We start from the raw sequence: 51063 nt of genomic DNA on the forward strand, positions 1-51063 counted from the left end.
TCGGGTAAATACGTTTCCCTGAAAGACACCATTGCTGGCTTCAAAGGCATCCTCAACGGTGACTACGACCACCTGCCAGAACAAGCGTTCTACATGGTCGGCGGCATCGAAGAAGCGATCGAGAAAGCCAAGAAACTGTAATTCGGGCGCCTGGAAACGGGCGCTAATCAGGTTGAGGCAATCAGATGGCTAATATGACAGTCCATTGCGATATCGTCAGCGCGGAAGGAGAAATCTTTTCCGGTCTGGTTGAGATGGTGATTGCGCACGGCAGCCTGGGTGATCTTGGTATCGCTCTGGGCCACGCTCCGCTGATCACTGAACTCAAGCCAGGTCCGATCCGCCTGATCAAACAGGGTGGGGAAGCCGAGGTGTTTTACATCTCCGGTGGTTACCTCGAGGTTCAGCCGAACATGGTCAAGGTGCTTGCCGACACCGTGCAACGTGCTGCCGACCTGGATGAAGCCTCCGCTCAGCAGGCCGTTAAGGCTGCCGAGAAGGCCCTGAACGAAAAAGGCGCAGATTTCGATTACGGATCTGCTGCTGCACGTCTGGCCGAGGCCGCAGCTCAGCTGCGCACCGTCCAGCAAATCCGCAAGAAGTTTGGCGGCTAGGCCTCCTGCTTATTGTGCGATTGATTAAAAAGGGTAGCCTCGGCTACCCTTTTTCTTTTTCCGCGAACTACTTTTTGGTCGCATCCGCTGACCACCCAGGATTGGTAGCCAGTCATGTCTCTCGATATCGTTATTCTCGCTGCAGGTCAGGGCACCCGCATGCGTTCTGCCTTGCCCAAGGTGCTGCATCCCGTGGCCGGCAACTCCATGCTCGGGCATGTTATCCACAGTGCACGCCAACTTAAGCCTACCGGCATCCATGTGGTAATCGGCCACGGTGCTGAGCTGGTCCGTGAACGTTTGGCGGCCGATGATTTGAATTTTGTGCTGCAAGACCAGCAACTGGGCACTGGCCACGCGGTGGCTCAAGCGTTGCCGTTTTTAAAAGCACAGAACGTACTGATTCTGTACGGTGATGTTCCGCTGATTGAGGTTGAGACCTTGCAGCGCCTGCTGACGCAGGTGGGCCCAGAGCAGTTGGGCTTACTGACTGTTAACCTGGCGGATCCAACGGGTTACGGCCGCATCGTGCGCGATGAAAGCAACGCGGTGTGCGCCATCGTTGAACATAAAGATGCCACCGATGCCCAGCGGGCGATCACCGAGGGCAACACCGGTATTTTGGCCTTGCCGACCCAGCGTCTGGCTGACTGGATGAGCCGTCTGTCGAACAACAATGCTCAGGGCGAGTACTACCTGACTGACGTGATTGCGATGGCAGTCAATGATGGTTTGGTCGTCGCCACTGAGCATGCCCACGACCCGATGGAAGTGCAGGGTGCCAATGACCGCAAACAGCTCAGCGAACTGGAGCGTCATTACCAGCTGCGTGAAGGCCGTCGCCTGATGGCGCAGGGCGTCACTCTCCGTGATCCGGCGCGTCTGGATGTGCGCGGCGAAGTGACCGTTGGTCGTGATGTGCTGATCGATATCAACGTGATTCTTGAAGGTCGCGTGATCATTGAAGACAACGTGGTCATCGGCCCGAACTGCGTGATCAAGGACAGTACGTTGCGTAACGGGGCAGTGGTCAAGGCCAACAGCCATCTCGACGGTGCTGTCATGGGGGAGGGCAGCGATGCAGGCCCATTCGCTCGCTTGCGCCCGGGCAGCGTGCTCGATGCGCGTGCCCATGTGGGTAACTTTGTTGAGTTGAAAAACGCCCATTTGGGCGAAGACGCCAAATGCGGCCACCTGACCTATTTGGGTGATGCTGAAGTCGGCCCGCGCACCAACATCGGTGCAGGCACGATCACCTGTAATTACGACGGTGCCAACAAGTGGAAAACCGTGTTGGGAGCTGATGTATTTATCGGTTCGAACAACTCGTTGGTTGCGCCTGTGGATATCTCCAATGGTGCAACCACCGCCGCCGGTTCAACCATCAACCAGAACGTTGAAGCTGAGCAATTGGCTGTAGGCCGTGCGCGCCAGCGCAACATTGACGGGTGGAAGCGCCCGGTGAAACTGCCTAAGTCGTAACTTCACCTCACTTTGTAGGAGCGGTCGATCGACGCTCGATTACTCGCGATCTTTTTGACGATAAAAAGATCGCGAGCCAGCTCGTTCCTACATGGGCGTAGTTATCCACAGCGCTGAACGCTGATCTGTTACAAAACCAAGTCATCATATAACTGTTTAAAATCAATATCTTGCCTACAGCCTGGTCCATGCCTTGTGGATAAATCCCTATTTTTTTGCAGCTTAAGTGCGGGTTTACTCCCGCTTTATCGGGCTCTGGATGACTTATGCACAGAAAATAACCTGCAACAATTTCTTGACGAACATTTCGAGATGGGGTTTCATTGCTTTCGTTATCTTTCGAATCGAAACTTAGGCTCGTCATGTCCAAACGCAATACGCCACAACGCAGACACAACATCCTGGCCTTGCTCACTGAGCAGGGTGAAGTCAGTGTGGATGAGTTGGCCAAGCGCTTTGAAACCTCCGAAGTTACGATTCGCAAGGACTTGGCTGCACTCGAAAGTAACGGCCTTTTATTGCGGCGTTACGGCGGCGCTATCACCATGCCGCAGGAACTGGTCAGCGATGTGCCTCAGCCGGTTTCTCTTTATAAGCAAGCCATTGCCCGTGCGGCGGTTGGCCTGATTAAAGAACACGCGCGCATTATCATCGACAGTGGCAGCACCACGGCTTCGATGATTCCACAACTGGGTCTGCAGCCTGGCCTGGTGGTGATGACTAACTCCCTGCATGTCGCCAATGCACTCAGCGAACTGGAGCACGAACCGGTGTTGCTGATGACAGGGGGCACGTGGGACCCGCATTCCGAGTCCTTTCAGGGGCAGGTGGCGGAACAGGTGTTGCGCTCTTACGACTTCGATCAATTGTTTATCGGCGCTGACGGCATCGACCTGCAGCGTGGCACCACAACCTTTAATGAGTTGCTGGGCCTGAGCCGGGTCATGGCTGATGTTGCCCGTGAAGTGATTGTGATGGTCGAGTCGGACAAAATTGGTCGAAAAATACCCAATCTGGAACTGCCCTGGAGCAGCGTCCATACCCTTATTACCGATGATCGCCTGCCGCTTGAGGCACGCGAACAGATTCAGGCCCGGGGCATAACGCTGTTATGCGCGGCCCTAAGCTAGGAGACTCTTATGTGTGGAATTGTAGGCGCAGTCGCTGAACGCAATATCACGGCCATTCTGCTGGAAGGCCTCAAACGTCTGGAATACCGTGGCTACGACAGCGCGGGTGTAGCGGTGTTTACCAACGACGGCACACTGGAGCGCACACGCCGCAACGGTAAAGTGGCTGAACTGGAGCAGGCGTTGGCCGGTGCACCGCTGACCGGCCGTCTGGGCATCGCTCACACCCGCTGGGCTACCCACGGTGCACCGTGCGAGCGTAATGCTCACCCGCATTTCTCGGGTGCTGACCTGGCCGTCGTGCATAACGGCATCATCGAAAACCACGAAGCCCTGCGCGAACAACTCAAAGGCTTGGGCTATGTGTTCAGTTCCGACACGGACACCGAAGTTATCGCTCACTTGCTGGACCACAAGCTTAAGGATTCCGGCGACCTGACAGTCGCCCTCAAGGCCACCGTCAAAGAGTTGCACGGTGCTTACGGCCTGGCCGTGATCAGCGTTAAGCAGCCGGATCGCCTGGTGGCTGCACGCAGCGGTAGCCCGTTGGTGATTGGCTTGGGCCTGGGTGAAAATTTCCTGGCATCTGATCAGCTGGCGTTGCGTCAGGTGACCGACCGTTTCATGTACTTGGAAGAAGGCGACATCGCTGAAATCCACCGCGATAGCGTTCAGATCTGGGACGTGAATGGTCAGAGCGTTCAGCGCGAAACCGTGCAATACAGCGATGGCGCTGAAGCCGCTGACAAAGGCGAATACCGTCACTACATGCTCAAAGAAATTCATGAGCAGCCAAGCGTCGTCCAGCGCACTCTGGAAAACCGTCTGGGTCAGGACCACGTCCTGGTTCAAGCGTTTGGTCCGCAAGCGGCTGAACTGTTCGCCAAAGTTCGCAACGTGCAGATCGTCGCGTGCGGCACCAGCTACCACGCCGGTATGGTTGCGCGTTACTGGCTTGAATCATTGGCGGGCATTCCATGCCAGGTCGAAGTGGCCAGCGAGTTCCGCTATCGCAAAGTGGTGGTCCAGCCGGACACGTTGTTTGTGTCGATTTCCCAATCGGGCGAAACCGCCGACACCCTGGCGGCCCTGCGCAACGCGAAAGAACTGGGCTTCCTTGGCAGCCTGGCCATTTGCAACGTGGGCATCAGTTCGTTGGTGCGTGAATCCGACCTGACCCTGCTGACCCAGGCCGGTCGCGAAATTGGCGTGGCCTCCACCAAAGCGTTCACCACTCAACTGGTTGGCCTGCTGTTGCTGACCCTGGCCCTGGGTCAGGTTCGCGGCACGCTGGAAAACGGTGTCGAAGCGCAATTGGTTGAAGAGTTGCGCCGTTTGCCTGCGCGCTTGGGTGAAGCCTTGGCGATGGACACGACCGTTGAGAAAGTCGCTGAGTTGTTCGCTGACAAACACCACACCTTGTTCTTGGGTCGCGGTGCCCAGTTCCCGGTGGCGATGGAAGGCGCGCTCAAGCTCAAAGAAATTTCCTATATTCATGCCGAAGCGTACCCGGCAGGCGAGCTGAAACATGGCCCGTTGGCCCTGGTTGACGACGACATGCCTGTCGTAACGGTTGCGCCTAACAACGAATTGCTGGAAAAACTCAAATCCAACCTGCAAGAAGTGCGTGCCCGTGGCGGCGAACTGATTGTGTTCGCGGACGAACAAGCCGCCATGAGCAACGGCGAAGGCACGCACGTGATCAACATGCCGCATATCCACGATGTGCTGGCACCGATCCTTTACACCATCCCGCTGCAATTGCTGTCGTACTACGTGGCCGTGCTTAAAGGCACCGACGTTGACCAGCCGCGTAACTTGGCTAAATCCGTCACGGTTGAGTGACAATGGCCGCTGTATAAGGCCGTTTGGTTTTAAAGATCAAAAGCTGTCTCGTTCGGGGCCTCTTCAGGCTCCAAACGACGGCTTCAAGGAAAAGCATCAGCCATAACCAAGGCCTGATGGCGATGTTTCGACTGAACACGTGGTTAGTCTCATGGGCAATGAGGGTGGGTTTTATCTCACCCTCGTTGCGCATTTCTGCCCCCGCACCCCTAGCGCAGTTGGCGCTGCAAAGTTTGGGAGGGTAGTTCACTGAAACGCTTGCGATAGATGCCCGCAAATTCTCCCAGGTTCAGGTATCCCCACCGATAGGCGATGGCGGACACAGTCGTCCCCGACTTTGGATCCATTGCCAATAATTCTCGGCGCACACCCTGCAAGCGCTGCTCGCGCAAGAACGCACCGGGCGTTATGCCACGAAATCGTGAGAAGGCCCCACTCAACGCACGCACACTGGTCCCGACGGAACTGGCAACCTCTGCCAGCGTTGGCAGGCTCGCGGCATTGGCACTCATGAACTCTTCTGCGGCCCTGACATAACGCGGTGCAATCCGGTTCATCGGGCTGTTGACATCAAGTCCTGCTTGCTCGGCGCGCTCAGCCCACTCGCGCAGTAAATGAACACACAGGCTTTGCTCCAAATGAACCCCGATACGCCCTTCAGCCACGTGTTGGGCAGACTCGGCTACACAACGGACGGTGTACTCCAACAGGCTCAGCCAGCTGGAACCCATTCCGCCGATTATGCATTTATGTCTCCAGAATCGGTCATCGGGCACAAACCCGAACCACTGCTGCGCCATCCGCTCCAAAACGGTATGAGGAATAGTCAGGTTCAGTTGCAGGTGGTCCGGATCGAGGTCGATTCGGTAATCGACACGGCTGCAATTGGCAATGAAAGATTCGCCCACAGCCGTATCCTCAGTGGCCGAGCGTTGCGTCCAGTGCCGGGCATTACCGCGAATCGTCGTGAGCAGTAATGCATTCCCCGCTTCGCACGAAAACTCATCGACGCTCACGGCAACGCCGTAGGCAAAACGCGTCAGCGTCAATTCGCCAATCCGGGATGAATGCATGGTGGCGCACGGTTTGATGGCGTGCCCTACGGGGTGCACACGGTAGGGCATGTAAACACGGTCCGACCAGGCGCTGATTTCATCCCAATCGTTTGAAAAATTTTTATGGTGCTGGCTTGTCGGCTTGCCGTTGACATCGGTTAACAACGCATGGTCGAGAAACATATAGACACCCGTTTTTATTATTTTAGGTGAACCGCTGATAAGAGTTTAAACCTCAGGGGGACGGCTGATCATCGAGTGCGACGCGCTTATTAACGGCGGATGGCTGTGCCGTGGTCAACTGATCTGAGGCGCGCCGCCAAGTTTTTCTACGCCTGAGCAGGTGCGCGCCCTCCGTTAAAAAAATTCCCAGAACAGTGGCTAAAAAAAGCATGGTGCACCTCTGCCTGGGGCAAATGCATTCAGTCTGCAAGGGTGGTCGTGGTAGAGGGCGGCGGTGGCTAAACGCTGGTCAAGCGTCCTTCCCTTACAGCGCCCACGGCACTGGCGATGCAAGGCTGATAAGGGCACGAGAGTGACGTTTGGTCCATGCTCGTTGCCCAGCAAATCCTCCCTTTACCGGCTCAGAACACCCACAAAAACCGCAGGTTAAGCCGCTGTTGTTCCTTGAAGCCATTGTCGACCGAAAGGTCTTGGCCGTAATTGAGCAGGGCCTGGAACGTAGGGGTTAACCAGTAGGAGCCTCCGACACGGAAGTTACGAGTGTTGGGTTCATCGTTCTGACTTAGACCGTCAACGCGCGTTTCACCCCCCCAGAGTTGAGAGGCACCGACATGCACGGACAGCTTGGGAGTCACGGCATATCTCAGGTAGGTCTGGGCTTGCCATAGGGGAGCCTGGCGCAACGTCAGGCCTTGACGGGTGAGGTCATCATTTTTTCCAAACACGGTCACATCGGCGGTGAGGTCCAGCGACAACTTTTCTGTTAGGCCGGTGACATAGCCTGTCTGCAACGTCATCTTCCAGCGATTTTCGCCCAGGTTGAGTGCATCGTTTCGGTCATAGTTACCGGTCGGCACGTAGAGATAGGGCGCTATGCCCCAGTACCGGTTCTTCGCAGGGTCATTCACGAGCCATAGGGTGGACGCGAGAATCAAGTCGCCTAAACCACTGGCCTTTCCCAACGCGTCGTTATCGCGTTTTCCTTCCAGACGCCCGAATGGCAGCAGGAACTGCGTATTCAGGGTGTAGTCACCCAACTGTTGGTAATTTGCGACGCGCACGATGCCGATGTCTGAGTCGAGCCCGGCTTTGATTGGCACCTTGTGGCCATTGCTGTAAAGCGACCGCCGCTCAGCATGCTGGAGGTAAAGCAAGCCAATATTACTGCCGGCTGGTAACGCAGCAGTGTATTCGCCAGCATCCACATCGATGGCGTGGGCGTTGCCTGCCAGAATAGCTAGCAGGAGGCTGGCACTGAGGGTTGAAGGCTTGAACACGCCGACTGTGGATCGTGCGCGCGCAGGGGTACGTGTGGAGATCTCCATGAGTCACCTGTAGTGTTTTTGTTGTTTTTGTCGAGTGAATGGATGTTTTTGCGCCATCGCCCGGAGCCCTTGGCAGGCTCTTTTACGAGACCGATGGGTGCGGTTTCAGGTGGTCAAGTGGCGGTAAGCCGCGGTTTCGAAATCCAGATAGCCATTGGTCGAAACAGGATCGATGAAGGGCAAAATCTGTGTGGCCCAAAAACCGCCCACGCCATTTTTGCGATCGATCCAATAGAAAAGGTTGGCCAGCCCAGCCCACGCCAAAGAACCAGCAGGGCGACCGGTAGGCGCGTCTTCTTCATTGATCATGAAACTCAACGCCCATGATTTGGGCATGTTGGGGAAGAATTCCGCCGCGTGAGAAAGACTTGGAGACACGCAGGGAAGGGCTTTTATTTTCAGGTTGTCGAGGCCGTTTTTTTCAGCGAAGCGAATGGTCTCAGGCTTCAGCATTCGCCCGTAATCGCCTTGCCCATCGTTTAGCCAGGCCCGGATAAACAGGCAGTAATCCTTCACGGTCGAATACAGGCCATGGCCACCCATGTGCACTTCCGGGTTCTCAGGAAGGAGTGGGCCTTCAACGGGGCTAAGCGAGCCATCTTCCCCACGCAGGTGCATACCAGCCCGTCGCTGGAGCATTGAGGCGTTCAGGCTAAAAGCGGTATCCGTCATGCCCAGAGGCTCAAAAATGCGCTGTTGCATCACGTCACCCAAGCGTTGACCGGTAATGGCCTCGACCACCAGGCCGGCCCAATCGATGTTGGAGCCGTATTCCCACTGCTCGCCCGGCTCAAACAGCAAGGGCGTTTTAAGGGCCGCCAGCGACCCGCTGATGATGCTGGGCTGGCGGCCTTCCAGAAGCAGCCTGTTGTAATGTTCGTTAAAGAACTCATAACCCAGGCCTGCCGTATGAAGCAGAAGCATCCGGGTGGTGATGTGTTTTTTGGGGGCGCGAAGCCGTGGGGTGCCGTCGCTCTCAAACCCTTCCAGTACTTCCAACTCGCCAATCATCGGCACATAGTTTTTGGCGGGCGCATCGAGGTCCAGAAGGCCGTCCTCGGCCAATTGAAGCACTGCCGTGGCAGTTATCGCTTTAGTCGTGGAGAACATCGCGAAAACACTGTCAGTCGTCATTGCATCCGCTTGACCGAGCGTTCGCTGCCCGTAAGCCCCTTCGTAAAGCAAACCGTCTCGCCCGGTGATTGCGGCAACTACGCCCGGAACGCGCTGTTGTCCCGTGGTGACGGCAGTGAGTAACTGATTGATTGATGAAGTGATACCTGGATTCATTATTCTTATTCTCTTTGAACCCATCCCAGGCGCGCTTGGCTAGAGCCCACTGCGGGATGTGCGGTGGCAAGGCGGGTTTAAGCCGACGTTCAGCATTGAGCGTTGGCTTAAGAGGAGAGTAAGAAAACCCGTTCAGAGCGTCTGTCGTCTGCTGGCACGGGGTATCGGAATCAGGCACTTATTTAATGAAGGGGCGAGTGGAGATGTGCAGACCAATGGTGCCCAGTCTGAGAACTGAAACGAATCAGATTTGCGCCAGCAGCCACTGCCTGAACGCCCGCAAAGAGGGCAGCGCTTCATTGCGCGGGGGGTAGATCAGGCAGTAACTGCGTTGGCTGGCGAAGCTTTCGCCGTGGCTGATGAGTTCGCCCTTGTGTAACTCATCTTCCACCAGAATCTGCGGCACCAAACCGATGCCGATGCCTGCACGGACCGCCTGGATCAAATGCGAAGTCAGTTCAAAACTGGGCCCAAGGCGCATTGTTCGGTGGGGCAGGCGGTGGTGGGAAAACCATTCACCCCAGGCATGCGGGTTGTTGGCCACAGTGAGCAGCACGTGTTCGCTGATTTGTTGGGGGGTTAACGGTTCGACCTCATTGGCGATGGAGGGGCTGGCTATCACCACCAGTTGTTCGGTGTGCAGGCGCTGGCTGATAAGGCCCGGCAGGTCATGGCTACCGACGCCGATGGCCGCGTCGATTTGGCTGGTTTCGAAATCGATGGCTTCAATACGTGAATGTATGTGCACCAGGATGCCCGGGTTGGCGGTGTAGAAGTGATGCAGGCGCGGTAATAGCCATTTGGAGCCAAATGTCGGCAGGGTGGCTAGGCGCAGGGTGCCGCTGCCGGACTGGTAGGCAAGCGCCTGCAAGGTGGCACTGCGAATGCGCCCCAGGGCTTCGCTCATCTCGCGTTGATACAAGCGCCCTACATCAGTCAGTTGCACCTGACGACCTTCGCGGCGGAACAGCGACAAACCCAATTGTTGTTCCAGCGCCTGTACCTGACGGCTGACCGCACTTTGGGTCAACGACAGTTCCTGGGCCGCGCGGGTATAGCTTTCATGGCGTGCGGCAGCTTCAAAAGCCAGCAGCAAGGACATGGAGGGCGTCAGGTGGCGGTAATTCATTCAGAAAATTCATCAATAGGGAACATTTTTTCCGTTTGTGAACGGCGCTTGATATCGCGAACATTGGCATTGCTCGGCACAAGAGGCTGGAGCATTTATGCGACGCTGGCAAGTTTCCCCGGATCGCTTTCTTCACATTCCGATGATAAGAGGCATCCCTGCGATGATCGCCCAGCTACTGCCGACCGTGACCGCCACCCCTTACCAGGTTTTCCTGGCGTCTTTGCGCGAGAGTGGCTTTCGTGGCCAGATCAGTGCCGACTACGCCAGCCGCACGGTGCTGGCCACGGACAACTCCATTTATCAGCGTTTGCCACAGGCTGCGGTCTTCCCGCTGGATACAGACGACGTTGTACGTGTTGCCACATTGATGGCCGCCCCCGCGTTCCGTGATATCAAACTAACGCCACGTGGGGGAGGGACCGGCACCAATGGTCAGTCGTTGACCGACGGTATCGTTGTCGACTTGTCACGGCACATGAACACGATTCTTGAAATCAACGCGCAAGAGCGTTGGGTGCGCGTGCAGGCCGGTGTGGTGAAGGATCAGCTCAATGCTGCGCTCAAGGTACATGGCCTGTTTTTCGCGCCGGAATTGTCGACGTCCAACCGCGCCACTGTCGGCGGCATGATCAATACCGATGCCAGTGGCCAGGGCAGTTGCACCTATGGCAAGACCCGCGACCACGTCCTTGAGTTACACAGCGTGCTGCTCGGCGGTGAACCGTTGCACACCGGGCCTATCAGTGACGAAGAGCTGGCGCGCCAATGTGCACGACACGATCGCGTCGGTGGGGTGTACCGGATGGCGCGCCAGATCAATGCCGAAAAAACGGATCTGATAGAGGCCTGTTTTCCCAAGCTCAACCGCTGCCTCACGGGGTATGACCTGGCGCACTTGCGTGATGAAAACGGTCGTTTCAACCTCAATAGCGTGCTGTGCGGTGCCGAAGGGTCGCTGGGTTTTGTGGTCGAAGCTAAACTGAACGTGCTGCCGATTCCCAAGTACACGGTGCTGGTGAATGTGCGTTACGCCAGCTTTATGGACGCGCTGCGCGACGCCCGTGCGCTGCTCGAGCTCAAGCCGCTATCGATCGAAACGGTTGACTCCAAGGTCCTGCTGCTGGCGATGAAAGACATTGTCTGGCACAGCGTGTCGTCGTACTTCCCGGAGACCCCCGAGCGGCCGACGCTGGGCATCAACCTGATCGAGTTCTGTGGCGATGACCCGGCCGACGTCAACGCTCGGGTGGAGGCCTTCGTCGAACACTTGCAGCGCGACAAGGCGGTCGAGCGTCTGGGCCATACCTTGGCCGAAGGTCAGGAAGCCGTGACCCGTGTGTACACCATGCGCAAGCGCTCGGTGGGGTTGCTGGGCAATGTTCAGGGCGAAGTGCGGCCGCAACCGTTTGTTGAAGACACGGCGGTGCCCCCTGAGCAATTGGCGGATTACATCGCGGAGTTTCGGGCGTTGCTCGACAGCTATGGCCTGCAATACGGCATGTTTGGCCACGTCGATGCGGGCGTACTGCATGTGCGCCCGGCGCTGGATATGAAGGACCCGGCTCAGGCCGCCCTGGTGCGGCCGATTTCCGACGGTGTGGCGAAGTTGACCCAGCGTTACGGTGGTTTGCTCTGGGGGGAACACGGCAAAGGCGTGCGCTCCGAGTACGCGCCGGCGTTTTTCGGTGAGCTTTATCCCTCGTTACAGGCCCTTAAAAGCGCGTTTGACCCGTACAACCAACTCAACCCTGGCAAGATTTGCACGCCGCTCGACAGCCATGAGGCGTTGCTGAAGATCGATGAAGTGACGATGCGTGGCGACGTTGACCGGCAGATCGATGAACGCGTTTGGCAAAGCTTCGCCAGTGCGGTGCATTGCAACGGTAATGGTGCCTGCTACAACTTCGACCCCAATGACGCCATGTGCCCCTCCTGGAAAGCCACCCGGCAGCGCCAGCACTCACCCAAGGGGCGCGCTTCGCTGATCCGCGAATGGCTACGGCTGCAAGGCGCGGTCAATGTTGATGTGCTGGAGGCTGCGCAACGCCCGGTGGGCTGGCTCAAAGGCCTGGCCCGGCGCGCGCGCAACAGCTGGGCACAACGCCGTGGTGAGCAGGACTTTTCCCACGAGGTCTATGACGCTATGTCCGGCTGCCTGGCGTGCAAGTCTTGCGCGGGGCAATGCCCGATCAAGGTCAACGTGCCGGAGTTTCGTTCGCGTTTTCTAGAGTTGTACCACGGCCGGTACTTGCGCCCGATGCGTGATTACCTGATTGGCTCGTTGGAGTTCAGCATTCCTTACCTGGCGCGATTGCCGGGGCTGTACAACGGGTTGATCGGCTCGACGCTGATAAAAAATGTGTTGGTCAAACAAGTTGGCATGGTGGACAGCCCGCTGATCAGCCGATTTGATTTCCAGGCCACGCTCAAGCGCTGTCGTGTCGGCGTTGCCACCCCTGACAACTTGCGCCGCCTGACATCGGCCCAGCGTGAGTGCAGCCTTGTGCTGGTGCAGGACGCGTTCACTCGCTACTTCGAAACCCCGTTGCTGGCCGATTTCATCGAGTTGGTCACCCAGTTGGGCTATCGGGTTTTTCTTGCGCCTTACAGCGCCAACGGCAAGCCTCTGCATGTTCAGGGCTTTTTAGCCGTGTTCAACAAGGCGGCTATCCGTAATGCCCGGCAACTGCAAGCACTCAGCGATTGCGGCGTGCGGTTAGTGGGGCTGGACCCGGCCATGACCCTAGTGTATCGCCAGGAATACCAGAAAGTGCCGGGGCTGGCGCAATGCCCATCGGTAGAGCTGCCGCAGGAGTGGCTGCTGGATGTTCTGCCCGTTCAGGTCAGTGACGTCACGCCACCCCAGGCGTTTCGGCTGCTGGCGCACTGCACCGAAAAGACCAACGTGCCGGCCAGTACTCGGCAATGGGAACAAGTCTTCGCGCGCGTGGGGCTCAAGCTTGAGACTCAGGCAACGGGGTGTTGCGGTATGTCGGGCACCTATGGTCACGAAGCGCGCAACCAGGAAACCTCGCGAGTCATCTTCGATCAATCCTGGGCCGGGCACTTGCACACAGGCACTGAAGCCTTGGCGACGGGGTACTCGTGCCGCAGTCAGGTCAAGCGCTTTGCAGATCAACACCTGCGTCATCCGTTGCAGGTGGTGCTCGAAACCCTGCGCCGCTAGCTCTTTTGTTGTATTGAGGCCACGTGGGGCGTTGGTTTCATGTGCCTGTTACGTTGCCATCTCTCGGGCTTCGGCCGCCTTTTCAGCCGCCCGGCTTCAGGCTGAAAGGGCGGCACGGCCTAATTCTTTTAACGGAAGCTTCGCGCGTACTGATCGTTCAGCAGGGCTCAGGCCTGTTGAACGAATGCGAGTCGTAAGGCAAAGCCAATCAACACACTGCCAAATAACCACTGCTGCACGCGTTGCGCACGGGGGCTGCTGTTCAGCAGCCGACCCAGCCAGGCACCTGCCATCCCATAGGCACTGTCGAACATCAGGCCGACGGCGACCAACACCACGCCCAGGCTCAAAAACTGCGTGCCCACCGCACCGGCTTCGTTGTTGATAAATTGCGGCAGTAACACGGAGCAAAACAGCAGCGCCTTGGGGTTGAGCAAGTTGGTCAACAACCCACGCCTGAATGCGCACGCCCAAGTGAGCGTCGGCGCGTGCGCATCACCTGTGGCCAGTTGCAATTGTTGGAACGCGCTGGGCTTGAGCATCCGTACACCCAACCACAGCAAGTAGGCCGCGCCGGCCAAGCGCACACCATCAAAGGTCCAGGGGGCTGTTTTGAACAGCGCCGCCAGCCCGACTGCGGCCAACACCACATGGCACGCCCGTGCGATGCCCAGCCCCAAAGCCGTGCTGAGGGCTAACGCACGCCCATGCCGGGAACCGGTTTGCAGAAGCAGAATCATGTCCGGGCCAGGCAGCAAATACACAACAGCCAACGCAATCAGGTACATCAACATGGCGAGCAACCTTGTGGGCAGATGAGCCACGATTTTAGGGGGGAAGGGCGAAGCAGGTGGTTGCGTATTGCGCCTCTAAAAAGGCTAGTCTTGGCATAACCCGCTTATCTAATGACAAAATGAATTCGAATATGCCAACACTAAAACTGGATGCCTTTGATCGCCGGATTCTCGATGCCTTGCAACGCGACGGGCGCCTGAGCAATGTGGAACTGGCCAATGAAATTGGCTTATCGCCATCGCCCTGTTTGCGTCGCGTCCGCTTGCTGGAAGAGGCGGGTGTGATTCGCGGGTATCAAGCCAATCTGGATCGCGATGAGGTGGGCCTTGGGCTCACGGTATTTGTCGGTATCAAAGTAGAGCGTCATCACGAACATGAAGCGCAGGCCTTTCGAGTAGCGGTCACCGCGCTGCCCGAAGTGATCTCGGCATTTTTGGTGTCCGGCGAGTCCGACTTTCTATTGCAGGTGGCGGTGCCGGACCTGCGCGGTTATGAGCGTTTTTTAACGGGTGTTTTGCTGAAGCTGCCAGGCGTCAGTGATATCCGTAGCAACTTTGCGATTCAAACCGTTAAAGCGCCAGCCGCCCTCCCGCTCAGGCATTTGCCTGATTGAGAAACGTTCTTTGGGGCGAGCGGGTGCAGGCGCTGCTCGGCCGTTCGGGCACATGTGAGACCACGCAGTCGCGCTTCTTAAATAATGTTTCACCTGCTTGAAGAGGCCTTTGGGCTGGCGGTGCTGACAGTTGCTGTTATTCGTCTACCCTATAATTTTCATGTCTGAAATGAAGGAGGAATACAGATGCTCGCGCAACTTCCACCGGCCTTGCAGAAACTTCAACTTCCGTTACGCCTTAAGCTTTGGGACGGACACGAGTTCAATTTGGGCCCCACGCCCAGCGTCACCATTGTGGTTAAGGATCCTACGCTGGTGGCAGAGTTCACTCATCCCAGTCTTGACCTGCTGGGCAGCGCCTTTGTCGAGGGTCGACTCGAACTGGAAGGCTCCATCAGTGAAGTGGTTCGCGTGTGCGATGAGTTGAGTCAGGCGCTGGTAGACGACGAGGACACCAGGCCCCAGCGTCTTCACCATGACAAGGCGACTGATGCAGCGTCCATTTCTTACCACTACGACCTGTCCAACGACTTCTACCAGCTGTGGCTCGATCGCGACATGGCTTACTCCTGTGGCTATTTTGAAACGGGCGAGGAGTCCCTTGATGAAGCGCAACAGGCCAAATTTCGCTTGTTGTGCCGCAAGCTACGCCTCAAACCGGGCGACTATTTATTGGACGTGGGGTGTGGTTGGGGCGGGTTGGCGCGTTTCGCGGCGCGTGAATACGGGGTCAAGGTGTTCGGCATTACCTTGAGTAAAGAGCAACTCAAGCTGGCCCGTGAACGCGTCAAGGCTGAAGGCCTTCAAGACAAAGTCGATCTGCAACTGATGGATTATCGCGACCTGCCGCAGGATGGCCGCTTCGACAAGATCGTCAGCGTCGGTATGTTTGAACACGTGGGGCACGCCAACCTGCGTGAATACTGCGAGATTCTTTTCAAGGCCGTGCGTGAGGGTGGGCTGGTCATGAATCACGGCATCACGGCCAAACACACGGATGGTCGCCCGGTCGGGCGCGGTGCGGGGGACTTTATCGACCGCTATGTCTTCCCGAACGGTGAGTTGCCTCACCTGTCGATGATGGTGGCCGAGATCAGCGAAGTGGGCCTGGAAGTGGTCGATGTTGAAAGCTTGCGCCTGCATTACGCGCGCACACTGGAGCATTGGAGCCAGCGCCTGGAGAACAACCTTGAAGCTGCCGGCCAGCAAGTGCCTGAACAGGCTTTGCGTATTTGGCGTTTGTATCTGGCGGGCTGTGCGTATGCATTCGCCCGTGGCTGGATCAACATCGATCAGATACTGGCGACCAAGCCTTATACGGATGGCGCGCTGGAACTGCCAGCCACCCGGGCAGATATTTATAGCTAACAACGGGGCTGGTCTGAGTGGGCACAAAGCCGTGTCGCCTTGAGCGACACGGCTTTTTTTTAGAGTATCGGGGATACCAAGCGGGCGACGCGCATGGCCAGTTGCTGTACGCGGTGAGTGGCTTTGATGTCTTGCGCGGTCACTTCGCGGGCCAGGGCGAAGTCATCAAGCAGCATGTGTTCGACTTCTTGGGCGAAGGTTGCGTCAACCGTCAGCAGCATGACTTCAAAGTTCAGGCGGAATGAACGGTTGTCCATATTGGCACTGCCGACGGCACTGATCTCGTTGTCGACGAGTACCACTTTCTGATGCACGAAACCGGGTTGGTAACGAAAGATGCGCACCCCGGCGCGAACTGCTTCGAAGGCATACAGGCTGGACGCGGCGTAAACAATTTTATGGTCCGGGCGCGACGGTATCAGGATACGCACATCCACCCCGCGCAAGACCGCGAGCCTCAGGGCCGAGAACACGGCTTCATCGGGGACGAAGTACGGCGAGGTGATCCACACTCGTTCATTGGCGGCATGGATGGCTTCGACAAAAAACAGCGAGCAGGTTTCGTACGGATCGGCTGGCCCGCTGGCCATGAATTGGCAGAGCACACCGCCATCGGGGTAGCTTTTGGGCAGCATGAGCGGAGGTAGCTTTCGGGAAACCCAGAACCAGTCTTCAGCAAACGACTCTTGCAGGCAGGCCACCACCGGGCCGCTGACTTCGACATGCGTGTCACGCCATGGAGCCAAGGGCGGTTTTTTGCCCAGGTACTCATCGCCCACGTTATGCCCGCCGACAAAACCCAGCATGCCGTCCACGACAACCACTTTACGGTGGTTGCGGAAGTTGACCTGGAAGCGACTGATCCAGCCCCCGCGAGTGGCAAATGCCTGGATCTGAACGCCCCCGGCGCGCAGGGTTTCACTGTAAGAACCAGGCAGGGCGTGGCTGCCGATGCTGTCATACAGCACATACACTTGAACACCTTGCGCCGCTTTTTCAAGCAGCAGTGCTTGTAAGCGTTTGCCCAAGTCATCGTCATGGATGATAAAAAACTGGACCAGCACCACTTCCTTGGCACCGCGAATGGCCTCGAAGATGGCGTCGAAAGTGGCCGTGCCATTGATCAGTAAACGAACTTTGTTATTCGCCAGGCACGGCATGCGCCCCAGCTTTGGCATGGCTCGCAAGGAGGTGTAGGCGCTAGAGTTTCGAGCGGCCAACGCTTCTTCGACCCAGGGGCGCCAGTTAAGGTTGGCAATGGCTTCGCGCATTTCCTGATTGGCTTCGCGACGGGCGCGAATGTAGTCATCGAAAGTACTGCGGCCAAAAATCAGGTAAGGGATAAGCGTAAGGTAGGGAATGAAGAACAGTGACATCGCCCAGGCAATCGCACCTTGGGCCGTTCTTACGGTCAGAACGGCATGCACGGCGGCAATGAGGCCGAGCGTGTGGATCAGTAAAATCAAGTAACCGAGAACGTGGGTGCCGTGAAAATCCATGCGTATCCTTGCTCCTCAATGGTACCAAGTGCTTAATCAGTGGCTGATGCAATGCCAGCCCTTTTCCAACGTTTCATACCGACCTAACCGTGGGAGCGACTTGATGAATATTCGTGTGCTTGGGCTGCTTATGGCCTGTGGTTTATCGATTCCTGTGGCTCACGCCCAAATGCTGCAGCCCGGCCTTTGGGAGCTGACCTCCAGCAATATGCAGGTGGATGGCCAGCAGCTTCCGGACCTGCAAGTGATGTTAGGTCAATTGCAGAACATGCTGACCCCTGAACAAAAAGCCCAGTTAGCGAGCCAAGGGCTCACCATGGGAGGTAAAGGTGTTCAGGTGTGCCTGACGCCGGATCAAGTGAAGACCCATGATATCCCGCTTACCGACCCGAAGTCTGGCTGTAACCAGCAGATCACTGAGCGTAGTGGAAATCAGTGGAAGTTTCGTTTTAGTTGCCCCAACGCGCAGGGTGCAGGAACTGCGACCTTCGCCAGTGACCGTGAGTTCACTACTCAGGTGTACGGCACGTTCAATGCGACCGGCCTTCAACAGAAGGGCAGCATGGATACCCGCGCGGTCTGGCTGGGCCAAAACTGTGGCACCGTCAAACCGCGCACGTAACCCATCAGAACTCGTTTTGCAGTGCTTTATAGCCGCGCACCAAATCCACATTGGTGCGCGCTACGTCCTCTGAAAATTCTGATGCGCTGACACTGACCGGGGCAAATGCACTCAGGTCAGTGGCCGGCCCGATGCGCGTGGTGGACGGCACGTAGAAGTTATCGGGCAGGTCGCGGCCATCGACCACTGAGTTGTGCCGCACCACGCAGCCACTGCCCAATTCGCAATTAAACAGAACACTGTTGAAACCGATGAACACCCGATCAGCTACCCGGCAGGGGCCGTGAACGATTGAACGGTGGGCGATGGAGGTGTACTCGCCAACTGTGACAGGTGCCCCCGATTTTGAGTGAATCACCACACCGTCCTGGATGTTGGAATTGGCACCGATGGTGATCGGTTGCATGGCACCGTGTTCGTCCACTTCATCGGCCCGTATAACGGCATACGGGCCCACAAACACGTTCTCGCCAATCACCACTTTGCCGCAGATGATTGCCGTGCGGTCGACGTAGGCTGACTCCGCAATCTGCGGTAAATCCCCAGAAGGGTTTTTACGGATCATGGCGTTCTCCAGTTCCAACGGCTTTCGGCTACCGCGTCGTGGCTGTGCAGGCTTTCGGCGTGAACCACCCTCACGCTCAAACCATCGATCCCGTTCATGTTCTTCACGGCACTGTTCAGTCGCCTTGCGGCATCCTCACAGAACATTAAGTTCTGGCCGTTAGCCAAGGCGAATGCTTGTTCGTCGGCGCGCTTCACAGCCGTTTGAACCGCCGTTCCCAGAGCGGACTCAATCGTATCAATCAGCAGATTGATGGGGAGCTGTTGGTGTTCATTACCGAGAAGCACCTGAGTGTGTGCCGTGCTTCGTTGACTGTGGGGTGTCGCAACAATGCCCTGAGCGCTGCCGAGCCACGTCACTACCCGCGAATGCTCTAACGACTGGTTGGCAAAGTCGCTGACGAATTGTTGTTGGATCAATTGCCGAGCCAAGGCCGCTGAGCAGGGGCATGTCGATGAATAGTTCACGTCGATTTTTAGTTCCACGTGGAACATTCCGTTTTTCAAAGACGCTTTGATCCTGACGGGGTAGCTCTTCCATCCACTCAATGGGCTGACCAGTGCGGGCCGGTTCAGCAGGACATGGGTGTGAATATTCAAGTAGGCACAGGTCGATAAGTCGTCATGACTGTCGAGGAACTGCTGCAAAATTTTCTTTAAAAGTAACGGGTTCAGGGCCTGTGACTCGAGCACATTTAACGCAAGGAAAAGTCGCGACATATGGATGCCGCGTGCATCGACATCATCCAGGCTGACGCCGGCATCGGCTGTGGCCGGCAGGCGCTGACCCTCGATCAGCACCGGTAAGGCAATACCACACATACCCACCCATTCCAGTGGAACGGTTTGGTACGTGTGTTCTGACGCAATGTCGGGAAGGGTTAGAGCGGTCATAAGGGCTTCCAGTAGTGAATGGCGATATTGTTACAACATAACAATTCTAATCCTTTGTATTGTTATAATGTATCATTATCGAGAGCCGCCCTCGGCCACCCAACAGCGGGCACTTTGACCTGCCAACCCTGATGAGGAACTTCCATGCCAAAACGTCTGCCGGTGACAGTGCTGTCCGGTTTTCTCGGCGCAGGTAAAAGCACCCTGCTGAATTATATTTTGCGTAACCGCGAGCATTTACGCGTGGCGGTGATTGTTAACGATATGAGTGAAATCAATATCGATGGCAGTGCGGTTCAGCGTGATGTCAGCCTCAATCGCGCGGAAGAAAAATTGGTCGAAATGAGCAACGGCTGCATTTGCTGCACGCTGCGCGAAGACCTGCTGCAAGAGGTCAGTGCGCTGGCCAGAGAGGGGCGCTTTGATTATTTACTGATCGAGTCCACGGGTATTTCAGAGCCGCTGCCCGTGGCAGAAACCTTCACTTTTCGTGATGACACAGGCCAAAGCCTTGCCGATATCGCGCGATTGGACACGATGGTGACCGTGGTCGATGGCATGAATTTTTTGCAGGATTACCAGGCCGCAGACAGTTTGGCTTCTCGCGCGCAGCTTCAAGAAGACGATGATGAGCGTTCCATTACGGACCTGTTGATCGAACAAATCGAGTTCGCTGACGTTATTTTGATCAGCAAAATTGACCTGATCAGCCGTGCCGAGCGCGAAGAATTGATTGCCATCCTTGAGCGCTTAAACGCTCAAGCCGAAATCATTCCGATGGTCATGGGCGAAGTGCCGCTGAATAAAATAGTGGATACCGGTCGCTTTGACTTTGAACGGGCCGCTCAGGCCCCGGGTTGGCTGCAAGAACTGCGCGGTGAGCACGTGCCTGAAACTGAGGAATATGGCATTGCCTCGACCGTTTACCAGGCGCGTCGGCCTTTCCACCCCGAGCGTTTTTTCAATTTTATTGACCGTCCCTGGACCAACGGCAAATTATTGCGTTCCAAGGGTTTCTTCTGGCTGGCCAGCAAGTATCAGGAAGCGGGCAGTTGGTCGCAGGCGGGCGGTTTGATGCGCTATGGCTTTGCTGGGCGCTGGTGGCGCTTTGTTCCCCGCGATCAATGGCCACAAGACGCCGACGCCAAGGCTGAAATCTTGAAAAAGTGGCTGCCGGACACTGCGGATTGCCGTCAGGAGTTGGTCTTTATTGGTCAGCATCTCGACGTTGCCCAACTGACGACTGAGTTGGAAGCGTGCTTGCTCACAGAGGTAGAAATGGCATTGGGCATTGAGGGCTGGCAGCACCTGAACGACCCTTTTGGTCAATGGCATGAGGAGGAGGTGGCATGAGTCATCACTCGGCACTGAGTCCTGCGACGCAGGTGCGTCAGGTGCGGGGAAAAACCCCGAATGTTCTGGTTAATGTGCTGGAAGATGACGTCAATCTGGCGATATGGCAGCGCCCATTACCCCTGCATATCGCTGATTTTGGAGCGCTATTACTGTCGTTGGACGAGCCACTGGCGGACGCCATCAGCCTGGAAATAAAGGACGAGAAAGTACCGCCCAACCTTAAGGGGCTCGCTTCGCGCTTTAGCGACCTGGAAGGCTATGAGGGCTTTGTGGCGGATGTGGCGTGGCTTGTCAGTGTCTATGCCAGTCTGCTGGGTGTAAAACGTGTAGGGCTGCGCCTCAGGGTCTTGGATAAGGCGATGTGCCCACGGTTCCATGTGGACCATGTACCTGTACGACTGATTACCACGTATGCGGGAATGGGGAGTCAGTGGCTGCAGGAAGGTGCGATGGAGCGGTGTCATTTGGGTCAGTTGCACGCCGAACCGACACAAACCTCGCTTATTGAGCGCATTGATACCGGGGATGTGGCGCTGCTCAAAGGTGAAAAATGGCGGGGTAACGAAGGTCTGGGGTTGATTCATCGTTCTCCGGCATTGGCTGAGGGGGAACGTAGGCTGATTTTGACCCTGGATTGGCTGGCCTAAGGCATATTGCTTCTTTCGATCCATACAGAAGCTGGCAATGATGCTGCAGAACATACCTACCCATGTGATTGCCGGGCCGTTGGGTGCCGGCAAAACCAGCCTCATTCAGCACCTGATGACACTAAAACCCGCACACGAACGCTGGGCGGTATTGGTCAACGAGTTTGGGCTGATAGGCCTGGATGCGGCGTTGATGAGCCAAGGTGATGGCACTATTGCCATTGCCGAAGTGGCGGGCGGGTGTGTGTGTTGTGTCAATGGCGCGCCTTTTCAGATCGGTTTGGGCCGCCTTTTACGCAAGGCTCAACCTGATCGGGTTTTTATCGAACCCTCCGGCCTGGGGCATCCTGCCCAAATCATGAAGCAGCTGAGCGAAGCCCCTTGGGCCGGTGTTTTGGAGTTACAGCCATGCGTGATGGTCTTGGACGCACAGGCAATGGCGCAGGGGAAACCCTTGCCTGAAACCCAGAAAACCGCCCTGAAAAGTGCCGGTTTAGTGGTCATGAATAAATCTAATAGTGTGCCCAATGAGCAACGTGAGCAGATTGAATACAGCCTGCCAAAGTGCCCTGTTCTATGGGTCGAGCATGGCTGCATCCCGCTGAATACGCTGCCTTCAGCGAATATGAAAGTTGCTCACGCTGTGGATAACTCATTGATTTATAAAGATTTTAACCAATTAAGCGGCGTTTTTTCAGGCCCCGAAGTGCCGATTCTGCAGGTTCAGCATCAGGCACAAGGGTGGAGTGTAGGATGGCGCTGGCATGCCTCGCAGTCGTTCGACCTGGAAGCACTCCAGCAGTGGCTGCAAAGCCTGAATTGGCGTCGTGCAAAGCTGGTTTTTCGCACGCCCCACGGCTGGTTTTCGACCAATTCTCTGGAAAACACCCTTGCCCCCTGGAAACCCAGCGAGTGGAGGCAGGATTCGCGCATGGAATTGATCTTTGATTGCTCACAAGACCTGGATTCACTGCGAGCCGGCTTAGAAAACTGCCGAATCGTACCTGCTCAGCCGCTTTAAGGCCTCAAAACGCGGCTTTTGTGCTGGTAAAATTGTCCTACAATTATAATCTGTGTTGTACAGATTCCCCCCCTTAAACGCTCTAGATACGTCTATCTCAAGGGTTTCAGGGGTTTTTAAAGTCAATGGATACGGGATGAAGCCAAGTTATCCACAGGCCCGGGTCAGTGGCGGGTCTTGCTGTGTTCCTGGCGCCATTGGCTTAATTCAATCACTTGAGCGCTGGGGATTTCGCTCGGTTGGGGCTCGGTCTTGATCGGGTAGGGGGGCAGTTCGATTTTGGCGCTGTGAGGGCCGAACTGCGTGATAGTGCCCGTGTGGCGTTGCTCACCGGTTACCGTGAACTCAAAGGTGTAGACACGGGCCAAGCGCTTGTTGCCATTGGCATCGGCGACAAAGCCGATTTTCTTTAGGGCAACGTTCTCATCCAGCAACTCGATATCGAGATTTTTGCAGTGCTGCTTGACCCGCTCCAGCGCCCGCTCGCGTAGGCCATGGTTGTGCCACAACCAGGCACCCGCCGCTGCCAGCAACATCAGCACGCACATATTTCCAAGGGTCAGCATCAGAGAGACTCCAACAGATTCAGCTCAGCTTAACTGTGTCTTTAGCCTGTCGTACAGGCTGTGTTTAGTCGCATACTGCGTGGCTTGAATCCATCTGCAGTCTGGAATCCGGCATGAAACGCACACCTCACTTACTTGCTATCCAATCCCACGTGGTTTTCGGCCATGCCGGCAACAGTGCCGCGGTATTTCCCATGCAGCGTGTGGGCGTGAACGTATGGCCTTTGAACACGGTGCAGTTCTCAAACCATACACAGTATGGTCAATGGGCCGGCGAAGTGATGGCCCCCGAGCAGATTCCGGCGTTGATTGAAGGGATTGCCACCATTGGCGAGCTGGGGAACTGTGATGCTGTACTGTCCGGCTACCTGGGCAGTGCTGCCCAAGGGCGAGCCATTTTGAGCGGCGTGGCGCGTATCAAGGCCGTCAACCCTCAGGCGCTGTACCTGTGCGATCCGGTGATGGGCCACCCTGAAAAGGGCTGCATCGTGCCGCAGGAGGTCAGTCACTTTCTGCTCAATGAAGCGGCAGCGGTGGCGGACTTTCTGTGCCCGAACCAGTTGGAACTGGACAGCTTTTGTGGGCGTCAGCCGCAATCGCTGCTGGATTGCCTGGCCATGGCGCGCAGCCTGTTGGCCCGTGGCCCCAAAGCCGTGCTGGTCAAACATTTGGCTTACCCGGGCAAGGTGCCAGACAGTTTCGAGATGCTGTTGGTGACCGAGCAAGGGAATTGGCATTTACGCCGCCCCCTGTTGGCGTTCCCACGCCAGCCGGTGGGTGTGGGCGATCTGACGTCAGGTTTGTTCCTGGCGCGAGTGCTATTGGGGGATAGCCTGGTGGCCGCGTTTGAATTCGCGGCGGCGGCGGTGCATGAAGTGCTGCTTGAAACCCAGGCCTGCAACAGCTACGAGTTGCAACTGGTGCGTGCTCAAGACCGCATCGCTCATCCGCGTGTGCGTTTTGAGGCGCAGCCAATCGTGCTGTAAAACGGCTGCTCGCGGTCTTTTCACGATCGCGAGCAACCTTGCGCCAGGCGCTTTTTACACGCCTTCGTGTTTTAGCTCCAAATAACGCTGCTCCAGTTCCTGACGAATCTGGCGACGTTGCTTGCCCTGGATAAAGCGTCGTTTGTCTTCGCTGTTAACCGGCTGTAGAGGCGGTACAGCGGCGGGCTTACGGTCGTCGTCCACCGCCACCATGGTGAAGAAACAACTGTTGGTGTGGCGCACCGAGCGTTCACGAATGTTCTCGGTGACGACCTTGATCCCTACCTCCATGGAGGTATTGCCGGTGTAGTTGACTGATGCCAGAAAGGTCACCAATTCGCCGACGTGAATCGGCTCACGAAAAATCACCTGATCCACCGACAACGTGACGACATAGCGACCTGCATAACGGCTGGCGCAGGCGTAAGCGACTTCATCGAGGTACTTGAGCAGGGTTCCGCCGTGAACATTGCCAGAAAAATTGGCCATGTCCGGTGTCATTAAAACCGTCATCGACAGTTGGGCGTTTCCGGGTTCCATAGCAGCAGGCTCGCGGTTGTGTTGCAGCAGTGAATAAGGAGGTATCTCTGCGGATACTTGTCGATTTTTGAAACAGTTATTAACGGGACGCTACCGTTTTGACAGCCGTCACGCTGATTTCTATCTGTTTCCATATATTGCACCGCCTTTCTAGAGGAAGTCGCGGTGTTAACCTTCGAAAGCCCGATACATGGGTAATTCCTACACTTAAATCAGTCTACAGGCACAGACAAATGCGCTGTGCCTGACGTTCTGTTGCTGAGAAACACTTAATCAAGGAGGCGCCACGCCATGCATGCCATCAGTTTTATTCAGGATCTGGCAGTTATCATGCTGGTCGCAGGTGTGGTGACGATACTGTTTCACCGATTCAAGCAACCGGTTGTGCTGGGCTACATCGTAGCCGGTTTTATTATCGGCCCACACACCCCGCCGTTTGGCCTTATCCACGACGAAGACACGATTAAAACCCTGGCCGAGCTGGGCGTGATTTTCCTGATGTTTTGCCTGGGGCTGGAATTTAGCCTGCGCAAACTGTTCAAGGTCGGAGCCACAGCCTTTATCGCAGCGTTTATGGAAATTACGCTGATGATCTGGGTCGGCTACGAAATTGGCCGCTGGTTTGACTGGAGCACCATGGACTCGCTGTTCCTGGGTGCCATTCTGGCGATTTCGTCGACCACCATCATCGTTAAGGCGCTGAACGACCTGAAGATGAAAAACGAGCGCTTCGCGCAGCTGATTTTTGGCGTGTTGATCGTTGAAGATATCTTGGGCATTGGCATTATTGCCCTGCTGTCGAGCATTGCCGTCAGCGGCAGTGTGAGCCCTGAAGAGGTTTTTTCGACTGTCGGCAAGTTGTCGCTCTTTATGATCGTGGCCTTGGTGATCGGCATCTTGCTTGTACCGCGGGTGTTGGCCTATGTCGCGAAATTTGAAAGCAATGAGATGTTGCTGATTACGGTGCTGGGCCTGTGCTTTGGCTTCTGCCTCCTGGTGGTCAGGCTCGAGTACAGCATGGTGCTAGGTGCCTTTTTGATCGGTGCCATCATGGCCGAGTCGCGCCAGTTGCTGAAAATCGAGCGCTTGATCGAGCCCGTACGTGATTTGTTCAGTGCCATTTTCTTTGTGGCCATCGGGTTGATGCTTGATCCCGCGATTCTGTGGGAATACGCCTTACCGATTGTGGTTATTACCTGTGCAGTGGTGCTGGGCAAGATGCTTTCTTGCGGGCTGGGTGCTTTTATCGCGGGCAATGACGGGCGCACTTCGTTGCGAGTTGGCATGGGGCTTTCTCAGATTGGTGAATTTTCATTCATCATCGCGGCGCTGGGTATGTCATTACAGGTCACCAGCAGCTTCCTGTACCCCGTAGCGGTCGCGGTGTCGGTACTGACGACCCTGATGACGCCTTACCTGATTCGCGCCGCAGATCCGCTCTCGCTCAAGCTGGCACACGTGATGCCTGGCCGTTTGTCGCGGGTGTTCGGGTTATATGGCGAATGGTTGCGCAGCATTCAGCCGCAGGGTGAGGGGGCGTTGCTGGCGGCCATGATCCGTAAAATACTGCTTCAAGTCGGCGTTAATCTGGCGTTGGTGATCGCGATCTTCTTTGCTGGCGGCTACTTTGCACCCCGGATTGCGGAGTCTTTGCAGGGGTGGGTTGCACGGTCAACCTGGCAAAACAGTTTGATCTGGGGGGCCGCTTTGTTGCTGTCGCTGCCGTTCCTGATCGCGGCTTATCGCAAGCTTAAAGCGTTGTCGATGCTGTTGGCGGAGATGGGGGTTAAAGCGGAGGTGGCAGGTCGTCACACTCAGCGTGTGCGTCGGGTGATTGCCGAGATCATTCCGATCTTGTCGCTACTGGTCATCTTCTTGCTGTTGTCCGCGCTGTCCGCGAGCATTTTGCCGACCAATGAACTGCTGATCATTATCGCCGTGGTTGCGGCAGGCGTGGCCGCTGTGCTGTGGCGCTGGTTTGTGCGCATCCATACGCGCATGCAAGTGGCGTTGCTGGAGACGCTGGACAATCACAAGGAAGGCGGGCACTAACAGCCCCCCTGTAGGAGCGTGCTTGTTCGCGATCTTTTAACGGATCAAAAAATCGCGAGCAAACCCGTTCCCTCAGAGGCGTGTATCAGCTTTCCAGCCACACGTCCCGGGCCCAGTGCCAGACCGATTCCCACGTTTCTTCGGTGACGAGTTCTTCTTCGCCGGACCACAGCACCACGGTGCCGTCTTCCTCGACGCAGTAGTAATCGTCGCCGTCCTGGCAAATAGGGATCAGCTCGCGCGGAACACCCAAGTCCCATGCCGTCGCAGCCACTTCCGGCAGGTAGGTGTGGGATTGTGGATCGGTCACGGTGACCGGTTCCAGGCTGCCGTACACCACATCGCTGACGGTGAGCAAAAACTCTTTGAAGACAAACGGAATATCGATGAACAGTTGTTCTTCGATTTCCACCAGCAGGTCTTCATCAGGCAGTTCCAGTGGAACAGGTACAGGCTCGTTTTTATCGCGTAGCTCTTCGATGATCTCTTCCACGACCTCAATCCTCATACTCTATGGCGCGGTTTTAGATGACGCGTTTTATACAGTAGCTTGTTATAAGTGCAATCGTGAAATGCAAAGCCCCGGACAAGTCCGGGGCTTTGGTTCATGCCTGTAACACTGCAGGGATCAGCCGTTTTGGCGGATACCGGCGACCAGCCAAGGCTGGTTTTCGCCTTGTTGGCGTTCCATGTTCCAGCTTTCGCTGAAGGCTTCGCCCTGGTCAAAGCGCGAGGACTTCGAGATACCGCTGAACGTCAGAGTCGCCATGGTCTTGTCGGCGCGATCATCCAGGCCGTCCAGTTGCACGGTCAGGTTATCGATGTAGGTGGAGTTGAAGCCTTCACCCAGCTCAGCACGTTCGCGCTTGAGGAACTCAAGCATTTGCGGTGTAACGAACTCAGTGATCTTGTCCATTTCGTTGGCATCCCAATGCTGTTGCAGGGACTGGAAATGGTTGCGCGCAGCTTCCAGGAAGCTCTGCTCGTTGAACCAGGCCGGCGCGTTGATCACCGGACGGGCTGCTGGAGCAGCCGAACCGCCACCGAAGATCGAGGCGGTGGCAGGTTTGGCATCAAACACTTCACGTTCCATTGGCGCGTGACCTGCTGGAGCCATCATTTCAGCTTGTTTGCGGCGACGGGCAGCAATAAAGCGGAAGATGACGAAGGCGATGACCGCCATGATCAGGATGTCGAAGAACTGCATGCCCTGGAAGCCGCCGCCCATGAACATGGAGGCGAGCAAGCCACCTGCCGCGAGGCCGGCCAGAGGGCCGAGCCAGCGCGAAGCACCACCGGCTTTGGCAGCTGCGCCTGCAGCGCCAGCGGCAGCTGCCGGTGCGGCGGCTGTCGCGGGTGCAGCTTGACGTGTTTGGTGGGCAGGTGCTGAACCAGCACTTTTGCCGCCGCCAAAGCGTTTGGCGTTCGCGTCCAGGCTCATCGTCAAACCGATGCACAACGCCATGGCGATGCTAAGAAAACGTTTCATAAAGGGAGTTCCCATTTGTGGTTAACACGCGCGCCATGTTGCACAGCTGAGGTGTGACTGGCTAGTGTCGAAGTGTTTCTGGCTTTTGCGTATTTATCTGCAAGGCTTAGATTTTTTAGGCGTAGGAAATAGGAATATATTGTGCGGGAACTGGCCTTCCAGCTCCCGCACTACCCTTACCCTATCGCTGAAAAGCTGTCGCGTTGCTGTCAGACCGCTTCAAGTTTGGCGTAGCCCATCATCAGCCACTTACTGCCTTCGGGAAAGTTGACCTGCACCCGCGCTTGAGCCCCCGCGCCTTCGAAGTTGAGGATCACGCCTTCGCCGAACACCGCGTGGCGAACCAGTTGCCCGAGCTTGAATTCGGTCTCCGGGATTTCCGACCCGCCAAACAGCGTGCTTGCGCTTTGCTTCTGACCGCCCCCGAAAGGCCGGCTGACGCTGTTGGACAGACGAACTTCCTGAATAAGACCTTTTGGCACCTCGCGCACGAAGCGCGACACCTTATTGTAGGTTTCATTGCCATAGAGGCGACGGGTCTCAGCATAGGTCATCACCAGCTGTTGCATGGCCCGAGTGATGCCCACGTAAGCCAGGCGACGTTCCTCTTCAAGGCGTCCGGGCTCTTCCAGGCTCATCTTGTGCGGGAACAGGCCTTCTTCCATGCCCACCAGGAACACATAGGGGAACTCCAGCCCTTTGGCGCTGTGCAGCGTCATCAGTTGGATACCGTCTTCATGCTCTTGCGCTTGGGTATCGCCAGCCTCCAGCGATGCGTGCCCGAGGAAGGCAGCCAAGGGCGACAGCTCTTCGTCTTCTTCCGTGTTTTCGAAGTTGCGTGCAGCGCTAACCAGTTCCTCAAGGTTTTCTACCCGGGCCTGACCTTTCTCGCCTTTTTCTGCCTGATGGTAGGCAATCAGCCCGCTTTGCTCGATCACGGTCTGGGTCATCAGATGCAGCGGCATCTCCATGACTTTGGCGGCGAGGTGCTCGATCAGTTCGACAAACCCTGCAATGGCCCCTGATGCGCGGCCGGGTAAGGCTTTATTGGCGATCAACTGGCGCATGGCCTCCCACATTGACACGTCACTGTGGCGTGCGTGTTCGCGGATGGCTTCAACGGTTTTTTCGCCAATGCCGCGGGCCGGGACGTTAATGACCCGCTCCAGCGCGGCATCGTTGCCACGGCCTTCCAGCAAGCGCATGTAGGCCATTGCATTTTTGATTTCGGCGCGTTCGAAGAAGCGCTGGCCACCATAAATACGGTAAGGGATTCGCTCACGCAGCAAGGCCTCTTCCAGTACCCGTGATTGGGCGTTGGAGCGATACAAAATAGCGATATCGCTGTGAGCCAGGCCGGTTTTCAGCGCGCTTTCGATGGTTTCGACGACATAACGGGCTTCGTCGTGTTCGTTGAAGGCCGCGTACAAATTGATGGCTTCGCCTTCGCCGCCATCGGTCCACAGCTCTTTGCCCATGCGCCCGCTGTTGTTGGCGATGAGGGCGTTGGCGGCTTTGAGGATGCCGGCGGTGGAGCGGTAGTTTTGCTCCAGGCGAATGGTCTCGGCATCCGGGAAGTCGGTGGAATATTGGTAGATGTTTTCAATTTTTGCGCCGCGCCAGCCGTAGATCGACTGGTCGTCATCGCCTACCACCATCAGGCTGTCGCCGCCCTGGGCCAGTAACCGCAGCCAAGCGTATTGCACGGCGTTGGTGTCCTGGAACTCATCCACCAAGATGTGTCGGAAGCGCTTTTGGTAATGCGCCAGCAGGCCCGGGTTGTCGCGCCACAGGTCAAGGGCGCGTAGCAGTAATTCGGAGAAGTCGATGACACCCGCACGTTGGCAGGCCGCCTCATAGGCCTCGTAGATGCTGCGCATGGTAGCCAGGAACAAATCGCCACTGGCCTGGATATGTTGCGGGCGCAAGCCTTCGTCTTTTTGGCCGTTGATAAACCACTGCGCCTGACGCACAGGCCAGCGTTGTTCATCCAGCCCCAGTTCACGTATCACGCGTTTGACCAAGCGCTGCTGGTCATCACTGTCGAGAATCTGGAAGGTCTGGCTCAGCCCGGCCTCTTGCCAGTGAGCGCGTAACAGGCGATGTGCCAGGCCGTGGAAAGTGCCGACCCACATACCGGCCGGGCTTATCCCCATCAACTGCTCGATGCGGTGGCGCATCTCGGCCGCCGCCTTGTTGGTGAACGTCACCGACAACACAGAGTGTGGGGACGCGTTCTCGACCTGGATCAACCAGGCGATACGGTGCACCAGCACACGGGTTTTGCCGGAACCTGCGCCGGCCAGAACCAACTGACGGCCGACGCTGGCTGTGACAGCCTGACGTTGGGCATCGTTGAGGGAATTTAACAGGAGAGAGAGATCATCGCGCATCAGGGCATTTTAGGGGCTGTTGGCGTTTCATTGCTAGCTGCGCAGTGGTCATGCGTCGAGTACCCGAAAAGAGAGCGGGGCCGATGTAGAGCGGGGGGCAAAATGTGAGGCGGATATTTAATCTATTTATTGAGGGATGCCCGTTTGGTCGCGGGCATTGCTTGTGTATGCTCGGGCGACATTTTGGCTGATCCATTATTTTAAGAATTTTGCCGATGATTCAGGGTATTCACTCGCCAGGCGTGTTTTTCGGCATCGCGTTCGGTCTTTCGCTGGCCCTGGTGGGCGCTCTGAACGTATACATCAAACGGATTCATCAACGCCGGTTGGCGCGTCGCTCACACCACCAGGGCCTGTTCGACGATTTGCAACAAGCCAATGTGCGCAGTGAGCAGCTCAACCTTGAGCTGGCGCGCGAGGTGGAACAGCGTCGCCTGGCTTCTACCGTGTTTGAAGCCGCCAGCGAAGGCATTGTCATCCTTGATCCCGGGTACACCATGCTGGCGGTTAATCAGGCCTTCAGACGTATCACCGGTTACGCGCTTGAAGAGATGGTGGGGCACCGGGTGGATGAGCTGGCTTGTAGCCGCGACGCCCATCGGCATTTTTCCGCGATAAAGGCTTCATTACGCCAGCACGACACTTGGCAAGGCGAGCTGGTTGAAACCCGCAAGAATGGCCAACTGTACCCACAGTGGTTGCAGCTCAAGGTGGTGCGTGACGACGCCGGGCATGTCAGCCATATAGTGGCGTTTATCACTGACCTGTCAGCGCGCCGCACGGCGGAGGCGCGGGTACGCCACCTGACGCATTTCGACGAGTTGACCGGCCTGGCCAACCGGCTGTTGTTCAAGGAGCGCCTGGAAGAAGCTCATCAGCGGGTTCGCCAAGGGTCGCGCAACCTGGCGCTGCTGCACATTGACCTGGACCGTTTCAAACTGCTCAACGACAGCCTCGGCCATGAACTGGCTGACCAGGTGCTGCAACAGGTGGCCGAACGTATCACCAAGGCGTTGCCTGAAGCCGACACGATTGCGCGGCTGTCCGGCGATGAGTTTGCCGTGTTGTTTGATGCGTATGGCAGCCTGACCAGCCTGGCGCGGGTGACCACCCGGTTGCTGAGCAAGTTGAGCCGTCCCCTGATAGTGGATGGCCATGAACTGGTTATCAGCACATCGATTGGTATCAGTCTGCTGCCTGACAGCGCCCGTGATACGGCTACCCTGATTCATCAGGCCAACAAAGCCATGCAACAGGCCAAACACTTCGGAGGTGGCACTTTTCAATTTTTCAGCCACAGCTTGCAACACAGCCCGCTTGAACGCTTGCAACTGGAAAATCAACTGCGCAAGGCCATTGCCGAAGGCCAGCTCAATGTTTTTTATCAGCCCAAGCTCTGCCTGAAGACGGGGCGGCTGCATGCTGCAGAAGCGCTGGTGCGCTGGGATCACCCGCAGTTGGGGAGTGTGCCGCCGAGTGATTTTATTACGCTGGCTGAAGAGACCGGCCTGATAGGTGCCATTGGCGAGTTTGTGTTGCGTGAAGCCTGCCGCCAGGCGTTTGAATGGCAACGCTCGGGGCTTGCGCCGATACGGATGTCGGTCAACTTGTCTGGCCATCAACTGCGCCAGGGCAAACTCGTCAGCCTGGTGCGTCAGGTGCTGGAAGAGACCGGTCTGCCCCCTCATTGTCTGGAACTGGAACTCACCGAAAGCCAGTTGCTCGACAATGTTGAATACGTCATTGCGACTTTCCGGCAGTTGCACGAGTTGGGCGTGAAGTTGGCCATTGATGATTTCGGTACCGGCCACTCGTCACTCAGCTACCTGAAACGTTTTGCGGTGGACTACGTGAAGATTGATCAGGTCTTTATTCGCGGCGTGGGCCGCTTAAGTGAAGACGATGCCATTACCAAGGCGATTATTGCGATGGCCCACAGCCTGGATTTGAAAGTGGTGGCGGAAGGTGTCGAAGATGAGGTGCAAATCAGCTTTCTCAAAGCGCAGCAGTGTGACGAAGTGCAGGGCTTTTTCATTAGCCGGCCGATCAATGCCATGGCCTTGGGTGATTTGCTGCGCTCAGGCATCGTTATTGTGTAGTGCTTCAGGCGGTGGCCTGAAACCGCTGTGACGGGGGGTTGGCGGTAATGAGGCGTGTTGTCATGACGTATTGGTTGGGCAGAAAGTCGATTCTTGTAGTATAACTACAAGAATGCTACATCCCCGGCGATTGCCGCTTACCGACCGAGTCCAGCCCTTTGAACCTGCTGCAACATATCGCCCAGTCACGCCACCTGTTACGGAAATCGGAACTCAAGGTCGCCGATCACGTGCTGCTTGATCCTGCGGCGGTAATGCACAGCTCCATGGCCGACCTCGCTCACAGTGTCGGCATCAGCGAGCCCACGATCGTGCGTTTTTGCCGAGCTATAGGCTGCTCAGGGTTTCAGGACCTGAAACTCAAGCTGGCGCAAAGCCTGGCGGCGGGGGCGAGTTTTGGCCAGTTCGCCATTCACGAAGACGATTCGGTGGCGGACTACAGCCTCAAAATCTTCGACACCACGCTGCATACCCTGATGGATGTGCGTGAGAATCTGGACCCCGTGGCTTTGCAGCGCGCCGTGACCGCGATGTCTCAGGCCCAGCGCGTCGAGTTTTATGGGTTTGGGGCGTCAGGTGCCGTGGCGGCCGATGCCCAGCACAAGTTTTTCCGTTTGCTGCTGACGGCGGCGGCGTATTCCGACCCGCACATGCAAGCGATGTCGGCGGTGACCTTGAAGCCGACGGACGTGGCCATCTGTATCTCCCAGTCGGGCCGTTCCAAAGACTTGCTGATTACCGCCAACCTGGTGCGTGAAAGTGGCGCAACGCTGATCACCTTGTGCCCCAGCCAAACCCCGTTAGCCGAGCTGGCGACGGTGAACCTGGCCATCGACGTACACGAAGACACGGAAATCTACACCCCGTTGACCTCGCGCATTGCTCACCTGGTGGTGATTGACGTGCTGGCAATGGGCGTGGCCATGGCCCGCGGCCCGAGCCTGGTCAACCACCTTAAAAGCGTGAAACGCAGCCTTCGCAGCTTGCGCCTGTCGCCAAAATCGCTGAAAAGCCACGAAGACTAGCGCCTGCGCGCGATCTTTTGATTTTTTAAAAGATCGCGAGCAAGCTCGTTCCTACAGGGTTAGTCAACACAAAAAACCGCAGTGTTCAGCACCTCGTCGCCCTTCATCCCCCTGTCATCGCGCTTTCGCCAAGCCGTCATAAACAACGTCCATTGTGAAACTCCCGTACACGCCTTGGGAGACTCGAAATGGCTCAGCCTTACGAAGAACGCAACAGCGCCGTCAAAACCCGCCGTCAACAGGAAGACCAGCGTCGCATGGCGTTTCGTCGTGCGATTGAAGACCGTTCTGATCAGCGCCAATTGCGCCTGGAAACAGCTGAATACCCCGACCTTGGTTCCATCAACTATTGGCTGGCCGCTCCGGCAACTGGCCGTCGAAGCGTTCAACCAGCGCGCTGATTTGCAGGCGCTCACTGCGAATAAACCCCAGAAACGCATGGGCGACTGGAGACAAGCGTTTGTCTTTGGCCTGCACCACGCACCAACTGCGGTACAGCGGCAACTCGTCGACCGGCAGCTCGCGCAGCAGGCCGGTCGCCAGCTCCAGGCTGACGGCGTGGCGTGTCAGCAAGGCCACGCCCAACCCGGCCACCGCGCATTCGCGTTGAGACTCGTTGGACGACACTTCCAGCGTTTGGCTGAAGTGCACACGTTTCTCCTTGAAGTATTCTTCGCACGCCATACGCGTCCCCGAGCCTTGCTCGCGCATCAGTAACGTGTAGGGCTCCAGATCCTGCAAGCGCAGCGGGCCCTGTTCGCATAGCGGGTGATCCGCAGGTGCGACGGCCACAATCGGGTTGTTCAAAAACGGCAGGAACTCCAGCCCCATGTCTTGCGGCACCATGGACATGATCACCAGGTCATCGCGGCTATCCGACAATCGCCGTACGGCTTGCGCTCGATTGACCACCGTGAGTTGCAAATTGACTTCGGGGTGCTGGCGCTTGAACGCGGCAAACAGGTGCGGCACAAAATATTTTGCGCTCGATTCGATGGCCAGTTTCAGTTGCCCTTGCAACGAACCCAGCAAGTCCGAGAGCTGCATATCGAGGTTTTCCAGGCGACCGAAAATATCTCGACTGGCGAGCTGAAGCGCTTCAGCGGCTTCCGTCATGTACAGCTTTTTGCCGACATAATCGAACAGAGGCTGCCCGATCAGTTCCTCTAGCTGCCGAATTTGTAGACTTACGGCGGGTTGCGTCAGCGACATTTCTTCTGCAGCGCGGCTATATGAGCGCAGCACACACACTTCGTTAAACACCTGAAGTTGTCTAAAAGTGATACGCATCAATGACTTACGCATTTTATGGCGGTTCTCTGATTTTCTTCAGGTTTTCACTATAAGTTTTTACTAATGCATAACCCAAGAATTATTGATTTTTGTTTATCAATGCGTGGGTCTAGTGTGGCGACAGAACGGTTCAGACACATTTGGACACGTGCAGGCCTGGTCTAGCAGGTCGTTTGTTCCATGGGCTTTAGGAAAAATCCAAGTGATAAAAAAGATCCTGATCGCCAACCGCGGAGAAATTGCCGTCCGCATCGTGCGTGCCTGCGCCGAGATGGGGATTCGCTCTGTTGCGGTTTATTCCGAGGCTGATCGCCACGCCCTGCACGTCAAGCGTGCCGACGAAGCGCACAGCATTGGTGACGACCCGCTGGCCGGTTACCTGAACCCGCGCAAGCTGGTGAACCTGGCGGTGGAAACCGGCTGTGATGCCCTGCACCCGGGTTATGGTTTTCTGTCGGAAAACGCCGAACTGGCGGATATCTGCGCGGAGCGCGGTATCAAGTTCATCGGCCCGGCGGCTGAAGTCATTCGCCGCATGGGCGACAAGACTGAGGCCCGCCGCAGCATGATCAAGGCCGGTGTGCCGGTCACGCCGGGCACTGAAGGCAACGTGGCCGATATCCACGAGGCGCTGCTTGAAGGGGAGCGCATTGGCTACCCGGTCATGCTTAAAGCCACCTCGGGTGGCGGCGGTCGCGGTATTCGTCGGTGCAACAGCCGTGAAGAACTGGAACAAGCTTTTCCTCGGGTGATCTCCGAAGCCACCAAAGCGTTTGGTTCGGCTGAGGTGTTCCTCGAAAAATGCATCGTGAACCCCAAACACATTGAAGCCCAGATCCTGGGTGACAGCTTCGGCAACGTGGTGCACCTGTTTGAGCGTGACTGCTCGATCCAGCGGCGTAACCAGAAGCTGATCGAAATCGCCCCAAGCCCTCAGTTGACCCCGGAACAGCGTGCCTATATCGGCGACCTGTCTGTGCGTGCCGCCAAGGCCGTGGGTTACGAGAATGCCGGTACCGTGGAGTTCCTGCTCGCCGAGGGCGAGGTGTACTTCATGGAGATGAACACTCGGGTGCAGGTGGAGCACACCATCACCGAAGAAATCACCGGCATCGACATTGTGCGTGAGCAGATCCGTATCGCTTCGGGCCTGCCGCTGTCGATCAAGCAAGAAGACATTCAGCACCGTGGCTTCGCCCTGCAATTTCGGATCAACGCGGAAGACCCGAAAAACAACTTCCTGCCCAGCTTCGGCAAGATCACCCGTTACTACGCGCCCGGCGGGCCTGGCGTGCGTACCGACACGGCGATCTACACCGGCTACACCATTCCACCGTATTACGACTCCATGTGTCTGAAACTGGTGGTGTGGGCACTGACCTGGGAAGAAGCGATGGACCGTGGTTTGCGCGCCCTCGACGACATGCGTCTGCAAGGGGTCAAAACCACCGCCGCGTATTACCAGGAAATCCTGCGTAACCCGGAATTCCGTAGTGGCCAGTTCAACACCAGCTTCGTAGAAAGCCATCCAGAACTGACCAACTACTCGATCAAGCGCAAACCCGAAGAGCTGGCCCTGGCCATCGCCGCCGCCATCGCCGCCCACGCGGGCCTGTGAGGAATAAAACAATGTCCAAGAAAATTTTCGTAACCGACACCATCCTGCGTGATGCTCACCAGTCGCTGCTGGCCACTCGCATGCGCACTGAAGACATGCTGCCGATCTGCGAGAAGCTCGACAAAGTCGGCTACTGGTCGCTGGAAGTGTGGGGCGGCGCGACGTTTGACGCCTGTGTGCGCTTTCTGAAAGAAGACCCGTGGGAGCGCCTGCGCCAACTGCGTGCAGCACTGCCCAACACCCGTCTGCAAATGCTGCTGCGCGGGCAGAACCTGCTGGGCTATCGCCACTACAGCGACGACGTGGTGAAAGCCTTTGTTGCCAAGGCGGCGGTTAACGGTATCGACGTGTTCCGTATTTTCGATGCCATGAATGACGTGCGTAACCTGCGCGTGGCCATTGAAGCCGTGAAAGCCGCTGGCAAGCACGCTCAAGGCACCATCGCCTACACCACCAGCCCGGTGCACACCATCGACGCGTTTGTGGCCCAGGCCAAGCAGATGGAAGCGATGGGGTGCGATTCGGTTGCCATCAAAGACATGGCCGGTCTGCTGACGCCATTCGCCACCGGCGACCTGGTGAAAGCGCTGAAGGCTGAAATTGGTCTGCCGATCTTTATTCACTCCCATGACACGGCGGGCCTGGCGGCCATGTGTCAGCTCAAGGCTGTGGAAAACGGTGCGAGCCATATCGACACCGCCATCTCCAGCTTCGCATGGGGCACCAGCCACCCGGGTACCGAGTCGATGGTTGCCGCCCTTAAGGGCAGCGAATACGACACCGGCCTCGACCTGGCACTGCTGCAGGAAATCGGTCTGTACTTCTACGCGGTGCGTAAGAAATACCACCAGTTCGAAAGCGAATTCACCGCTGTCGACACCCGTGTTCAAGTCAACCAGGTACCGGGCGGGATGATTTCCAACCTGGCCAACCAGCTCAAGGAACAGGGTGCCCTGAACCGCATGAGCGAAGTGCTGGCCGAGATCCCGCGTGTGCGTGAAGACCTGGGCTTCCCACCGTTGGTGACCCCGACGTCGCAAATCGTAGGCACTCAGGCGTTCTTCAACGTGCTGGCCGGCGAGCGCTACAAGACCATCACCAACGAAGTGAAGCTGTACCTGCAAGGCGGTTATGGCAAGGCTCCGGGCGTGGTCAACGAGCAATTGCGCCGTCAGGCCATCGGCAACGAAGAACTGATCGACGTGCGCCCTGCGGACCTGCTCAAGCCGGAAATGGTCAAGTTGCGCGGCGAAATCGGCGCGCTGGCCAAGTCGGAAGAAGACGTCCTGACCTTCGCCATGTTCCCGGACATTGGCCGCAAGTTCCTGGAAGAGCGTGAGGCGGGCACCTTGGCCCCTGAAGTTCTACTGCCGATTCCTGAGGCGGGTGGCGTGACCAAGGCCGGTGGCGAAGGCGTGCCGACCGAGTTCGTGATCGACGTTCACGGTGAAAGCTACCGCGTCGACATTACCGGTGTGGGCGTCAAGGCCGAAGGCAAGCGTCACTTCTACCTGTCCATCGACGGCATGCCCGAAGAAGTGGTGTTCGAGCCGCTCAACGAATTCGTGGGTGGGTCTGCCAGCAAGCGCAAGCAAGCGACTGAGCCGGGCCACGTCAGTACCGCCATGCCAGGCAACATTGTCGATGTGCTGGTCAAAGTGGGCGACACCGTCAAGGCCGGTCAGTCGGTGCTGATCACTGAAGCCATGAAGATGGAGACCGAGGTTCAGGCCGCCATCGCCGGTAAAGTTGTCACCATTCATGTGGTCAAAGGCGACCGCGTTAATCCGGGCGAAATTCTGATCGAAATCGAAGCCTGATACCGCCTTTGCTTCAAACGCTTTAAACCTCGGGGGAGCATGTGCTCCCCTTTTTTTTGGTGCGTAATTTGAGCGGATCATCTGCACTACAATGCAGTTTTTTGGCGCTAGGTGGGAATTAATCTGTATTAAAATGCATTTTAAGTAAGAGAAAGAGTGCTTTAACTGCACTATAATGCAGGTATAGAGTCAATTTCGGCCTTTGAAGTGCATTAAATTGCAGGTGAATGCATGTTTCAGCTAACCCTTCAGCTTTACAGCAATGGCCAATGGCAGGATGCGATGGCTTTAAAGTTTCCGGAGCCTGATAAGGGCTTTAACGGGCCCTGTCGGTTTGGTTACACGCAGGATTATCTGATTGAAAATCTGGAAGTGATCGACAGCCCTTTTTCACGGTCGGTCAGCGCTTACGTGCCTCTTGAATGGGATGCCCGGGACTCAAAAACGGCCCCGGCCTTTTTGCATGACATTGCACCCGCCGGTGCGGCGAAAAAAATACTGATCAAGCAGATAGGGCGAGAAAAACCTGAGCATCTGAGTGATGACTTATTTTTGCTTGGGCGCAGCACGCCGGGTCCTATCGGGCATTTACGCATAAAAGAGTCTCATGAGCGGTTGGATCAGCGTCAGGCGCTGGGTTTTACCCGTGAAGACGTGATCGTTCGCGACAATAGCTTTCTGGAATATGCCCACGAACAGGGCGCAGCCATTGGAGGTGCAACGGGAGCCGGCGGGGAGGCCCCGAAGCTATTGATGGCTGAAGCGGTTGATGGCCTGCTGTACCCGGATGCGACCCTTGAGGATGCCCGCGTAAAGCAGCACTGGTTTATCAAATTTGCGCGTAATAGGGCTCTTGAGCGGGATCAGATAATCTTGCGCAGCGAGTTTCTCTATTACAAAGCGCTGCAGTCGCTCGGGATTGAAACCGTGTCGGCCCAGGGGTTGGCGTTGGAAGAGGGCCGCAAGCCAAGTCTCTGGATGCAGCGTTTTGATCGAAATGTCACGGCGCGCGGTGTTGAACGCTACGCTGTGGAGTCGATTTACTCGCTTGCTCAAGTGACCGAGCCGGGCAGCACGATGACGCATCTTGAGGTGGTTGAGTTGCTTGCGGGGTTGTGGAGCCAGGCCGGGCAGCAGGGTCAGATTGAGGATTTGGTCGCCGAATACCTGCGTCGTGACGTGCTTAACAAGATTCTGGGTAACAGCGATAACCACGGTCGGAATACGGCGATTATTCGCGGCACCGATGCGTTTCGACTGGCCCCGATTTATGACCTGGCACCGATGGTCATGGACGACGAAGGGATTACTCGAACCACTAAATGGCCGTTGGAGATTGAGCGGGCCGGTGAGATTGATTGGCGCGCTGCGTGTGAATCGTTAAGTGCGATTGTCAGTCCCGACATTGCCTTTGAGCGCTTGCGCGCAGATGCAGAGCAACTGCGAGCGTTGCCAGACGTACTCAGCGCGAGTGGCCTCCCGGACGTGACAATGAATCACCCACAAATAGCGCTTAAAAACCTCGATCAGCGTCTACGCACGTGGGGGCTGAAATGACGCTGACCATTGATGCGCGCCAGTTGATTATCGAAACCATTGAGGCTGATTTGGCGCAGGGGAAAGCCACCTTGGGCGAGGCGGTGAAGCGATTGCGGGTCGATGTCACTCAGTTGCAGCAAACCCAATTTGCCCGCATGTGCAAAATATCGGTCCGCACTTTGATTCAAATTGAGCACGACGAGGGCAATCCCACGCTCAAATCCTTGAATGCAGTCTTCAAACCGTTCGGTCTGCAAATGGGTGTGGTGCGTCGGTCAAGAAAATTTTAAGTCTCTTCTGAACCCAAAAACGCCCAACAGTCCTTGTTGGGCGTATTGATCAAAAATTAATCAGTTAATGCTCGGCAGGCTTCCAAGGTCAGGATTTGGCCGCTTTCTGGTTGGTTATCCAGTGCCAGCCATTTCTCAAACCCTGACGCTATAGCGGGCCATTCCGTACCGATCATACTGTACCATGTGGTATCACGATTTCTGCCTTTAACCACCATATGCTGGCGAAAAATGCCTTCGTAGGTGTACCCCAATCGTACTGCTGAACGCTTTGACCGGTCATTCAGGTTGTTGCACTTCCATTCCAGCCGGCGATTGCCCAAGGCGAAGGCTTCCTTGGCCAAGAGGTAGACCGCCTCGGTACTTTTTGGCGAGCGCTGCATGGCAGCGCCGAATGTCACGTTACCGATCTCGATGCGACCGTGTTCCGGCACGATGGACATAAGGCTGAGTAGGCCTTGGGCCTGGCCGCCAGGTTTATCGATAACCGCGTAAAAGTGCGGGTCGAGGCTGTTGGTCAGGGCTTGCAGCCATGTATCAAAGGCCGGGCGCTCGGCGAAAGGGCCAAAAGGCATGTAGTCCCACAACGCGGGATCGCTGTGGGCCCCTTGAAAGGCTAGCCATAAATCGTCGCCGTGCCGGGTGCCGTCAAGCTTTTCCAGACGAATGTAGAGACCGTCCAGCGTTCGGTTACCCGGGGTTTTGGCCGGTTGCCAGTGTTGTAGAGATTCAGGCATGACGCGCTTCCTTTTTATGACAAGGCTTTGCGGAATTGGATAAACCCGGGGCGATCGGCAATACGGTCATAGAGCTGTTGCGCCGTGGTGTTGGTTTCGTGGGTTAGCCAATGAACTTTGGCGCACCCCAGGTCGCGGGCTGCGGCGTAGACGTGCTCGATCAACTGGCGGCCCACGCCGGTGCCGCGCAGGTCTGGGCTGACGTACAAGTCTTGCAGGTAGCACGAATTGCCAATGCTCCAATTGGACCGATGGATAACGGTTTGCACCATGCCCACGGCTTTATCGCCCTGCCAGGCGAGCGCCAGGTGGGTGGGTTCGCTCGGGTCGAGAAAGCGCTGCCAGGTCGAATCGCTAACCTCGGCGGGTAAATCGGTTTTATAAAAGCGCAGGTAGGCCTGCCACAGTGGCAGCCAGGCCTTCTGATCGGCTGCGGTGGCGGGTCTGATTTCAATGGCTTGAGTCATGGGGGCTAGTCCTTGGCGATTAAATGAGCGAGTGCGTGGTCGTGCGGGTTACGGTTGGCCAGCAGCCCGCTGCGCACGCCAGCCTGGTCGGCGGCGCTACGGTTCTGGCTGAGTTTGCGTTTGCCTATCAGGCGCGTGATCGGCAGGCGAAACCCGATGATGGCGCTGAGCAGGCTGTCGATGTAGTCACGCGGGGCGTCACTGACCGCCCATGGCTCAGGTCGGCCCGCCTCATGGCGTGCGCTGAGCTGGCTGACCAGCGCCAGCAACCGCTTGGCGTCATCGAATACCTCGGCTTGCCCGTAGGCGTGTACCGCCAGGTAGTTCCAGGTGGGTACCGCTTTGCCGTGGACGGCTTTTTCGGGGTAGAACGAGGGGCTGATATAGGCCTGTTCACCTGCAAAAATCACCAGGGTTTCTGCGGGCTCGGCCAAGGACTGCCCCTGTGGATTGGGGCGGGCCAAATGCCCGTACAGCGTGCCGAATGGCCCTTCGTCGGGCATGAGCAGCAGTGGTACGTGGCTGGCGATCAGGTCGTGGGTGATGACGACCGGAAGAGGCGTGGCCAGCATCTGGTCATGTAACACCGCGGTGTCAGTTTCTGCGAAGGCGCGAGGTACATACATGGAAGTTTTCCTTGGCGAATGCAGGCATCCTAGGCAGGCTAATGGTTCGTTGTAAGAGCCACTAAGAGCCAATTTCATAGGTCCAATTCATGCCAAAGCCAACCCTTTCTCTCGCCTTCAACCCGGCTGGAATCGAACTGGACCCGAAAAAAGGGTTGAGCCGCCAGCTTTACCAAGCCTTGCGTCAGCGGGTTTTGGACGGCCGATTGAGCGGGGGATCACGCTTGCCTGCCACTCGGGATTTGGCGGCGGCGCTGGGTATTTCGCGCAACAGTGTGGTGCGGGCCTACGATCAGTTGTATGCCGAGGGGTTCATCGAAGGGCGCATAGGTGATGGCACGTATGTCGCCCAATTGCCAGAGAAAGCACTGCCGCTAAAAAAGTTGTCCACCAACTTGTCCACAGGGTTTCCAACAAGCTTACCCACAGGGTTATCCACAAAAAGCGACTTTTTACCTGTATTTACGTCCAGTAAAGTTATCCACAACACGGCGCTGACGCGAGTCTCTTGCCATTCTTTGGACCTGCCCCCCAGCGGCACCCCACGCGCGTTTCGGGTGGGGGTTCCGGCCTTTGATTTGTTTCCCTTTGAGGTCTGGAGCAAGCTGCAAGCGGCCTTTTGGCGTAAGCCGGATCTGCATCAGTTGTGCTACGGCAACCCGGCCGGCGATGAGCGTTTGCGCGAACTGATCGCCGCATATTTGCGAACATCACGCGGCTTATCGTGCTCATCTGAACAAATTTTGATCACCAGTGGCGCACAGCAAGGAATTAGCCTTTGTGCACAGTTGCTGGTGGAGCCCGGCGAAGGGGTGGCTGTGGAAAACCCCGGGTACCAGGCGGCCGCTCAGGCCTTCGCGGTTGCAGGGGCTAATGTGCAAGGCGTGGCGGTCGATCAGGACGGTATGAAGTGCGCGGCGCTGGCGCATTTGGATCGCTGCCGCCTGGTGTATGTGACGCCGTCGCACCAGTACCCGACGGGCGTCACCATGAGCCTGGCTCGGCGGCTTGAGTTGCTGGAGTGGGCCGAGCGCACGCAGGGCTGGATTGTCGAGGACGACTACGACGGCGAATACCGCTACAGCGGCGCGCCGCTGGCCCCGCTGGCGGCCTTGGACCGGCACGAGCGGGTCATTTATGTCGGCACGTTCGGCAAGGTGGCTTTTCCTGCGTTACGCCTGGGCTATGTGGTGTTGCCTAAAGACTTGATCAGGCCGTTCTATCAGCGCCGGTCCCTGGACATGCGCCATTCGGAAGTGGGTACCCAGGCGGTGATGGCTGAGTTTATGGCGACGGGGCATTTTCAGCGGCATATCCGCCGCATGCGCCGTGCGGCGCTGAGTCGGCGTAATGCGTTGCTGGCACATTGGCCGCAAGGCATCGAGGGCATGGGAGCAATGCCTAACATCGCGGCCGGGCTGCATGTGGCCGTGCCCGTGGCGAGCCTTGAGCGAGAACACGAGTTGCTGGCGCAGGCCAGGCAAGTAGACGTGGAAGTCAACGGCTTGAGCCGGTATTGGCTCAAGCACTCCACCGAGCCTGTGGATAACCGCGCCGGCCTGGTGTTGGGGTTTGCCGCGGTGCCGGAAGTGGAGATCAAGGCGGCGTTGGCGCGGCTGGAAAAAGCCTGGGTGCGCTGAGCGTCCGCGTGACCGATTCCGACGGTTCGCACATGGCCTTAAGCAAGCCGGGGGTAGATGCCCTGACCCGCACAGACCGCGCGCCTGTTCGTCCCTGTACGGGCCGGGCTACTTACTGCTCGCGCTCGAACCCTTCCAGCACGTTCACGGCATTCACGCCGATCTCTTCCACGGCGTAACCGCCCTCCATGACAAACAGCGTGGGTTTGCCCAAGCGTGCAATGCGCTCGCCCATGCGCAGGTAGTCAGGGCTGTCGAGTTTGAACTGGGAAATCGGGTCGTCTTTGAACGTGTCGACACCCAACGACACCACCAGCACATCGGCGTCGTAGCGTTCTATTTCGGCACAGGCCTGCTCCAACGCGGCGCTCCAGCGCTCCCAGCCGGAACCTGCGGCCAGCGGGTAGTTGAAGTTGAAGCCTTCGCCCGCGCCTTCGCCCACTTCATCGGTATAGCCTAGAAAGAAAGGAAACTCGGCTTCAGGATGCCCGTGGATCGAGGTGAACAGCACGTCATTGCGCGCGTAAAAAATCGACTGGGTGCCGTTGCCGTGGTGATAGTCCACGTCGAGGATCGCCACTTTCTGGCGGCCTTGATCAAGAAAGGCCTGTGCGGCAATCGCGGCGTTATTGAGGTAGCAGTAGCCGCCCATTAAATCGCTCGCCGCGTGATGCCCCGGTGGGCGGCACAAGGCGAACGCACCGCGCGCGCCGCGCTGGATTTCTGCCTGGGCGGTCAGCGCCACTTGTGCTGAGCTGTAGGCGGCTTGCCACGTGCCAGGCGTAATCGGCGCGCCGCCGTCGAAGCTGTAAAACCCGAGTTGGCCGTGCAGGCTGGTGGGCAATACCGCGCGCAGGGTGCGCGCGGGCCAGGTGTAGGGCAGCAGGTCGCCGTCGCGGCCGTGTTCGGCCCAGCGCGCCCAAGCGCCCTGGAAAAAGTCCAGGTAGGCACTGCTGTGAACACGCTCAATGGGGGCGCGGCCAAAGTCGTGGGGGGCTTGTACCGGGCCGAGCCCGCGTGCCTGTACGCGTTTCAGAATGTGATCGGCGCGTGACGGCATTTCAAAGCAGGGCAGTAATTGCCCGTCTATCAACTCGCAGCGGCCGTGATGCAGGTGGTGATCGTCTGAATAGATCGTCAGCATTTTTCTTGTTCTCCGCAGGCGTGGTCAGTGACCTACAGTCTTGCGGTGTCAGCGCTTCCAGAAAACGACAGGAGCGGCCAAAAAGGGATCAGAGCGGCCAAAATAACTGACCGAAATTCGCCCCTTTCCGGCGCTGCGAGCTAGGCCCGAAACTGGCTGGGTGATACGCCGCTCCAGCGCACGAAGGCATGACGAAAGCTCGCGGTTTCACTAAACCCCAGGGTTTCAGCGATGCGATAAATGGGCCATTCCGTTTCGTTGAGCAGTAACTTGGCGCGCTCAAAACGCAGGTCATCCAGCAGCGTCTGGTAGCTGCAACCCATGTCATGCAGATGGCGGCGCAAGGTGCGCGGCGAACAGTTCAGTTGTTCGGCCAGGCCCTCCAGCCCTGGAGCCGCCTGCAACTGGGCGGCCAGTAACTGGCGGATACGCTCCAGCCAGGTTTGGCGGCCCGTGAACTCCAGGTTTTGTTTACGGCAACGCTCCGCCATGGCCTGGTGGGTGACGGCATCGGCCAGCGGTAGCGGTTGTTCGAGCCAGTGCGGGGCAAAGGCGAACGCATTGTCGCAGGCTTCGAACTGGCGTGGGCAGTCGAAGCTTTGGTGGTAGCGGGCGTGATAGTCCGGGGCACAGTGAGCGAAGCGCGCCCCTAACAAGGGCAGGGGGTGGCCCAATAAGTCTTCGCAAATGACTTTGAGCGAGACCAGGCACAGCTCGGCATTGAATGCCGCCAATTGTGGGCTCTCACGATAGCCTGTGGCACAGAACCAGACCCGCTCGCTGTCGGCGTGCAGGCTCAGTTCAAAAAGTGTTCCCAATAGCGCCGGGTAGCGCAAGGCCAGATGTAAAGCGTCACCTAAGGTGGCACTGGTAAGCAGGGCATAGCCCAACATCCCGTAGGACGACACATGCATGCGCCGCCCCAATTCCAGGCCCACTTCGCGGCGCAACGCCACGGCATTGGCGCATACGCGCATTTCCTGGTTGGTGGTGATGCGCGTGTCGGCGCGGCTCAAGTCCGCAGCGCGGATGCCGCTGCCGGCCAACAGCGTTTCGCTGGGCAACCCTTCGGCTTCGAAGGTGCTGAGCACCAGCGACACGGCGTTGAGCGTGGTGAGGTGGGAGTGCAGCATGCTCGCGTCCAACAAGGGGAGGTGCCAGATGCGAGCAAGTTGTATGCCGGAGCGCGGCGTTACGCCAGTTCGCCGCAGATATCCTGCTCGACCAAGCGGCGAACGTCTGCCAGCGGCAAGTCCGCGCCCAGCAGGGCGTGCAGTTTGCCGAACACCGCTTCACGGGTCATGCCGCCGCCCGACAGCACGCCAGCCTCACGCAACCGGCTGCCCGCTTCGTACACATCCAGCGCTACACCGCCTTCATGGCATTGGGTAATGGCGACCACCACGATGCCGTTTTCCTGTGCCCGTTGCAGGCTGGCCAGAAAGGCCGGGTTATCGCTGGGGCCGGTACCGCTGCCGAAGCATTCAATGATCAGTGCTTCGATCCCGCTATTGAGCAGGGCATCGAGTTGTGCTGCGCCAATGCCGGGCACGAGGGGCAGTACGCCAACGCTGGCTTCGTGCCTGGGCTGGTCGTAGGCCAGCGCGTTCGGGAGAGCATCTGCCTTGGCGACGCCGCCGTTGCGGGTGAGTGTCACGAACGGGTTGCGACCGAAGCTGCGCACTTTGGCGCACCGGGTTGGGGCCATTAGCTTGCCGTGGAAATACAGTTGTACGCCGTGGGGTTGGCCTTGGCCGAGGGCCATCAATGCGCCGCTGACGTTTTCCCAGGCATCGCTGTCAGGGACGCCCGCCGGCAACATCGAGCCGGTGAACAGCACCGGTGCAGGCAAGCCAATCAGGTGAAAGCACATCGCTGCAGCGCTGTAGGCCAGGGTGTCGGTGCCGTGCAGAACCAGCACCGAATCGCAGCCATCCTGTGTGATAGCGTCGATAATTGCCGTGCGCAGGCGCAGCCAGTAAGCAGGCGTCATGTTGGCGCTGTCGATCAGCGGGCTCATCTCGCGAAATTGCCACTGGGGTGCCTTTACGTGCGGTTGGCTGGCGAGGTGTTCGGCCATGCGCGCTTCAAAGCCGGAGGCAGGTGCCAGGCCGTTGGCGCTGGCGAGCATGCCGATGGTACCGCCGGTGTAGAGCACCATGACGCGCCGGGCGGGGGCGAGGGTCACTGCCGTCATTAATAGAGTCTCCCTAAGCAAAAACGCGGCGGCTCTGATCAGAACCGCCGCGTGAGTGTCAGCGTTTTGTGTCGGTGGCCTTGGTGGCTGGTCGAGGCGGCCAGGCTTTGAGGTCCAGGTCCAGGTCCGGGAATTTACTGGAATCGAACACCGGTGTCTTGATGCCGGCAGAGCGTTGGTCATCGTAGTCTTTGAGCACGCGCATGCAGATCTTGAACAGCATTGCCAGGGCGACCAGGTTGACGAATGCCAGCAGGGTCATGGCAATGTCGGCGAAGGCGAACACCGTTTGCAGGTTTTCGATTGAGCCCCAGAAGATCAGCACCAGCACCAGCGCGCGGTACCCCATCAGCGCCTTGCGGCTTTCACCGACCAGAAAGCGCAGGTTGTTCTCGCCCAGGTAGTAGTTGTAGAGCATCGACGTGAACACAAACAGCGCCAGCGCGACGCTGATAAACACACGGCCCCACTCACCGACTACGGCCGCCAACGAGTTTTGCGTCAGGGCAATGCCGTCGCCTTCAAAGCCTGGCGTGTAGAACCCGGACAGCAGAATCAGCAACGCGGTGCAGGTACAGATTAGGAAGGTGTCGAGGAATACGCTGAACGCTTGAACCACGCCCTGTGCGATCGGGTGCTCGACGTCCGCGACAGCGGCTACGTTCGGAGCGCTGCCCAAGCCGGCTTCGTTGGCGAACACGCCTCGTTTAACGCCCATCACAATGGCGCTGCCGATCAGGCCACCAAACACCGGGTCGAGGCCGAAGGCGCTTTTGACGATATGGCCGAGCATGGCGGGTACGTGATCGATTTGCAGCACGATGACGTAGAGGGTGACGGCGATGTAGGCCAGGGTTTTGACCGGAACCAGCAAGTCAGCCACCGACGCAATACGCTTGATGCCGCCGATAAACACCAGCCCCAGCAGCACGGCGATGGTCAGCCCCGAGTAAGTCACATCAAACCCAAAGGCGTCTTGCAGCGAGTGAGTCACGGCGTGGGCTTGCAGGCCCATAAAGGCAAAGCCGAAGGTAATCAGCAACAGGACGGCCATCAGTTTGCCCATCCAGATTTTGCCCAGGCCGTACTTCATATAGAAGGATGGGCCGCCGCGCAGTTGGCCTTCCGAGTCGCGGCGTTTGTACAACTGGCCCAGCGAACATTCGATCAGGCTGCTGGACATGCCGACCAGCGCGGTCACCCACATCCAGAACACGGCACCCGGGCCTCCCAGGGTCACGGCAATGCCGACACCGGCGATGTTGCCCGCGCCTACCCGGCCGGCGAGGCTGAGCATCAGCGCCTGAAAGGAGCTGAGTTGGCCTGCGCTGCTGCGCAGGCTGTCTTTGAATACGGCAAACATGTGCAGGAAGTAGCGAAACTGAACGAAACGCGAGCGGATCGTGAAGTAGCTACCGAGCCCAACCATGAGCACGATTAGCACTTTCCCTGAGAGGAAGTCATTGATGACTTCAAGCATGGATTTTTCCTCGCTGTTTTTATCTGAAGGCAAACGGCTGGATCGGGATCACGCACTACGCCCGTTCAGGCAGGCATAAACGTAGGCGATCGAGGGGATTCAGGCCATGTTGCTGTTTGATTTACGCTGTTTTCGTGCTGTCGCTGGCCGCTGGCGCAGGGCCTTGGCACGAGAAGAGGGCGGGCACTATACCTAGGAGTGTAGGAAGCGTCTGCATAAGTGACTGAATTTTCATGTGTAAAGAGTCTGAAATGCCATCAAATAGTGTCAGATTTGCCCTTTCGTAGGCGCGAGCTGGCTTGCGTCCACAGGCCAATTTCGGGCAAAAAAAAGGACCCGCAGATCAAATCTGCGAGCCCTCAAAAGGTGAGAGGTGTCTAGTCCCTCGACCTGGTGATCAAAAAGCGTGTTACAGCATCAGGCCTTCAACGGCACCAGACGCGGGGCAATCATGTTTTCCGGGCGCAGGATGTCGTCGAGCATGGCGTCGTCGAGCAAGCCTTCTTCGCGCACCAGTTCCAGCACGCCACGGCCGCTTTCAAGCGCGATACGGGCAATACGGGTGGCGTTTTTGTAGCCGATGTACGGGTTCAGGGCGGTGACCAGGCCGATCGAATGCTCGACCAGTTCACGGCAGCGTGCTTCGTTGGCGGTGATGCCGACGATGCAGTGTTCGCGCAGCATGTCCATGGCGCGTTGCAACAGGCGGATCGAGTCGAGGATCTTGAACGCGATCAGCGGCTCCATCACGTTCAGCTGCAGTTGGCCGCCTTCGGCTGCCATGGTCAGCGCCAGGTCGTTACCGATGACCTGGAAAGCTACCTGGTTGACGGCTTCCGGGATTACCGGGTTGACCTTGCCGGGCATGATCGAGCTGCCTGGCTGACGCGCCGGCAGGTTGATCTCGTTGATGCCGGTGCGTGGGCCACTGGACAGCAGGCGCAGGTCGTTGCAGATCTTCGACAGCTTGACCGCGGTGCGCTTGAGCATGCCGGAGAACAGCACGAAGGCGCCCATGTCGGAGGTGGCTTCGATCAGGTCGGCAGCCGGTACCAGCGGGTGGCCGCTGATGGTGGCCAGGCGCTGTACGGCCAAGGCCTGGTAGCCAGGGTCGGCGTTGATGCCAGTACCGATGGCGGTGCCGCCCAGGTTGATTTCGGTCAGCAGTTCCGGAGCCAGCGAGCGCAGGCGCTGCAGGTCTTCAGTCATGGTGGTGGCGAAGGCGCGGAATTCCTGGCCCAGGGTCATCGGGACGGCGTCCTGCAGCTGGGTACGGCCCATCTTCAGTACGTGGTCGAATTCTTTACCCTTGGCAGCGAAGGCCTGGATCAGGCTATCAAGGCTGGCCAGCAGCGCGTCGTGACCCAGCAACAGGCCCAGGCGGATTGCGGTCGGGTAGGCGTCGTTGGTCGACTGCGCCATGTTCACGTCGTTGTTAGGGTGCAGGTACTTGTACTCACCCTTCTGGTGGCCCATGGCCTCCAGCGCAACGTTGGCAATGACTTCGTTGGCGTTCATGTTGGTAGAAGTACCAGCGCCGCCCTGGATCATGTCAACCACGAACTGGTCGTGGAAATCGCCTTTGATCAGGCGGGCGCAGGCCTCGCTGATGGCGGCGTGCTTGGCATCGCTCAGGTGACCCAGCTCACGGTTGGCGTCGGCAGCGGCCTGCTTGACCATGGCCAGGGCCACGACCAGCTTCGGGTAGTGCGACAGCGGAACACCGGAGAGGTGGAAGTTGTTGGCAGCGCGCAGGGTCTGGATGCCGTAGTAGGCATCAGCAGGAACTTCAAGGGTACCCAACAGATCTTTTTCGACGCGGAACGATGCAGCGGAGGACATGATGTATATCATCTCGATATTGACCCGGCACATGCCGGAATGGCGCCAATCCTAGGCCTGAAGGTGATTTTGCGGCCAATGCTGTTGCACGCTAACCTATGCACAAACGGCATAGTGTTTCATGTGACGCCAATTGACATTCGAGCGTGTTCCATTTTGGTGCACGCCGGGAGATGTGCTTCGTGAACCTTGAAAGCAAATGGCTGGAAGATTTCAGTGCGCTGGCTTCTACCCGCAGTTTTTCCCAGGCCGCAGAGCGGCGTTTCGTCACCCAACCGGCCTTCAGCCGGCGTATCCGCAGCCTCGAAGCGGCGTTGGGGCTGCAACTGGTGAATCGTTCCCGCACGCCCATCGAACTGACAGAGGCCGGCCAGCTTTTTCTCGTCACGGCGCGCACTGTTGTCGACCAGTTGAGCGAAATTCTCCGCCATTTGCATCATCTTGAGGGCGGGCAGGGCGAGGTGGTGCAGGTGGCTGCGGCACACTCCCTGGCGTCGGGCTTCTTCCCCCGGTGGGTGGCCCAGTTGCGCAACGACGGTTTGAACATCGCCACCCGCCTGGTTGCGACTAACGTCGGAGATGCCGTGCATGCATTACG

At 57.4% G+C, this 51063-nt stretch carries 44 protein-coding genes and 1 pseudogene; 23 read left to right on the top strand and 22 right to left on the bottom strand.

Annotation, left to right across the window (positions count from 1 at the left end; genetic code table 11):
• The 5 genes and pseudogenes from Q1W15_RS14945 to glmS all read left to right on the top strand — a co-directional run.
• Positions 1 to 141, top strand: a pseudogene (locus Q1W15_RS14945) (F0F1 ATP synthase subunit beta); the annotation flags it as partial.
• Positions 142 to 185: 44 nt separating this feature from the next.
• On the top strand, positions 186 to 614 hold the full coding sequence (locus Q1W15_RS14950) for a F0F1 ATP synthase subunit epsilon (RefSeq protein ID WP_300729848.1): 429 nt from the start codon (positions 186 to 188) through the stop codon (positions 612 to 614).
• Between the two features lie 114 nt (positions 615 to 728).
• Positions 729 to 2096, top strand: coding sequence for a bifunctional UDP-N-acetylglucosamine diphosphorylase/glucosamine-1-phosphate N-acetyltransferase GlmU (gene glmU, locus Q1W15_RS14955; protein WP_300729850.1), 1368 nt, complete (start codon positions 729 to 731; stop codon positions 2094 to 2096).
• Positions 2097 to 2458: 362 nt separating this feature from the next.
• The gene (locus tag Q1W15_RS14960) at positions 2459 to 3226 is read left to right on the top strand and encodes a DeoR/GlpR family DNA-binding transcription regulator (RefSeq protein WP_300729852.1); all 768 of its coding nucleotides are present in this window, start codon (positions 2459 to 2461) and stop codon (positions 3224 to 3226) included.
• Positions 3227 to 3235: 9 nt separating this feature from the next.
• Positions 3236 to 5071, top strand: coding sequence for a glutamine--fructose-6-phosphate transaminase (isomerizing) (gene glmS, locus Q1W15_RS14965; RefSeq protein ID WP_300729854.1), 1836 nt, complete (start codon positions 3236 to 3238; stop codon positions 5069 to 5071).
• Between the two features lie 209 nt (positions 5072 to 5280).
• On the opposite strand, the gene Q1W15_RS14970 is transcribed toward glmS, so the two are convergent.
• The 4 genes from Q1W15_RS14970 to Q1W15_RS14985 form a co-directional block, all read right to left on the bottom strand.
• A complete protein-coding gene (locus Q1W15_RS14970) occupies positions 5281 to 6309 on the bottom strand; it encodes an AraC family transcriptional regulator (protein WP_300729856.1) in 1029 nt (342 codons plus the stop codon).
• A 401-nt stretch (positions 6310 to 6710) separates the two neighbouring features.
• Positions 6711 to 7634 carry a transporter gene (locus Q1W15_RS14975; RefSeq protein WP_300729858.1) on the bottom strand — a complete coding sequence of 308 codons (924 nt, stop codon included), beginning with the start codon at positions 7632 to 7634 and terminating at the stop codon, positions 6711 to 6713.
• A gap of 105 nt (positions 7635 to 7739) precedes the next feature.
• Positions 7740 to 8924 (bottom strand): serine hydrolase, encoded by a 1185-nt coding sequence (locus Q1W15_RS14980; RefSeq protein ID WP_300729859.1) that lies wholly within the window; start codon positions 8922 to 8924, stop codon positions 7740 to 7742.
• A gap of 244 nt (positions 8925 to 9168) precedes the next feature.
• Entirely contained in the window at positions 9169 to 10053 is an 885-nt protein-coding gene (locus Q1W15_RS14985) for a LysR substrate-binding domain-containing protein (RefSeq protein WP_300729861.1), read from the bottom strand.
• Between the two features lie 163 nt (positions 10054 to 10216).
• On the opposite strand from Q1W15_RS14985, the gene Q1W15_RS14990 reads away from it, so the two are divergent.
• A complete protein-coding gene (locus tag Q1W15_RS14990) occupies positions 10217 to 13243 on the top strand; it encodes an FAD-binding and (Fe-S)-binding domain-containing protein (RefSeq protein WP_300729935.1) in 3027 nt (1008 codons plus the stop codon).
• A 167-nt stretch (positions 13244 to 13410) separates the two neighbouring features.
• Here the strand turns inward: Q1W15_RS14990 and Q1W15_RS14995 are convergent, their stop codons facing one another.
• Complete coding sequence (locus tag Q1W15_RS14995; protein WP_300729862.1) at positions 13411 to 14046, bottom strand: LysE family translocator; 636 nt, start codon at positions 14044 to 14046, stop codon at positions 13411 to 13413.
• Positions 14047 to 14168: 122 nt separating this feature from the next.
• Between Q1W15_RS14995 and Q1W15_RS15000 the strand changes: the two genes are divergently transcribed.
• Both Q1W15_RS15000 and cfaB read left to right on the top strand, forming a co-directional pair.
• Complete coding sequence (locus Q1W15_RS15000; protein WP_300729863.1) at positions 14169 to 14651, top strand: Lrp/AsnC family transcriptional regulator; 483 nt, start codon at positions 14169 to 14171, stop codon at positions 14649 to 14651.
• 186 nt (positions 14652 to 14837) lie between these two features.
• Positions 14838 to 16019, top strand: a complete 1182-nt coding sequence (gene cfaB, locus Q1W15_RS15005) for a C17 cyclopropane fatty acid synthase CfaB (RefSeq protein WP_300729864.1) — start codon at positions 14838 to 14840, stop codon at positions 16017 to 16019.
• 59 nt (positions 16020 to 16078) lie between these two features.
• On the opposite strand, the gene cls is transcribed toward cfaB, so the two are convergent.
• The gene (gene cls, locus Q1W15_RS15010) at positions 16079 to 17518 is read right to left on the bottom strand and encodes a cardiolipin synthase (protein WP_300729866.1); all 1440 of its coding nucleotides are present in this window, start codon (positions 17516 to 17518) and stop codon (positions 16079 to 16081) included.
• Between the two features lie 103 nt (positions 17519 to 17621).
• Between cls and Q1W15_RS15015 the strand changes: the two genes are divergently transcribed.
• On the top strand, positions 17622 to 18140 hold the full coding sequence (locus Q1W15_RS15015; RefSeq protein WP_300729868.1) for a DUF3617 domain-containing protein: 519 nt from the start codon (positions 17622 to 17624) through the stop codon (positions 18138 to 18140).
• Between the two features lie 4 nt (positions 18141 to 18144).
• Here the strand turns inward: Q1W15_RS15015 and Q1W15_RS15020 are convergent, their stop codons facing one another.
• Positions 18145 to 18705: a carbonate dehydratase gene (locus Q1W15_RS15020; protein WP_300729870.1), complete on the bottom strand. Its 561-nt coding sequence runs from the start codon at positions 18703 to 18705 to the stop codon at positions 18145 to 18147.
• Positions 18702 to 19598: a GTP cyclohydrolase FolE2 gene (gene folE2, locus Q1W15_RS15025; protein ID WP_300729875.1), complete on the bottom strand. Its 897-nt coding sequence runs from the start codon at positions 19596 to 19598 to the stop codon at positions 18702 to 18704. The genes Q1W15_RS15020 and folE2 overlap by 4 nt, the downstream gene beginning before the upstream one ends.
• 144 nt (positions 19599 to 19742) lie before the next feature.
• On the opposite strand from folE2, the gene zigA reads away from it, so the two are divergent.
• The 3 genes from zigA to Q1W15_RS15040 are packed head-to-tail and all read left to right on the top strand — an operon-like array spanning position 19743 to position 22622.
• Positions 19743 to 20951 carry a zinc metallochaperone GTPase ZigA gene (gene zigA / locus Q1W15_RS15030; protein WP_300729877.1) on the top strand — a complete coding sequence of 403 codons (1209 nt, stop codon included), beginning with the start codon at positions 19743 to 19745 and terminating at the stop codon, positions 20949 to 20951.
• Positions 20948 to 21601, top strand: coding sequence for a DUF1826 domain-containing protein (locus tag Q1W15_RS15035; protein ID WP_300729879.1), 654 nt, complete (start codon positions 20948 to 20950; stop codon positions 21599 to 21601). The genes zigA and Q1W15_RS15035 overlap by 4 nt, the downstream gene beginning before the upstream one ends.
• Before the next feature lie 40 nt (positions 21602 to 21641).
• On the top strand, positions 21642 to 22622 hold the full coding sequence (locus Q1W15_RS15040; protein ID WP_300729937.1) for a GTP-binding protein: 981 nt from the start codon (positions 21642 to 21644) through the stop codon (positions 22620 to 22622).
• Between the two features lie 164 nt (positions 22623 to 22786).
• Here Q1W15_RS15040 and Q1W15_RS15045 read toward each other — a convergent pair whose 3' ends face one another.
• On the bottom strand, positions 22787 to 23188 hold the full coding sequence (locus Q1W15_RS15045; RefSeq protein WP_300729881.1) for a DUF3301 domain-containing protein: 402 nt from the start codon (positions 23186 to 23188) through the stop codon (positions 22787 to 22789).
• 113 nt (positions 23189 to 23301) lie between these two features.
• Here Q1W15_RS15045 and pdxY point away from each other — a divergent pair, with 113 nt between their 5' ends.
• On the top strand, positions 23302 to 24174 hold the full coding sequence (gene pdxY / locus Q1W15_RS15050) for a pyridoxal kinase PdxY (RefSeq protein WP_300729884.1): 873 nt from the start codon (positions 23302 to 23304) through the stop codon (positions 24172 to 24174).
• Between the two features lie 54 nt (positions 24175 to 24228).
• Here the strand turns inward: pdxY and Q1W15_RS15055 are convergent, their stop codons facing one another.
• Positions 24229 to 24714: an acyl-CoA thioesterase gene (locus Q1W15_RS15055; protein WP_300729885.1), complete on the bottom strand. Its 486-nt coding sequence runs from the start codon at positions 24712 to 24714 to the stop codon at positions 24229 to 24231.
• A 291-nt stretch (positions 24715 to 25005) separates the two neighbouring features.
• On the opposite strand from Q1W15_RS15055, the gene Q1W15_RS15060 reads away from it, so the two are divergent.
• On the top strand, positions 25006 to 26766 hold the full coding sequence (locus Q1W15_RS15060) for a cation:proton antiporter (protein WP_300729886.1): 1761 nt from the start codon (positions 25006 to 25008) through the stop codon (positions 26764 to 26766).
• 85 nt (positions 26767 to 26851) lie between these two features.
• Here the strand turns inward: Q1W15_RS15060 and Q1W15_RS15065 are convergent, their stop codons facing one another.
• From Q1W15_RS15065 to uvrD, 3 genes are all read right to left on the bottom strand, one after another.
• Positions 26852 to 27259 (bottom strand): SMI1/KNR4 family protein, encoded by a 408-nt coding sequence (locus tag Q1W15_RS15065; RefSeq protein ID WP_300729887.1) that lies wholly within the window; start codon positions 27257 to 27259, stop codon positions 26852 to 26854.
• 135 nt (positions 27260 to 27394) lie between these two features.
• Positions 27395 to 28255 (bottom strand): TIM44-like domain-containing protein, encoded by an 861-nt coding sequence (locus tag Q1W15_RS15070; RefSeq protein ID WP_300729888.1) that lies wholly within the window; start codon positions 28253 to 28255, stop codon positions 27395 to 27397.
• Positions 28256 to 28464: 209 nt separating this feature from the next.
• Complete coding sequence (uvrD, locus tag Q1W15_RS15075; protein ID WP_300729890.1) at positions 28465 to 30648, bottom strand: DNA helicase II; 2184 nt, start codon at positions 30646 to 30648, stop codon at positions 28465 to 28467.
• 215 nt (positions 30649 to 30863) lie between these two features.
• On the opposite strand from uvrD, the gene Q1W15_RS15080 reads away from it, so the two are divergent.
• The 3 genes from Q1W15_RS15080 to Q1W15_RS15090 all read left to right on the top strand — a co-directional run bounded on the left by Q1W15_RS15080 (position 30864) and on the right by Q1W15_RS15090 (position 34173).
• Positions 30864 to 32747 carry a putative bifunctional diguanylate cyclase/phosphodiesterase gene (locus tag Q1W15_RS15080; protein WP_367280642.1) on the top strand — a complete coding sequence of 628 codons (1884 nt, stop codon included), beginning with the start codon at positions 30864 to 30866 and terminating at the stop codon, positions 32745 to 32747.
• A gap of 158 nt (positions 32748 to 32905) precedes the next feature.
• A complete protein-coding gene (hexR, locus tag Q1W15_RS15085; protein ID WP_300729891.1) occupies positions 32906 to 33772 on the top strand; it encodes a transcriptional regulator HexR in 867 nt (288 codons plus the stop codon).
• Positions 33773 to 33960: 188 nt separating this feature from the next.
• Complete coding sequence (locus tag Q1W15_RS15090) at positions 33961 to 34173, top strand: PA3496 family putative envelope integrity protein (protein WP_300729893.1); 213 nt, start codon at positions 33961 to 33963, stop codon at positions 34171 to 34173.
• On the opposite strand, the gene Q1W15_RS15095 is transcribed toward Q1W15_RS15090, so the two are convergent.
• A complete protein-coding gene (locus Q1W15_RS15095) occupies positions 34115 to 35077 on the bottom strand; it encodes a LysR family transcriptional regulator (RefSeq protein ID WP_300729895.1) in 963 nt (320 codons plus the stop codon). The genes Q1W15_RS15090 and Q1W15_RS15095 overlap by 59 nt on opposite strands.
• Positions 35078 to 35267: 190 nt before the next feature.
• Here Q1W15_RS15095 and Q1W15_RS15100 point away from each other — a divergent pair, with 190 nt between their 5' ends.
• From Q1W15_RS15100 to Q1W15_RS15115, 4 genes are all read left to right on the top strand, one after another.
• A complete protein-coding gene (locus Q1W15_RS15100; protein WP_300729897.1) occupies positions 35268 to 36683 on the top strand; it encodes an acetyl-CoA carboxylase biotin carboxylase subunit in 1416 nt (471 codons plus the stop codon).
• Between the two features lie 11 nt (positions 36684 to 36694).
• Positions 36695 to 38503, top strand: a complete 1809-nt coding sequence (oadA, locus tag Q1W15_RS15105; protein WP_300729899.1) for a sodium-extruding oxaloacetate decarboxylase subunit alpha — start codon at positions 36695 to 36697, stop codon at positions 38501 to 38503.
• Positions 38504 to 38734: 231 nt separating this feature from the next.
• Positions 38735 to 40060 carry a HipA domain-containing protein gene (locus tag Q1W15_RS15110; protein ID WP_300729904.1) on the top strand — a complete coding sequence of 442 codons (1326 nt, stop codon included), beginning with the start codon at positions 38735 to 38737 and terminating at the stop codon, positions 40058 to 40060.
• The gene (locus Q1W15_RS15115; RefSeq protein ID WP_300729906.1) at positions 40057 to 40332 is read left to right on the top strand and encodes a helix-turn-helix transcriptional regulator; all 276 of its coding nucleotides are present in this window, start codon (positions 40057 to 40059) and stop codon (positions 40330 to 40332) included. Before Q1W15_RS15110 ends, Q1W15_RS15115 begins: the two co-directional genes overlap by 4 nt.
• 56 nt (positions 40333 to 40388) lie before the next feature.
• Here the strand turns inward: Q1W15_RS15115 and Q1W15_RS15120 are convergent, their stop codons facing one another.
• The 3 genes from Q1W15_RS15120 to Q1W15_RS15130 are packed head-to-tail and all read right to left on the bottom strand — an operon-like array spanning position 40389 to position 42162.
• On the bottom strand, positions 40389 to 41069 hold the full coding sequence (locus Q1W15_RS15120) for a GNAT family protein (protein WP_300729908.1): 681 nt from the start codon (positions 41067 to 41069) through the stop codon (positions 40389 to 40391).
• Between the two features lie 14 nt (positions 41070 to 41083).
• The gene (locus Q1W15_RS15125; protein WP_300729914.1) at positions 41084 to 41536 is read right to left on the bottom strand and encodes a GNAT family N-acetyltransferase; all 453 of its coding nucleotides are present in this window, start codon (positions 41534 to 41536) and stop codon (positions 41084 to 41086) included.
• 5 nt (positions 41537 to 41541) lie between these two features.
• Entirely contained in the window at positions 41542 to 42162 is a 621-nt protein-coding gene (locus Q1W15_RS15130; RefSeq protein WP_300729916.1) for an FMN-binding negative transcriptional regulator, read from the bottom strand.
• A gap of 89 nt (positions 42163 to 42251) precedes the next feature.
• Here Q1W15_RS15130 and Q1W15_RS15135 point away from each other — a divergent pair, with 89 nt between their 5' ends.
• The gene (locus Q1W15_RS15135; RefSeq protein ID WP_300729918.1) at positions 42252 to 43802 is read left to right on the top strand and encodes a PLP-dependent aminotransferase family protein; all 1551 of its coding nucleotides are present in this window, start codon (positions 42252 to 42254) and stop codon (positions 43800 to 43802) included.
• A gap of 112 nt (positions 43803 to 43914) precedes the next feature.
• Here the strand turns inward: Q1W15_RS15135 and Q1W15_RS15140 are convergent, their stop codons facing one another.
• The 5 genes from Q1W15_RS15140 to aspA form a co-directional block, all read right to left on the bottom strand.
• Positions 43915 to 44946: a histone deacetylase family protein gene (locus Q1W15_RS15140; RefSeq protein WP_300729920.1), complete on the bottom strand. Its 1032-nt coding sequence runs from the start codon at positions 44944 to 44946 to the stop codon at positions 43915 to 43917.
• 140 nt (positions 44947 to 45086) lie between these two features.
• The gene (locus tag Q1W15_RS15145) at positions 45087 to 46079 is read right to left on the bottom strand and encodes an AraC family transcriptional regulator (protein WP_300729922.1); all 993 of its coding nucleotides are present in this window, start codon (positions 46077 to 46079) and stop codon (positions 45087 to 45089) included.
• Positions 46080 to 46138: 59 nt separating this feature from the next.
• Positions 46139 to 47143 carry an asparaginase gene (locus Q1W15_RS15150; RefSeq protein ID WP_300729924.1) on the bottom strand — a complete coding sequence of 335 codons (1005 nt, stop codon included), beginning with the start codon at positions 47141 to 47143 and terminating at the stop codon, positions 46139 to 46141.
• Between the two features lie 58 nt (positions 47144 to 47201).
• Positions 47202 to 48623, bottom strand: a complete 1422-nt coding sequence (locus Q1W15_RS15155) for a sodium:alanine symporter family protein (protein WP_300729929.1) — start codon at positions 48621 to 48623, stop codon at positions 47202 to 47204.
• Between the two features lie 417 nt (positions 48624 to 49040).
• On the bottom strand, positions 49041 to 50465 hold the full coding sequence (gene aspA / locus Q1W15_RS15160; RefSeq protein ID WP_300729931.1) for an aspartate ammonia-lyase: 1425 nt from the start codon (positions 50463 to 50465) through the stop codon (positions 49041 to 49043).
• A 182-nt stretch (positions 50466 to 50647) separates the two neighbouring features.
• Between aspA and Q1W15_RS15165 the strand changes: the two genes are divergently transcribed.
• Positions 50648 to 51063 (top strand): LysR family transcriptional regulator (locus Q1W15_RS15165; RefSeq protein ID WP_300729933.1); only part of this gene is annotated, 416 nt, incomplete at its 3' end.

This window comes from Pseudomonas sp. (genome assembly GCF_030150285.1).
Classification (GTDB): Bacteria; Pseudomonadota; Gammaproteobacteria; order Pseudomonadales; family Pseudomonadaceae; genus Aquipseudomonas.

Bases quoted from the DNA above. Each gene is read 5' to 3' on its own strand.
- oadA (WP_300729899.1), top strand. From the start codon at position 36,695: ATGTCCAAGAAAATTTTCGTAACCGACACCATCCTGCGTGATGCTCAC.
- Q1W15_RS14950 (WP_300729848.1), top strand. From the start codon at position 186: ATGGCTAATATGACAGTCCATTGCGATATCGTCAGCGCGGAAGGAGAA.
- Q1W15_RS15045 (WP_300729881.1), bottom strand. From the start codon at position 23,188: ATGCTGACCCTTGGAAATATGTGCGTGCTGATGTTGCTGGCAGCGGCG.
- Q1W15_RS15060 (WP_300729886.1), top strand. From the start codon at position 25,006: ATGCATGCCATCAGTTTTATTCAGGATCTGGCAGTTATCATGCTGGTC.
- Q1W15_RS15155 (WP_300729929.1), bottom strand. From the start codon at position 48,623: ATGCTTGAAGTCATCAATGACTTCCTCTCAGGGAAAGTGCTAATCGTG.
- cfaB (WP_300729864.1), top strand. From the start codon at position 14,838: ATGCTCGCGCAACTTCCACCGGCCTTGCAGAAACTTCAACTTCCGTTA.
- Q1W15_RS15055 (WP_300729885.1), bottom strand. From the start codon at position 24,714: ATGGAACCCGGAAACGCCCAACTGTCGATGACGGTTTTAATGACACCG.
- aspA (WP_300729931.1), bottom strand. From the start codon at position 50,465: ATGTCCTCCGCTGCATCGTTCCGCGTCGAAAAAGATCTGTTGGGTACC.
- Q1W15_RS15070 (WP_300729888.1), bottom strand. From the start codon at position 28,255: ATGAAACGTTTTCTTAGCATCGCCATGGCGTTGTGCATCGGTTTGACG.
- Q1W15_RS14975 (WP_300729858.1), bottom strand. From the start codon at position 7,634: ATGGAGATCTCCACACGTACCCCTGCGCGCGCACGATCCACAGTCGGC.
- Q1W15_RS15080 (WP_367280642.1), top strand. From the start codon at position 30,864: ATGATTCAGGGTATTCACTCGCCAGGCGTGTTTTTCGGCATCGCGTTC.
- Q1W15_RS14970 (WP_300729856.1), bottom strand. From the start codon at position 6,309: ATGTTTCTCGACCATGCGTTGTTAACCGATGTCAACGGCAAGCCGACA.
- Q1W15_RS15020 (WP_300729870.1), bottom strand. From the start codon at position 18,705: ATGATCCGTAAAAACCCTTCTGGGGATTTACCGCAGATTGCGGAGTCA.
- uvrD (WP_300729890.1), bottom strand. From the start codon at position 30,648: ATGCGCGATGATCTCTCTCTCCTGTTAAATTCCCTCAACGATGCCCAA.
- Q1W15_RS14960 (WP_300729852.1), top strand. From the start codon at position 2,459: ATGTCCAAACGCAATACGCCACAACGCAGACACAACATCCTGGCCTTG.
- pdxY (WP_300729884.1), top strand. From the start codon at position 23,302: ATGAAACGCACACCTCACTTACTTGCTATCCAATCCCACGTGGTTTTC.
- Q1W15_RS15110 (WP_300729904.1), top strand. From the start codon at position 38,735: ATGTTTCAGCTAACCCTTCAGCTTTACAGCAATGGCCAATGGCAGGAT.
- Q1W15_RS15040 (WP_300729937.1), top strand. From the start codon at position 21,642: ATGCTGCAGAACATACCTACCCATGTGATTGCCGGGCCGTTGGGTGCC.
- Q1W15_RS15140 (WP_300729920.1), bottom strand. From the start codon at position 44,946: ATGCTGACGATCTATTCAGACGATCACCACCTGCATCACGGCCGCTGC.
- Q1W15_RS15145 (WP_300729922.1), bottom strand. From the start codon at position 46,079: ATGCTGCACTCCCACCTCACCACGCTCAACGCCGTGTCGCTGGTGCTC.
- Q1W15_RS15130 (WP_300729916.1), bottom strand. From the start codon at position 42,162: ATGTATGTACCTCGCGCCTTCGCAGAAACTGACACCGCGGTGTTACAT.
- Q1W15_RS15090 (WP_300729893.1), top strand. From the start codon at position 33,961: ATGGCTCAGCCTTACGAAGAACGCAACAGCGCCGTCAAAACCCGCCGT.
- Q1W15_RS15015 (WP_300729868.1), top strand. From the start codon at position 17,622: ATGAATATTCGTGTGCTTGGGCTGCTTATGGCCTGTGGTTTATCGATT.
- glmS (WP_300729854.1), top strand. From the start codon at position 3,236: ATGTGTGGAATTGTAGGCGCAGTCGCTGAACGCAATATCACGGCCATT.
- Q1W15_RS15120 (WP_300729908.1), bottom strand. From the start codon at position 41,069: ATGCCTGAATCTCTACAACACTGGCAACCGGCCAAAACCCCGGGTAAC.
- Q1W15_RS15000 (WP_300729863.1), top strand. From the start codon at position 14,169: ATGCCAACACTAAAACTGGATGCCTTTGATCGCCGGATTCTCGATGCC.
- cls (WP_300729866.1), bottom strand. From the start codon at position 17,518: ATGGATTTTCACGGCACCCACGTTCTCGGTTACTTGATTTTACTGATC.
- glmU (WP_300729850.1), top strand. From the start codon at position 729: ATGTCTCTCGATATCGTTATTCTCGCTGCAGGTCAGGGCACCCGCATG.
- Q1W15_RS14990 (WP_300729935.1), top strand. From the start codon at position 10,217: ATGATCGCCCAGCTACTGCCGACCGTGACCGCCACCCCTTACCAGGTT.
- zigA (WP_300729877.1), top strand. From the start codon at position 19,743: ATGCCAAAACGTCTGCCGGTGACAGTGCTGTCCGGTTTTCTCGGCGCA.
- Q1W15_RS15095 (WP_300729895.1), bottom strand. From the start codon at position 35,077: ATGCGTAAGTCATTGATGCGTATCACTTTTAGACAACTTCAGGTGTTT.
- folE2 (WP_300729875.1), bottom strand. From the start codon at position 19,598: ATGACCGCTCTAACCCTTCCCGACATTGCGTCAGAACACACGTACCAA.
- Q1W15_RS15150 (WP_300729924.1), bottom strand. From the start codon at position 47,143: ATGACGGCAGTGACCCTCGCCCCCGCCCGGCGCGTCATGGTGCTCTAC.
- Q1W15_RS15135 (WP_300729918.1), top strand. From the start codon at position 42,252: ATGCCAAAGCCAACCCTTTCTCTCGCCTTCAACCCGGCTGGAATCGAA.
- Q1W15_RS14980 (WP_300729859.1), bottom strand. From the start codon at position 8,924: ATGAATCCAGGTATCACTTCATCAATCAATCAGTTACTCACTGCCGTC.
- Q1W15_RS14985 (WP_300729861.1), bottom strand. From the start codon at position 10,053: ATGAATTACCGCCACCTGACGCCCTCCATGTCCTTGCTGCTGGCTTTT.
- Q1W15_RS15125 (WP_300729914.1), bottom strand. From the start codon at position 41,536: ATGACTCAAGCCATTGAAATCAGACCCGCCACCGCAGCCGATCAGAAG.
- Q1W15_RS15115 (WP_300729906.1), top strand. From the start codon at position 40,057: ATGACGCTGACCATTGATGCGCGCCAGTTGATTATCGAAACCATTGAG.
- Q1W15_RS15035 (WP_300729879.1), top strand. From the start codon at position 20,948: ATGAGTCATCACTCGGCACTGAGTCCTGCGACGCAGGTGCGTCAGGTG.